56 protein-coding genes, 2 pseudogenes and 1 riboswitch (1 of these 59 cut by a window edge) are annotated in these 55,150 nt (G+C 67.9%); of the genes and pseudogenes, 24 read left to right on the plus strand and 34 right to left on the minus strand.

What is annotated here, in order from left to right; all coding sequences use genetic code 11:
• The 3 genes and pseudogenes from E3O19_RS08100 to E3O19_RS18560 all read right to left on the minus strand — a co-directional run.
• Positions 1-441 (minus strand): annotated as a pseudogene (locus E3O19_RS08100) (hypothetical protein); the annotation flags it as partial.
• Positions 441-989, minus strand: a complete 549-nt coding sequence (gene pyrE / locus E3O19_RS08105; protein ID WP_134566834.1) for an orotate phosphoribosyltransferase — start codon at positions 987-989, stop codon at positions 441-443. The pseudogene E3O19_RS08100 and the gene pyrE, both read right to left, overlap by 1 nt.
• Before the next feature lie 64 nt (positions 990-1,053).
• Positions 1,054-1,176, minus strand: coding sequence for a hypothetical protein (locus E3O19_RS18560; RefSeq protein WP_255453676.1), 123 nt, complete (start codon positions 1,174-1,176; stop codon positions 1,054-1,056).
• A gap of 136 nt (positions 1,177-1,312) precedes the next feature.
• Between E3O19_RS18560 and E3O19_RS08110 the strand changes: the two genes are divergently transcribed.
• Positions 1,313-2,284, plus strand: coding sequence for a LysR family transcriptional regulator (locus E3O19_RS08110; protein WP_134566835.1), 972 nt, complete (start codon positions 1,313-1,315; stop codon positions 2,282-2,284).
• A 134-nt stretch (positions 2,285-2,418) separates the two neighbouring features.
• Here the strand turns inward: E3O19_RS08110 and E3O19_RS08115 are convergent, their stop codons facing one another.
• From E3O19_RS08115 to E3O19_RS08140, 6 genes are all read right to left on the minus strand, one after another.
• A complete protein-coding gene (locus E3O19_RS08115) occupies positions 2,419-3,918 on the minus strand; it encodes a CoA-acylating methylmalonate-semialdehyde dehydrogenase (protein ID WP_134566836.1) in 1,500 nt (499 codons plus the stop codon).
• A gap of 200 nt (positions 3,919-4,118) precedes the next feature.
• Positions 4,119-5,444, minus strand: coding sequence for an aspartate aminotransferase family protein (locus tag E3O19_RS08120; protein ID WP_420898595.1), 1,326 nt, complete (start codon positions 5,442-5,444; stop codon positions 4,119-4,121).
• A 102-nt stretch (positions 5,445-5,546) separates the two neighbouring features.
• Positions 5,547-6,383 (minus strand): ABC transporter substrate-binding protein, encoded by an 837-nt coding sequence (locus E3O19_RS08125; protein WP_134566838.1) that lies wholly within the window; start codon positions 6,381-6,383, stop codon positions 5,547-5,549.
• Positions 6,384-6,775: 392 nt separating this feature from the next.
• On the minus strand, positions 6,776-7,792 hold the full coding sequence (locus E3O19_RS08130; protein ID WP_134566839.1) for a TIGR03842 family LLM class F420-dependent oxidoreductase: 1,017 nt from the start codon (positions 7,790-7,792) through the stop codon (positions 6,776-6,778).
• 13 nt (positions 7,793-7,805) lie between these two features.
• A complete protein-coding gene (gene hydA, locus E3O19_RS08135) occupies positions 7,806-9,251 on the minus strand; it encodes a dihydropyrimidinase (RefSeq protein WP_134566840.1) in 1,446 nt (481 codons plus the stop codon).
• A gap of 50 nt (positions 9,252-9,301) precedes the next feature.
• A complete protein-coding gene (locus tag E3O19_RS08140; protein WP_134566841.1) occupies positions 9,302-10,180 on the minus strand; it encodes a nitrilase-related carbon-nitrogen hydrolase in 879 nt (292 codons plus the stop codon).
• Positions 10,181-10,371: 191 nt separating this feature from the next.
• On the opposite strand from E3O19_RS08140, the gene E3O19_RS08145 reads away from it, so the two are divergent.
• The 6 genes from E3O19_RS08145 (at position 10,372) to cofD (ending at position 15,955) form a co-directional block, all read left to right on the plus strand.
• The gene (locus E3O19_RS08145) at positions 10,372-10,767 is read left to right on the plus strand and encodes a GntR family transcriptional regulator (protein ID WP_134566842.1); all 396 of its coding nucleotides are present in this window, start codon (positions 10,372-10,374) and stop codon (positions 10,765-10,767) included.
• Positions 10,743-11,648: an aminotransferase class I/II-fold pyridoxal phosphate-dependent enzyme gene (locus E3O19_RS08150; protein WP_166804518.1), complete on the plus strand. Its 906-nt coding sequence runs from the start codon at positions 10,743-10,745 to the stop codon at positions 11,646-11,648. The genes E3O19_RS08145 and E3O19_RS08150 overlap by 25 nt, the downstream gene beginning before the upstream one ends.
• Before the next feature lie 368 nt (positions 11,649-12,016).
• Positions 12,017-13,033, plus strand: coding sequence for a putative F420-0 ABC transporter substrate-binding protein (locus E3O19_RS08155; protein WP_134566844.1), 1,017 nt, complete (start codon positions 12,017-12,019; stop codon positions 13,031-13,033).
• A gap of 17 nt (positions 13,034-13,050) precedes the next feature.
• Positions 13,051-14,136, plus strand: coding sequence for a putative F420-0 ABC transporter permease subunit (locus tag E3O19_RS08160; RefSeq protein WP_134566845.1), 1,086 nt, complete (start codon positions 13,051-13,053; stop codon positions 14,134-14,136).
• Positions 14,127-14,963: an ABC transporter ATP-binding protein gene (locus E3O19_RS08165; RefSeq protein WP_134566846.1), complete on the plus strand. Its 837-nt coding sequence runs from the start codon at positions 14,127-14,129 to the stop codon at positions 14,961-14,963. Before E3O19_RS08160 ends, E3O19_RS08165 begins: the two co-directional genes overlap by 10 nt.
• On the plus strand, positions 14,960-15,955 hold the full coding sequence (gene cofD / locus E3O19_RS08170; protein ID WP_134566847.1) for a 2-phospho-L-lactate transferase: 996 nt from the start codon (positions 14,960-14,962) through the stop codon (positions 15,953-15,955). The genes E3O19_RS08165 and cofD overlap by 4 nt, the downstream gene beginning before the upstream one ends.
• Before the next feature lie 96 nt (positions 15,956-16,051).
• On the opposite strand, the gene cofC is transcribed toward cofD, so the two are convergent.
• The 3 genes from cofC to E3O19_RS08185 are packed head-to-tail and all read right to left on the minus strand — an operon-like array spanning position 16,052 to position 18,704.
• Entirely contained in the window at positions 16,052-16,756 is a 705-nt protein-coding gene (gene cofC / locus E3O19_RS08175) for a 2-phospho-L-lactate guanylyltransferase (protein ID WP_134566848.1), read from the minus strand.
• Positions 16,753-17,700, minus strand: a complete 948-nt coding sequence (cofE, locus tag E3O19_RS08180; protein WP_134566849.1) for a coenzyme F420-0:L-glutamate ligase — start codon at positions 17,698-17,700, stop codon at positions 16,753-16,755. The genes cofC and cofE overlap by 4 nt, the downstream gene beginning before the upstream one ends.
• 2 nt (positions 17,701-17,702) lie before the next feature.
• Positions 17,703-18,704: a TIGR03557 family F420-dependent LLM class oxidoreductase gene (locus tag E3O19_RS08185; RefSeq protein WP_134566850.1), complete on the minus strand. Its 1,002-nt coding sequence runs from the start codon at positions 18,702-18,704 to the stop codon at positions 17,703-17,705.
• A 149-nt stretch (positions 18,705-18,853) separates the two neighbouring features.
• Here E3O19_RS08185 and E3O19_RS08190 point away from each other — a divergent pair, with 149 nt between their 5' ends.
• Together E3O19_RS08190 and E3O19_RS08195 are read left to right on the plus strand one after the other, a co-directional pair.
• A complete protein-coding gene (locus E3O19_RS08190) occupies positions 18,854-19,690 on the plus strand; it encodes an exodeoxyribonuclease III (protein ID WP_134566851.1) in 837 nt (278 codons plus the stop codon).
• A gap of 78 nt (positions 19,691-19,768) precedes the next feature.
• Complete coding sequence (locus E3O19_RS08195; RefSeq protein ID WP_134566852.1) at positions 19,769-20,407, plus strand: putative antibiotic biosynthesis monooxygenase; 639 nt, start codon at positions 19,769-19,771, stop codon at positions 20,405-20,407.
• A 650-nt stretch (positions 20,408-21,057) separates the two neighbouring features.
• On the opposite strand, the gene E3O19_RS08205 is transcribed toward E3O19_RS08195, so the two are convergent.
• The gene (locus E3O19_RS08205) at positions 21,058-21,738 is read right to left on the minus strand and encodes a VOC family protein (RefSeq protein ID WP_134566853.1); all 681 of its coding nucleotides are present in this window, start codon (positions 21,736-21,738) and stop codon (positions 21,058-21,060) included.
• A gap of 63 nt (positions 21,739-21,801) precedes the next feature.
• On the opposite strand from E3O19_RS08205, the gene soxR reads away from it, so the two are divergent.
• Both soxR and E3O19_RS08215 read left to right on the plus strand, forming a co-directional pair.
• A complete protein-coding gene (gene soxR, locus E3O19_RS08210; RefSeq protein WP_134566854.1) occupies positions 21,802-22,275 on the plus strand; it encodes a redox-sensitive transcriptional activator SoxR in 474 nt (157 codons plus the stop codon).
• Positions 22,276-22,409: 134 nt separating this feature from the next.
• Positions 22,410-22,649 carry a hypothetical protein gene (locus tag E3O19_RS08215; RefSeq protein WP_134566855.1) on the plus strand — a complete coding sequence of 80 codons (240 nt, stop codon included), beginning with the start codon at positions 22,410-22,412 and terminating at the stop codon, positions 22,647-22,649.
• Positions 22,650-23,448: 799 nt separating this feature from the next.
• On the opposite strand, the gene E3O19_RS08220 is transcribed toward E3O19_RS08215, so the two are convergent.
• Together E3O19_RS08220 and E3O19_RS08225 are read right to left on the minus strand one after the other, a co-directional pair.
• Positions 23,449-23,925: a hypothetical protein gene (locus E3O19_RS08220; RefSeq protein ID WP_134566856.1), complete on the minus strand. Its 477-nt coding sequence runs from the start codon at positions 23,923-23,925 to the stop codon at positions 23,449-23,451.
• A gap of 230 nt (positions 23,926-24,155) precedes the next feature.
• Positions 24,156-24,701, minus strand: a complete 546-nt coding sequence (locus tag E3O19_RS08225) for a hypothetical protein (RefSeq protein ID WP_134566857.1) — start codon at positions 24,699-24,701, stop codon at positions 24,156-24,158.
• Between the two features lie 156 nt (positions 24,702-24,857).
• Here E3O19_RS08225 and E3O19_RS08230 point away from each other — a divergent pair.
• Positions 24,858-25,263: pseudogene (locus E3O19_RS08230) on the plus strand (RidA family protein).
• A gap of 25 nt (positions 25,264-25,288) precedes the next feature.
• On the opposite strand, the gene E3O19_RS08235 reads toward E3O19_RS08230, so the two are convergent.
• Both E3O19_RS08235 and E3O19_RS08240 read right to left on the minus strand, forming a co-directional pair.
• Entirely contained in the window at positions 25,289-25,552 is a 264-nt protein-coding gene (locus tag E3O19_RS08235; protein WP_134566858.1) for a type II toxin-antitoxin system RelE family toxin, read from the minus strand.
• Entirely contained in the window at positions 25,549-25,824 is a 276-nt protein-coding gene (locus E3O19_RS08240; protein ID WP_134566859.1) for a type II toxin-antitoxin system Phd/YefM family antitoxin, read from the minus strand. Before E3O19_RS08240 ends, E3O19_RS08235 begins: the two co-directional genes overlap by 4 nt.
• A gap of 259 nt (positions 25,825-26,083) precedes the next feature.
• Here E3O19_RS08240 and E3O19_RS08245 point away from each other — a divergent pair, with 259 nt between their 5' ends.
• Positions 26,084-27,490 (plus strand): CoA transferase, encoded by a 1,407-nt coding sequence (locus E3O19_RS08245; RefSeq protein ID WP_194087915.1) that lies wholly within the window; start codon positions 26,084-26,086, stop codon positions 27,488-27,490.
• A gap of 89 nt (positions 27,491-27,579) precedes the next feature.
• Here the strand turns inward: E3O19_RS08245 and E3O19_RS08250 are convergent, their stop codons facing one another.
• Together E3O19_RS08250 and E3O19_RS08255 are read right to left on the minus strand one after the other, a co-directional pair.
• Positions 27,580-27,819, minus strand: a complete 240-nt coding sequence (locus tag E3O19_RS08250) for a hypothetical protein (RefSeq protein WP_134566861.1) — start codon at positions 27,817-27,819, stop codon at positions 27,580-27,582.
• An 88-nt stretch (positions 27,820-27,907) separates the two neighbouring features.
• Complete coding sequence (locus E3O19_RS08255) at positions 27,908-28,177, minus strand: hypothetical protein (protein ID WP_134566862.1); 270 nt, start codon at positions 28,175-28,177, stop codon at positions 27,908-27,910.
• A gap of 499 nt (positions 28,178-28,676) precedes the next feature.
• Between E3O19_RS08255 and E3O19_RS08260 the strand changes: the two genes are divergently transcribed.
• The 3 genes from E3O19_RS08260 (at position 28,677) to heR (ending at position 30,873) form a co-directional block, all read left to right on the plus strand.
• Positions 28,677-29,669, plus strand: coding sequence for a transposase (locus E3O19_RS08260; RefSeq protein ID WP_166804519.1), 993 nt, complete (start codon positions 28,677-28,679; stop codon positions 29,667-29,669).
• A 329-nt stretch (positions 29,670-29,998) separates the two neighbouring features.
• Positions 29,999-30,343, plus strand: a complete 345-nt coding sequence (locus E3O19_RS18565; protein WP_277613017.1) for a hypothetical protein — start codon at positions 29,999-30,001, stop codon at positions 30,341-30,343.
• Positions 30,313-30,873 carry a heliorhodopsin HeR gene (heR, locus tag E3O19_RS18570; protein WP_277613018.1) on the plus strand — a complete coding sequence of 187 codons (561 nt, stop codon included), beginning with the start codon at positions 30,313-30,315 and terminating at the stop codon, positions 30,871-30,873. Before E3O19_RS18565 ends, heR begins: the two co-directional genes overlap by 31 nt.
• Here the strand turns inward: heR and E3O19_RS08270 are convergent.
• Complete coding sequence (locus E3O19_RS08270; protein WP_134566864.1) at positions 30,835-31,767, minus strand: AEC family transporter; 933 nt, start codon at positions 31,765-31,767, stop codon at positions 30,835-30,837. The genes heR and E3O19_RS08270 overlap by 39 nt on opposite strands.
• A gap of 84 nt (positions 31,768-31,851) precedes the next feature.
• Between E3O19_RS08270 and E3O19_RS08275 the strand changes: the two genes are divergently transcribed.
• Positions 31,852-32,667: an alpha/beta fold hydrolase gene (locus tag E3O19_RS08275; protein WP_134566865.1), complete on the plus strand. Its 816-nt coding sequence runs from the start codon at positions 31,852-31,854 to the stop codon at positions 32,665-32,667.
• 111 nt (positions 32,668-32,778) lie between these two features.
• On the opposite strand, the gene E3O19_RS08280 is transcribed toward E3O19_RS08275, so the two are convergent.
• Positions 32,779-33,567 carry a GntR family transcriptional regulator gene (locus E3O19_RS08280; protein WP_134566866.1) on the minus strand — a complete coding sequence of 263 codons (789 nt, stop codon included), beginning with the start codon at positions 33,565-33,567 and terminating at the stop codon, positions 32,779-32,781.
• Between the two features lie 112 nt (positions 33,568-33,679).
• Here E3O19_RS08280 and E3O19_RS08285 point away from each other — a divergent pair, with 112 nt between their 5' ends.
• On the plus strand, positions 33,680-35,086 hold the full coding sequence (locus E3O19_RS08285) for an MFS transporter (RefSeq protein WP_134566867.1): 1,407 nt from the start codon (positions 33,680-33,682) through the stop codon (positions 35,084-35,086).
• A 31-nt stretch (positions 35,087-35,117) separates the two neighbouring features.
• A complete protein-coding gene (locus tag E3O19_RS08290; RefSeq protein WP_134566868.1) occupies positions 35,118-36,179 on the plus strand; it encodes a nucleoside hydrolase in 1,062 nt (353 codons plus the stop codon).
• A gap of 86 nt (positions 36,180-36,265) precedes the next feature.
• Here E3O19_RS08290 and E3O19_RS08295 read toward each other — a convergent pair whose 3' ends face one another.
• On the minus strand, positions 36,266-37,219 hold the full coding sequence (locus E3O19_RS08295; protein WP_134566869.1) for an oxidoreductase: 954 nt from the start codon (positions 37,217-37,219) through the stop codon (positions 36,266-36,268).
• Positions 37,220-37,396: 177 nt separating this feature from the next.
• Between E3O19_RS08295 and E3O19_RS08300 the strand changes: the two genes are divergently transcribed.
• Entirely contained in the window at positions 37,397-37,648 is a 252-nt protein-coding gene (locus E3O19_RS08300) for a hypothetical protein (protein WP_134566870.1), read from the plus strand.
• Between the two features lie 289 nt (positions 37,649-37,937).
• Here E3O19_RS08300 and E3O19_RS08305 read toward each other — a convergent pair whose 3' ends face one another.
• The 9 genes from E3O19_RS08305 to E3O19_RS08345 all read right to left on the minus strand — a co-directional run bounded on the left by E3O19_RS08305 (position 37,938) and on the right by E3O19_RS08345 (position 47,303).
• On the minus strand, positions 37,938-38,465 hold the full coding sequence (locus E3O19_RS08305; RefSeq protein ID WP_134566871.1) for a pyridoxine/pyridoxamine 5'-phosphate oxidase: 528 nt from the start codon (positions 38,463-38,465) through the stop codon (positions 37,938-37,940).
• Positions 38,466-38,612: 147 nt separating this feature from the next.
• Positions 38,613-38,996 (minus strand): D-ribose pyranase, encoded by a 384-nt coding sequence (gene rbsD, locus E3O19_RS08310; protein ID WP_134566872.1) that lies wholly within the window; start codon positions 38,994-38,996, stop codon positions 38,613-38,615.
• Entirely contained in the window at positions 38,993-39,916 is a 924-nt protein-coding gene (locus tag E3O19_RS08315) for a ribokinase (RefSeq protein ID WP_134566873.1), read from the minus strand. Before E3O19_RS08315 ends, rbsD begins: the two co-directional genes overlap by 4 nt.
• Complete coding sequence (locus tag E3O19_RS08320; RefSeq protein WP_134566874.1) at positions 39,913-40,857, minus strand: D-ribose ABC transporter substrate-binding protein; 945 nt, start codon at positions 40,855-40,857, stop codon at positions 39,913-39,915. Before E3O19_RS08320 ends, E3O19_RS08315 begins: the two co-directional genes overlap by 4 nt.
• A gap of 58 nt (positions 40,858-40,915) precedes the next feature.
• Positions 40,916-41,887 (minus strand): ABC transporter permease, encoded by a 972-nt coding sequence (locus E3O19_RS08325; protein WP_134566875.1) that lies wholly within the window; start codon positions 41,885-41,887, stop codon positions 40,916-40,918.
• Positions 41,888-41,905: 18 nt separating this feature from the next.
• Positions 41,906-43,441, minus strand: coding sequence for a sugar ABC transporter ATP-binding protein (locus E3O19_RS08330; protein WP_134566876.1), 1,536 nt, complete (start codon positions 43,439-43,441; stop codon positions 41,906-41,908).
• A gap of 1 nt (position 43,442) precedes the next feature.
• The gene (locus tag E3O19_RS08335; protein WP_134566877.1) at positions 43,443-44,477 is read right to left on the minus strand and encodes a LacI family DNA-binding transcriptional regulator; all 1,035 of its coding nucleotides are present in this window, start codon (positions 44,475-44,477) and stop codon (positions 43,443-43,445) included.
• A 145-nt stretch (positions 44,478-44,622) separates the two neighbouring features.
• Entirely contained in the window at positions 44,623-46,152 is a 1,530-nt protein-coding gene (locus tag E3O19_RS08340) for a GGDEF domain-containing protein (RefSeq protein WP_134566878.1), read from the minus strand.
• 15 nt (positions 46,153-46,167) lie between these two features.
• Positions 46,168-46,241, minus strand: a riboswitch (cyclic di-GMP riboswitch).
• Positions 46,242-46,466: 225 nt separating this feature from the next.
• Positions 46,467-47,303, minus strand: a complete 837-nt coding sequence (locus E3O19_RS08345; protein ID WP_134566879.1) for an SDR family NAD(P)-dependent oxidoreductase — start codon at positions 47,301-47,303, stop codon at positions 46,467-46,469.
• Between the two features lie 379 nt (positions 47,304-47,682).
• On the opposite strand from E3O19_RS08345, the gene E3O19_RS08350 reads away from it, so the two are divergent.
• Together E3O19_RS08350 and E3O19_RS08355 are read left to right on the plus strand one after the other, a co-directional pair.
• Positions 47,683-48,300: a hypothetical protein gene (locus E3O19_RS08350; protein ID WP_134566880.1), complete on the plus strand. Its 618-nt coding sequence runs from the start codon at positions 47,683-47,685 to the stop codon at positions 48,298-48,300.
• A gap of 148 nt (positions 48,301-48,448) precedes the next feature.
• The gene (locus tag E3O19_RS08355) at positions 48,449-49,204 is read left to right on the plus strand and encodes a 2,3-bisphosphoglycerate-dependent phosphoglycerate mutase (RefSeq protein WP_134566881.1); all 756 of its coding nucleotides are present in this window, start codon (positions 48,449-48,451) and stop codon (positions 49,202-49,204) included.
• Positions 49,205-49,251: 47 nt separating this feature from the next.
• Here E3O19_RS08355 and E3O19_RS08360 read toward each other — a convergent pair whose 3' ends face one another.
• Together E3O19_RS08360 and E3O19_RS08370 are read right to left on the minus strand one after the other, a co-directional pair.
• Positions 49,252-49,941 (minus strand): DinB family protein, encoded by a 690-nt coding sequence (locus E3O19_RS08360; RefSeq protein WP_338145088.1) that lies wholly within the window; start codon positions 49,939-49,941, stop codon positions 49,252-49,254.
• A 44-nt stretch (positions 49,942-49,985) separates the two neighbouring features.
• Positions 49,986-50,801 carry an aggregation-promoting factor C-terminal-like domain-containing protein gene (locus E3O19_RS08370; protein WP_134566884.1) on the minus strand — a complete coding sequence of 272 codons (816 nt, stop codon included), beginning with the start codon at positions 50,799-50,801 and terminating at the stop codon, positions 49,986-49,988.
• Between the two features lie 282 nt (positions 50,802-51,083).
• Between E3O19_RS08370 and E3O19_RS08375 the strand changes: the two genes are divergently transcribed.
• Together E3O19_RS08375 and E3O19_RS08380 are read left to right on the plus strand one after the other, a co-directional pair.
• Positions 51,084-52,076 carry a TIGR03560 family F420-dependent LLM class oxidoreductase gene (locus tag E3O19_RS08375; RefSeq protein WP_134566885.1) on the plus strand — a complete coding sequence of 331 codons (993 nt, stop codon included), beginning with the start codon at positions 51,084-51,086 and terminating at the stop codon, positions 52,074-52,076.
• 45 nt (positions 52,077-52,121) lie between these two features.
• A complete protein-coding gene (locus E3O19_RS08380) occupies positions 52,122-53,291 on the plus strand; it encodes a methyltransferase (protein ID WP_134566886.1) in 1,170 nt (389 codons plus the stop codon).
• 93 nt (positions 53,292-53,384) lie between these two features.
• Here E3O19_RS08380 and E3O19_RS08385 read toward each other — a convergent pair whose 3' ends face one another.
• Positions 53,385-55,150, minus strand: partial view of a glucose PTS transporter subunit IIA gene (locus E3O19_RS08385; RefSeq protein WP_134566887.1) — the 3' portion only. 298 nt of this gene lie beyond the right edge of the window; 1,766 of the gene's 2,064 nt are visible here — the last part of the coding sequence; the start codon falls outside the window, past its right edge — the gene reads right to left on this strand; its stop codon occupies positions 53,385-53,387.

Here is a 55,150-nt window from a genome sequence, read left to right on the forward strand (position 1 = left end):
GGGGGTGTGCCCGGCAGCACGGGCGGGGGTCGGGGTGGCGGGCCTGAGGTCGGCCGACTGGGCGGGCGCGAGCGGCTCGGCCCGCTGGCCGATTCCGGCCGAGGGCACCGGGGTGGCGGGACGAGGCACCGAGGCGGCCGGGACCGGCGCGGGGGTCGGAGCGGATGGCCGCTCGGGGGTGGCCGGCGACACGGGGGGAACTGCGACATCCGTCGATGTCACGTGGGGATCGGTCTCGGTGGTGGGCTTCAGGCCCCAGAGGAACCCGGCGGTCTTCGGGGCAGCCTCACCGGGCGCAGGCTCGACGGGGACTGCCTTCGGACGGCGGGGCGCGCCCTTGCGGGGGACGAATTCGTCGGGGCTGGCCGGCCTGGCTCCGCCGCCGAGTTGGGACGCGAGCCAGTCGACTCCGTCTTCGCCCTGTCCGTCCTTGTCGGGCATCAGCGCAGCCCCAGGTCCTCAAGGCCGATCGCTGCATAGTAGGGGTAGCCGGCTGCTTCGATCACTTCGCGAGCACCGGTGTCGCGGTCGACGACCACGGCGACGGCGGCGATGATGGCGCCGACCTTGAGCAGCGCCTCGATCGCGGCGAGCGGGGATCCGCCGGTCGTGGAGGTGTCTTCGAGCACGATCACGCGCTTGCCCGCGAGGTCGGGACCCTCAACTTGGCGGCCGCGGCCGTGGTCCTTGGGCTCCTTGCGCACGACGAAGGCGTCATAGGCAAGACCGCGGGCAACCCCCTGGTGCAGGATCGCGGCGGCGACAGGATCAGCGCCCATGGTCATGCCGCCGACGGCGGCCACGCCAGGGATCCCAGCGATGAGATCGATCATGACTTGACCGATCAGCGGGGCAACCCGGTGGTCGAGGCTCACCTTGCGGAGGTCGACGTAGTAGCTGGCTTTCTTGCCGCTGGTGAGGGTGAAATCACCGTGGAAAACGGCCTCGGCCGAGATGTGGTCGATGAGCTGCTTGCGAGTGTCTTTCACAGTCCAACTTTAGGCCATCGACAAGTTGCCGGAACCGTATCGTTCCCGGCTGTGCCCCGGGTGCTCAGAAGCTGCGGACCAGCTTGCGCTCGGGCAGGCGACGGTAGCCGTCTTTCTGCACGTCGACGACGACGGCGGCAGCGGAGGAGAGAACAATGAGAACGAGAACGGCGAGGAGAACGAACACGGTCGTACCTTTCGTGAATGGGGGTTTGTGTCGGGGAGACGGAGGCACCATTGCACGAGTTCGACGTGTTAATTCCACCACGACAAACAGTGCAGCACAATCGCATTGTTCTGCACTGAGTGTGTAGCTTTGCTACATGGATGTACAGAGGCTCGAATTGCTCAGGGAATTGGCCGAACGTCGCAGCATCACGGAGGTGGCGCGGGCAACCCATCGCACGCCGTCGGCGGTATCGCAACAGCTCAAGGTGCTGGAGCGGGAGGCCGGATTGCCGCTCACCGAGCGCAGCGGTCGTGGCCTGATTCTGACGGATGCCGGACGCGCGCTGGCCCGCAGCGCGACCGACGTCGCGGTCGCGCTCGCCCGCGCCAACGCGGTGTGGGACGAGTTCCGCAACCACGTTACCGGCGAGGTGAGCCTGGTCACCTTCCCGACCGCGGGCGAGATGCTGCTGCCGGGCGCGCTGCAGCAGATCGCGGGGGTGCCGGGCCTGATCGTCAACTGCACCGACAAGGACCCGGAACTGAGCGACTTCCCTGCGCTCACCGCCGACTTCGATATCGTGCTCGCCTACAGCCTGCGCGGTCAGCTGCCCTGGGGAGGGAGGGGACTCACCGTGGTTCCCCTGATGACCGAGCCGCTCGACGTGGGCCTGCCGGCCGACCACCGCCTGGCCCCCCGGGCCTGGATCGGACCGGCCGACGTCGTCGGCGAGACCTGGATAGGCGCGCCGGATGGCTACCCGTTTGAACGCATCCTGCACCAGATCGAACAGCAGGGCGGCGGCCAGGCACTGGTGGCGCAGCGCTTCGCGGACATGCGGCTGATCGAGGCGTTCGTGATGGCGGGCCTCGGTATCGCCCTGGTGCCGCGCTACACCTGGGGTGGCGACCAGCCGGGCAAGCTCGTGCTCAAGCCGCTGCGTGGAGTCGACGCCGAGCGGCAGATCGTGGCGCTGATGCGCCCCGATCGCGCCGAACGTCTCGCGGTGCGCACGGTCGTCGACGTGCTGCGGGCCGAGGCCGAACGGGTCCAGGCCGAGCACACCGCATCCGCCCCGCCCTCCTCCTCCTCCTCCTCCTCCTCCTCCTCCTCCTCCTCCTCCTGACCGCCCTGAACCCTGACTCCCGGCCGCGAGAGTGCACTATTCGCCCTTATCGCGGCGCCGAGGGGGCGAAAAGTGCACTCTCGCGGTCGGGTTTGGCGGGAGGTGGGGGAACTGAGGGGCGGGCTCGGGCTGGGCTAGGCGTTCTGGGGGAAGCCGAGGTTGATGCCTCCGTGGCTGGGGTCGAGCCAGCGGCTGGTGACGGCCTTCTCCCGGGTGTAGAAGGCGATCCCCGCCGGACCGTACGCCTTCGCGTCGCCGAAGAGGGAGTCCTTCCAGCCGCCGAACGAGTGGTAGGCCACCGGCACCGGGATCGGCACGTTGATACCGATCATGCCGACCTGCACTTCGTTCTGGAACCGCCGGGCCGCGCCGCCGTCGTTGGTGAAGATCGCGGTGCCGTTGCCGTAGCGGCTGCGGTTGATCAGGGTGAGCCCCTCGGCGTAGCTGCCGACCCGCACGATTGACAGCACCGGGCCGAAGATCTCGTCGAGGTACACATCCGAGTCGGTGCTGACCCGGTCGAACAGGGTCGGACCGAGCCAGAAACCGGATGCGTCACCGTCCACGTCGATGCCGCGCCCGTCCACGACGATCTCGGCCCCGTCGGTGCGGGCCACGTCGATGTAGGAGGCGACCTTGTCCCGGTGCGCCTTCGTGATCAGCGGCCCCATGTCGCAGCCGCGCATGCCGTCACCCACTCGGAGTCCCTTGAGCCGCTCGGTGATCTTCGCGACCAGTTCATCGGCGACCGGTTCGACGGCCACCACGACGCTGATGGCCATGCAGCGCTCACCGGCGGAGCCGAATCCGGCGTTGACCGCCGCATCCGCGGCCAGGTCGAGGTCGGCGTCCGGCAGCACGAGCATGTGGTTCTTGGCCCCGCCGAGGGCCTGGACGCGCTTGCCGTGATGCGCCGCGGTCTCATAGATGTACTTCGCGATCGGGGTGGAGCCGACGAAGGAGATCGCCTGCACGTCGGGGTGAACGAGCAGGGCGTCCACCGCCTCCTTGTCACCGTGCACGACGTTGAGCACGCCGGCGGGGAGGCCGGCCTCGGTCATCAGGGCGGCCATCCAGTTCGACGCCGACGGGTCCTTCTCGCTCGGCTTGAGCACCACGGTGTTGCCCGCCGCGATCGCGATCGGGAAGAACCACAGGGGCACCATCGCCGGGAAATTGAACGGACTGATGATGCCAACGACGCCGAGCGGCTGGCGCAACGTGTAGACGTCGACGCCGGTCGACACGTTCTCCGAGTACTCGCCCTTGGTCAGGTGCGGCATGCCGAGGGCGAATTCGACGACCTCGAGCCCGCGCGCGATCTCGCCGAGGGCATCCGAGGTCACCTTGCCGTGTTCGGCGGTGAGGATGTCGGCCAGCTCGCCCTTGCGCGCGTTCAGCAATTCGCGGAAGGCGAACATGACGCCCTGGCGCCTGGCCTGGGAGGTGTCCCGCCACGCGGGGTAGGCGGCCTGCGCCGAGGCGACGGCGGTGCCGACGTCGACCGTGCCGGCGAGGCGCACGTTCCTGGCCACGGCGCCGAGGGCCGGGTTGAAGACCGGCGCGGTGCGGGTCGAGATCCCGCCGAACGGCGCCCCGTCGATCCAGTGGGTGATTACGGGCAGATCAGTCATTGTCCTTCGTTTCTCTTCGTCGTGTGGGGGATCGTGGTGGTGACGGGCGAGATCTGGTCTTGACCGGCTCGACCACCGATGGAAACGGGGGTGGTGGTGACGGGCCAGGCTTGGTCTCGACCGGCTCGACCACCGGGGGAAACGGGGATCGAACGCGTCGGGCATCGGTCAGGGCAGGCTCGACCACCGGGGGCAGGGGGTCAGAGGAGGTCGAGGCCGAGGACCTCGTCGTAGATGGCGAGGGCCTCGGCGACCTCATCGTCGGTGACCACGCAGGGCGGCACGACGTGGATTCGGTTGTCGACGAGGAAGGGCAGGAGGTTGCGGGCGAGTAGCTCGGTCTTGATCCGGCTCATTACGACGCCGCTCAGCGGCGCGCGGGTGTCGCGGTCGGCCACGAGCTCCAACGCCCAGAACACGCCCTCGCCGCGAACCTCACCGATGATCGGGTGTTTTTCCCGCAGCGCCGCGAGGCCCGGCGCGAGCCGGTCACGCCCGATCCTGGCCGCGTTGGCGACGATGCCCTCATTCTCCATGGCGTCGAGGGCGGCCACAATCGACGCCATCGCCAGCGGATGCCCGCTGTAGGTGAGTCCGCCGGGGAAGACCGTGGTCTCGAAGTCGTTCGCGATCGACTCGGAGATGATCACGCCACCCGTGGGCACGTAGCCGGAGTTGACGCCCTTGGCGAAGGCGATCAGGTCGGGGGTCACGTCGTAGCCCTCGAAGGCGAACCACCGTCCCGTGCGTCCGAAGCCGGCCATCACTTCGTCGAGGATCAGGAGGATCCCGTAGCGGTCGCAGAGCGCGCGCACCCCGGCAAGGTAGCCGGGTGGCGGCACGAGCACCCCGGCCGTACCGGGGATCGATTCGAGTAGCACGGCCGCGATCGTGGTCGGCCCCTCGCTCTGGATCACACGCTCGAGGTGGCGCAGCGCCCGCACCGATTCCTGCTCGGGCGTCGTCGCCCAGAACTCGCTGCGGTAGAGGTACGGGCCGAAGAAGTGAACGTGCCCTCGTGCGAATTCGTTCGGGATGCGCCGCCAGTCGCCGGTCGCGACGATCGCCGCGCCGGTGTTGCCGTGGTAAGAGCGGTAGGTGGAGAGCACCTTGTCCCGCCCGGTGTGGAGGCGGGCCAGCCGGATCGCGTTCTCGATCGCATCCGCCCCGCCGTTGGTGAAGAAGACCTTGTTGAAGCTAGCCGGGGCGCGGTCGACGATGCGCTTGGCGGCCTCGCCGCGCATCAGGTTCGCGGTCGCCGGCGCGACGGTGGCGAGCGTGCCGGCCTGGTCGATGATCGCCTGGGTGACTGCCGGATGCTGGTGGCCGATGTTCACGTTGACGAGCTGGCTCGAGAAGTCCAGGTAGCTGCGCCCGTCGTAGTCCCAGACGCGGGACCCCTTACCGCCCGCGATCACCAGCGGTTTGAGGGCGGCCTGCGCCGACCAGGAATGGAAGACGTAGGCCCGGTCCAGCTCGAGGGCAGCGTCGTTCGGGCTGGCGGCGGTGGTGTCATTCACGAATATCGTGGTCTTTCTCTGCGTTGAGTGAAGGAAATGCGTGGAGTGAAGGTTGGTGCGGAGAGGGGCCGGGCGGCCCGATGGACCACCCGGCCCGATGGGGCGAGCCTACTCGCCGCCCTCCCCCAGCGTGACCGTGATCGGTTTCCAATCGGCGCCGATCACGTCGACGCCGTCCCTGGTCAGCTCGTCGAGCGCCTTCTGCACGTACTCATTCGAGTAGGCGGTCTTTGGCGGTTCGGCCGTGATGATGGTTGCGCCGGTCTCGTTCTTGGTGTTCATCGCGATCTCGACGATGTTCTTCCAGGCGGCCGCGTCGATCAGGCCGACCCCGTTCATGGACGTCCAGATCAGCTTGTTGACCTCGTTGGTCATCCAGAGCTGGTGTCCTGCGGGCAGTTGCGATCCGGCCGCGGTGACGATCCCGGCCGCCTTGTCCGGGTTAGTTGCCGCGTAGATCCAACCCTTGATCGACGCCTTGATGAACTTGACCGTGTTGGCGGCGTAGTCCCTGTCGGAGGCGAGCTTGTCGGCGTCGGCCCAGATCCCATCCTGCAGCATGGCCGTGCCCTCGTCGTTCCAGTGGATGACGTTGAGGTCGGAGGGCTGGTATAGCTCGCCCGGCTTCGGGTTCTGTGTCTCGAGCACCTGGGCGTATTCGTTGTAGGTCATGGCCTGGGCGGCGGCGATGTCCCCGGAGAGGAAACCATTCATGTCGAAGGACTGCTGCACGAGTTTGATGTCGCCCACCCGCACGCCGCTCTTCTGCATGCCGGCGAAGAGCTCCCATTCGTTGCCGAAGCCCCAGCTGCCGACGTTCTTGCCCTTGAGGAGCGCCGGCGCGGTGATGTCCTTGTCCTTGAACGAGATCTGGGTGGTTGCGCTGCGTTCGGATATCTGGGCGACATCGGTGATTTTTGCGCCCTGCTCGATCGAACCGAGCACCTTGGGCGCCCAGGAGCCGCACGAGTGGGGCCAGGGCGATCAGCGGAACGGACTGGCTGAGGATGATCCAGGGCAGCACGGCCGCCTCGACCAGCCCGAACCGCTGCATCAGCAGCGAGAGAGAAAGAGAGAGCGCGAGTCCGACGCTGACGCCGACGCCGACGCCGACGCCGACGAGCCAGCCCACCGCGGAAATGCCGAGCGTGAACAGGGAGGCGCCCAGCACGGCCCGCCAGAGCAGCACGGCGTTGCCGGCGCCGGTGACCGGTTCGAGCGCCCGGGCGGCCATCACCCAGAGGTGCGGCATGGCCAGGTCGCTGGGTGCGGGGCAGCATCGTGACGCCGGCGCGCACGGAGCGGCCCTCGCCGGGATCGGGGCGAGACAGCCTTGGTCACAGCTTTGCGACGATCGGGTCGGTGAGGGCGGGGATCACGGTCTCCCCGTAGACGCGCAGGGTCTCCTCCTTGTTGTCGTGCTGGAGGTAGCCGGCGAACTGGTCGACGCCGAGGTCCCGCAGCGCCTGAAGCTTCACGATGTGGTCCTTCGAGGTGCCGAGCAGGCAGAACCGGTCGACGATCTCGTCCGGCACGAAGTCGGCGTGCGTGTTGCCGGCGCGGCCATGCTGGTTGTAGTCGTAGCCGCTCCGGCCGGCGATGTAGTCGGTGAGGGCCTTGGGCACGGGCGATTCCGTGCCATACTTCGCGACGATGTCGGCGACGTGGTTGCCGACCATGCCGCCGAACCAGCGGCACTGGTTGCGCATGTGCTCCCAGTCGTCGCCGATGTACATCGGCGCGGCGACGCAGACGGAGATCGACGCCGGGTCGCGTCCCACGTTCGCGGCGGCATCCCGCACCGTGCCGATCATCCACTCGGCCACGTCGAGGTCGGCCATCTGCAGGATGAAGCCGTCACCGACCTCGCCGGCGAGCTTGAGCGCGAGCGGGCCGTAGGCAGCCACCCACACCTCGAGGCTGGAGCCAGTGCTCCAGGGGAACCGGAGGGTGGCACCGTTGTGCTCGACTGGCCGGGAATTGGCCAGCTCACGGATAACGTGGATCGATTCGCGCAGCGTCTTCAGCGTGGTGGGAGCCCCGTTGGTGACCCGCACCGCGGAATCGCCGCGGCCAATGCCGCAGATCGTGCGGTTACCGTACATCTCGTTCAGGGTCGCGAAGGTCGACGCCGTCACGGTCCAGTCTCTGGTGGCCGGGTTGGTGACCATGGGGCCGACCACGATCTTGCGGGTCTCGGCGAGGATGCGACTGTGGATCACATACGGCTCCTGCCAGAGCAGGTGCGAGTCGAACGTCCAGACGTGGCTGAAGCCGTGCACCTCGGCGAGCTGGGCGAGGTGCACGACGCGGGCCGACGGCGGGTTGGTCTGCAGTACCGCTCCGAAATCCATGCTGTTCCCTGCCCTAGATGAGGTACTGGCTCAGGCCGCGCTTGACGAACCGGCCGTCGCCCCTGGCCCCGAGGTAGCTGTTCTCAGCGATGACGACCTTGCCGCGGGAGAGCACGATGTCGACGTGACCGTCGATCTCGTAGCCCTCCCAGGCCGAATGGTCCATGTTCATGTGGTGGCTGCGCCCGGTCGGCTCGCCGTTCTCGTCGGTGCCGTAGCCGATGGAGGTGTGGCCGTTGGGGTCGTAGACGACGATGTCCGCGTCCGCACCGGGCTGGATCACGCCCTTCTTCCCGTAGAGGCCGAACATGCGCGCCGGCGTGGTTGAGGTGATCTCGACCCAGCGTTCGAGCGAGATCCGGCCGGTGACAACGCCCTGGTAGAGCAGGTCGAGGCGGTGCTCGACCGAGCCGATCCCGTTCGGGATCCTGGAGAAATCGCCGACGCCAAGGTCCTTCTGGCCCTTCATACAGAACGGACAGTGGTCGGTGGAGACCAGTTGCAGGTCGTTCGTGCGCAGGCTTTGCCAGAGGTGGTCCTGGTGCCCCTCGGCCCGGGAGCGCAACGGGGTCGAACACACCCACTTGGCGCCCTCGAAGCCTGGGGCGCCGAGGTTCTCCTCGAGCGAGAGATAGAGGTATTGCGGACAGGTCTCGCCGAACACGTTCTGGCCGTTGTCGCGGGCGGCCGCGAGCTGAGCCACGGCCTGTTTGGCGCTCACGTGCACGACGTAGAGCGGGGCCCCGGTGAGGTTGGCGAGCATGATCGCCCGGTGGGTGGCCTCCTCCTCGAGCTGCCAGGCCCGGGCGATGCCGTGGTAGTAGGGGGCGGTCTTGCCCTCTGCCAGTAGCTGGCCGACGAGCACGTCGATCGCCGGCCCATTCTCGGCGTGCATCATGGTCATCAGCCCGGTCTCGGCCGACTTCTGCATCGCCTTGAGGATCTGCGCGTCATCCGAGTAGAAGACGCCCGGGTAGGCCATGAACAGTTTGAAGCTCGAGACGCCCTCGGCGAGCAGCCCGTCCATCGCCTGCAGCGAGTCCGCGTTGAGGTCGCCGATGATCTGGTGGAACGCGTAGTCGATCGCGCAGTTGCCTGCGGCCTTCTCGTGCCATGCGGCGAGGCCGTCGAAGACCCGCTGGCCATAGCTCTGCACCGCGAAGTCGATGATCGTGGTCGTTCCGCCCCACGCGGCCGCGCGGGTGCCGGTCTCGAAGGTGTCGGATGCGGCGGTGCCGCCGAACGGCAGCTGCATGTGGGTGTGCGCGTCGATCCCTCCGGGTATCACGTACTTGCCGATCGCGTCGATCACCCGGTCGACGGATGCCGCGAGGTCGAGGCCGAGCAGCGTTGACCCGGGCGCGAGCACGGCCGCGATCGTCTCCCCGTCGATGAGCACGTCGGCGAGGGACGAGCCCGTCGCGCTGACGACGGTTCCGTTGCGGATCAAGGTCTTCATTGCCTACTCCTGTCGTCGGTGGTCGAGCCTGTCGAGACCCGGTGGTCAGCTCACGGTTCGACGAGGGACCCGTACGAGTCCGGTCGGCGGTCGCGGTAGAACTGCCACGAGTTGCGCACCTCGCGGATGATGCCGAGGTCGAGGTCGCGGATGACGATCTCCGTGGCATCCGTCGACGCCACCTCGCCGACGTAGTTGCCGCGCGGGTCGACGAAGTAGGAGCTGCCGTAGAAGGTGACCGCCTCGTCGCCGAACTCGCGGCTCTCGGTGCCGATCCGGTTGTTCGCCCCGATGTAGTACTGGTTGGCGACCGCGGCGGCCGGCTGCTCGAGCTCCCAGAGCCGGTTGGAGAGGCCGGGCTTGGTGGCCGAGGGGTTGAAGACGATCTCGGCGCCGTTCAGGCCGAGCACCCGCCAGCCCTCGGGGAAGTGCCGGTCGTAGCAGATGTAGACGCCGATCCGGCCGACCAACGTATCGAAGACGGGGTAGTCGCCGTTGCCGGGTCGGAAGTAGAACTTCTCCCAGAACTGGGGCAGGTGCGGGATGTGGTGCTTGCGGTATTTGCCGAGGTAACTGCCGTCGGCGTCGATCACGGCGGCGGTGTTGTAGAGCACGCCGGGCTGTTCCTCCTCGTAGACCGGGAGCACGATCACCATCTTGTGCTCCGCGGCGAGCCTCTGGAACCGCTCGACCAGCGGGCCGGGAACGCTCTGGGCGTAGTCGTAGTACTTCGGGTCCTGCACGGTGCCGAAGTACGGGCCGTGGAAGAGCTCCTGGAAGCAGATCACCTGTACGCCGGCCTCGGCCGCCGTGCGCACGAATCCCTCGTGTTTGACGATCATCGATTCCTGGTCCCCGGTCCAGTCGGTCTGCGTGATGGCGGCCCGCACGACGGTGCGCGTGTCGGTGCTGCTGATGTCCCCGGTCATTCTCTGCCTCCACATCAAGCTCGGCGCTGAGCTGGCCCAGGGGCCGGGAGACGCAGCGCCGAATCAGTTGAGTCGAATCGGACTGCGTTGTCCGTATTTGTTACTCTTCGACGTAAACATTTCAGTTCTGTTTCTGTGTGTGACGCACGCGTGATCATCCTGTCGCCCCAACCAGCCGGAGGCAAGGGGTCATGCAAACCGTTACCGACGAGGTCGAGAAACGCACTCCCGCGGGGATCGCGACCGCGCTCGGCCGTCTGATCAGCTCGGGCAGGCTCGCCCCCGGCGACCGGCTGCCCACCGTGCGGGCGCTGGCAGCGGCCCTGGCGGTGAGCCCGGCGACGGTCAGCCACGCCTGGCAGGCGCTCTCCGCGGTGGGGCTGATCGTCTCCCGCGGGAGCAGCGGCACCTTCGTGCTCGAGGCCGCTCCTCGCGGGCTGCCGGTCCGCAGCCAGTCGATGGCCGGCTATCACCGCGGGGCCTGTCCAGGGGCACGCCTGACCCGCTGCTCCTGCCCGATCTCGGGCCGGCGCTCTCCCTGGTCTCCCAGCGGGCCGCCACCGTGGTGTACCAGGAGCTGCCGGTGATCCCGGAGCTGCTCACGGTGCTGCGTGCGTCCTGGCCGTTCCCGGCCGAGTCGATCACGGTCGTCGACGGCGCCCTCGACGCCATCTCCCGCAGCCTCGACGCGGTGGCCCGTTTCGGTGACCGGGTCATCGTGGAGGATCCGGGCTTCCCGCCGTTCTTCGATCTGCTCGACCAGATGGGCATCGAGCGACTGCCGGTGCCGGTGGACGAGCACGGCATCGTGCCTTCCGTGTTCGCTGCCGTCCTCACCCGGTCGCCGGTCGCGGTCATTCTGCAGCCGCGCGCTCAGAACCCGACGGGGGTCTCGATGCCCGCCGCCAAGGCCCAGGCGCTGGCCAGGCTGCTCAGCGCGCACAAGCTCAACGCGGACACCGTCGTGATCGAGGACGACCACTCCGGCGAGATCAGCGTGGCCCCCGACATGAGCCTGGGCCGCTGGCTTCCCGGCCGCGTGCTGCACGTGCGCAGCTACTCCAAGTCGCACGGCCCCGATCTGCGGGTCGCCGCGCTCGGCGGGTCGGCGGCACTCGTGGACCGGATCGTGGCCGGACGAATGCTGGGGCCTGGCTGGACCAGCCGGATTCTGCAGTCGATCCTGCATGACCTGCTCACCCACGGCGACAGCATCGCCCAGATCGGCGAGGCCAGGCGGATCTACGTCGCGCGGCAGAAGGCCCTGGCCGAGGCGCTGACGGCGCTCGGGTGGCCGACCGGGCAGGCGGACGGCATCAACACCTGGCTTCCGGTGGCCGACGAACGGGATGCCATCGTTCAGTTGGCGGACTCGGGCATCCGGGTGGCAGGAGGTGCGCCATTTGTGGCCGCGGACCGCCGGGAGGCGTTCATCCGGGTAACCGGCGGGAGGCGTTCATCCGGGTGACCGGCGGGCGTTCCAGGGCGACGTGACGGAGGTCGCGCAGGCTCTCGCTGCCGTGCTGCGCCGCCCGGGAGCCGGCGAAGACCCGTCCGCGCCCGGTGCGCGCCCGCTCGAAACGAGATGGGCCTAGGCTGGATCCAGACCGCCGGTTGGCTCTGACCGGTCGTGCCAACCCTGACTTGGGCGGCAGGTCCCCCCCACACACACTCCCCGCTCCCTTCTCCCTGCCGCCCCCGGCTCCCCGCTCCGCCGCCCCCTCTCTGGCCGCCTCTGGCCGCGAGAGTGCAGTTTTTGCCCCTTCAGCGTCGCTGTGGGGGCGAAAAGTGCACTCTCGCGAAAGGGCGGTGGCGGTCTTGAAACATAAGGTTTTCATGAACCGTCGAAGTGTTCTTTTTGGTGTCGCGGGTGCGGCATCCGTTGCCTTGTTGCTGGGCGGATGCGCCGGGGCCGGCGGCACCGCCGGTGCCGCCGGAGGGGCGACGGGTTCCGCGCCCGCCGGGGGCTACCCCGTCACGCTCGACAACTGCGGGACGAGCGTGACCGTGGCCGCGGCGCCGAAGCGCATCGTCACGATCAAGTCGTCGACCACGGAGCTTTTGCTCGCTCTCGGCCTGGGCGACCGCATCGTCGGCTCGGCGTTCCTCGATGGGCCGCTGCCGACTTCCCTGGCCAAGGCCGGTAAGGGCCTCAACGTGGTCAGCGACTTCGTGCCGGGCCGGGAGGCCGTGCTGGCCCTCACGCCCGACTTCGTCTACGGCGGCTGGGAGTCCAACTTCGCGGCAGACGGCGTCGGCGATCGCGGCCAGCTCACGGGGCTTGGCATCGGCAGCTACGTCTCGCCCGCCGCGTGCAAGGGCGCCGGCTACATGCCCGACCCTTTGAGCTTCGACTCCGTGTTCGCGGAGATCACCGAGGCCGGCGCCATCTTCGGCCGGGCGGATGCCGCCGACCGGCTCGTGAAGGCGCAGGAGAAGGCGCTGGCCGACCTGGCCCCCGCCGACACGAAGACCACGGCGCTCTGGTACTCCAGCGGCACCGACAGCCCCTACGTCGGCGCCGGGATCGGCTCGCCCGCGATGATCATGAAGGCCGCCGGCCTGACCAATGTCTTCGCCGACGTGCACGATACCTGGACCTCGGTGGGCTGGGAATCCGTGATAGCCGCGAACCCGAGTGTGATCGTGCTCGTCGACGCCACCTGGAACACGGCCGCATCCAAGATCGCCACGCTCGAGTCGAACCCGGCAACCCAGGGGCTGGACGCCGTGAAGAACAAGCGCTACATCGAACTGCCGTTCGCGGCCACCGAGGCCGGCATCCGCAACGTGGAGGCCGCCGGGTCGACCATCGACCAGCTGGCCGCGCTCGACAAGCAGAAAACCAAGTAGTCGGGACACCGCGTGAGATGGCACACCTTGACTGGGGACACACCGTGACTGCGGCCGGACGGACCGCGACCGGGCGGGCGGCGGCGGCGCGCGGGCGCTACCTCGGCCTCGTGGCGGCGTCGACCCTGGCGCTCCTGTTCGTCTGCGCGGTCGCCGTCGCCTTCGGCCCGGCCGACGTTAGCCTCCGGGACGTCCTCGCGAGCGTCGCCTGGCACCTGGGCCTGCCCGGCCTGGCGGATGTCTCGCCGCTGACCGACTCCATTGTCTGGCAGCTTCGTCTGCCGCGGGTGCTGACCGCGGCCGCGGTCGGCGCCGGGCTCGCGCTCTCCGGCGCCGTGATGCAGAGCGTCACCCGCAACCCGCTCGCCGACCCTTACCTGCTCGGCCTGTCCAGCGGGGCGTCGCTCGGCGCGGTCTGCGTCGTCATCCTCGGCGTCGCCTTCGCCCTGCCGGTCGCGGCTTTCCTCGGCGCACTGGCCGCCCTGGTCGCCACCCTGAGCATCGCCAGGGTCGGTGGCACCATCACCCCCGGCCGGGCGGTGCTCTCCGGGCTTGCGATCGCCCAGCTCGGCGCGGCCGGGACATCCTTCGTCATCTTCTGGTCGGCGAAGGGCGACTCCTACCGTGAGATCCTCAACTGGCTGCTCGGTTCCCTGGCCGGCAGTTCCTGGACCAGCGTGCTCATCTCCGGCACCGCGCTCGTTGTCGTCGGCACCGGGATCGTGCTCGCGGCCACCCGGCTGGATGCGTTCGCGTTCGGCGACACGGCCGCGGCATCGCTCGGCATCAACGTCAACGCCACCCGGTGGGCGATGCTCGGCGCGGTAGCCCTGCTCACCGGGGCCATGGTCGCCGTCAGCGGGGCGATAGGTTTCGTCGGACTGATCCTGCCGCATCTCGTTCGCGGGCTGAGCGGACCCGGCCACCGCAGGCTGCTGCCGCTGACCGTGATCTTCGGCGCACTGTTCCTCGTCGTGGCGGACACCCTCGCCCGCACGGTCTTCGACCCCCGCGAACTGCCCGTCGGCATCATCACCGCGATCATCGGCGTACCCGTCTTCATCGTGCTGATCAAGAGCCGGAGGGCCGCGACATGGGCGTGAGGCTGGATCGGGTCTCGTTCCGGATCAACGGAACGTCCATCCTCGACGACGTGTCAGCGCAGCTGCCCACCGGTTCGGTGACCGGGCTGCTCGGCCCCAACGGCGCCGGCAAGTCCACCCTGCTCCGGCTCGTCGCCGGCCTTGACACCCCGGACAGCGGCCAGGTCGAACTCGACGGCGCCGCGCTGCACAACCTGACCCGCCGGGAGACGGCGCGCCGGGTTGCCCTGCTCGAGCAGAATGCGGCGCCGAGCGTCGACCTGTCGGTGCGCGAGGTCGTGCTGCTCGGCCGCATCCCGCACCGCAGTCGGCTGCTCGGCGGTTTCGGCGGCGAGGACGATCACCGGGTGGCCGAGGAATCCCTGGCCATGGTCGGCGGCAGCGCACTGGCGGCCCGACTGTGGCACACCCTCAGCGGCGGGGAGCAGCAGCGGGTGCAGATCGCCAGGGCGCTGGCACAACGCCCGAGCCTGCTGCTGTTGGACGAGCCCACCAACCACCTCGACGTGAGCGCCCAGCTGGGCCTGCTCGGCCAGGTGCGGGCGCTCGGGCTGACCGCGATCATGGCCCTGCACGACCTGAACCTCGCGGCCGCGTATTGCGACCGGATCCTGCTGCTGCACCGCGGCCGGCTCGTCGCGGTCGGCACGCCCGCCGAGGTGCTCGTGCCGGAGATCATCGACGAGGTCTATGGGGTGGACAGCGACATCGTCGCGCATCCGCGGGGTGGGCATCCGGTGATCGTGTTCTGCGCCGTCGCGGACCCCGCGCACCCACCGCAGGCGAGAAAATCGTCGAACGACCCGGAAACAGGCAGCAGCAGATGACGAATATCACCGTTTTGGCCGGTGGAATCGGCGGCGCCCGCTTCACCCGCGGCCTGCTGCACCACCTGGCGGCAGCCGCCCCCGACACGACCGTCTCCGTGATAGTGAACACCGGCGACGACATGTGGCTCGATAGCCTGCGCATCTGCCCCGACCTCGACACCGTGATGTACACCCTCGGCGGCGGCATCAACGAGGAACAGGGCTGGGGCCGGTCGGAGGAGACCCGGCGCACCTCGGCCGAGATCGCCGCCTATGGGCGAGGCTGGTCCTGGTTCACCCTCGGCGACCTCGACCTTGCCACCCACATCGTGCGCAGTGACCTGCTCCGCGGCGGGGCCACCCTGAGCGAGGCGACCGAGTTCCTCTGCCGGCGCTGGCAGCCGGGCGCCCGGCTGCTGCCGATGAGCGACCAGCCGGTCGAGACCCACGTGCGCCTCGATGCCGCGATCGACGAGCACCGGGCCGGCGACCTGATCCACTTCGAGGAGTGGTGGGTGCGCTACCGCGCCCAGGTCGACGTCACCGAGTTCGTGCAGGTCGGGTTGGAGCACGCGGCCCCGGCCCCCGGGGTGCTCACCGCCCTCACGGAAGCCGACCTGGTCATCCTGCCGCCGTCGAACCCGGTCGTCTCGGTGGGCACGATCCTCGCCGTGCCCGGGATCCGCGAGGCGCTCCAGGATACCGCCGCGCCGGTCGTGGGGGTGTCACCGATCATCGCGGGGTCCGCCGTGCGCGGCATGGCCGATGCCTGCCTCCGCACGATCGGGGTGGAGACCGCGGCCGAGGCCGTCGGCCTGCACTTTGGCTCCCGCGCCTCGGGGGGCGTGCTCGACGCCTGGCTTGTGGACGAGACGGATGCCGCGGCCGTTCCCGTGCTGGCGGCCGCAAGCATCCGCTCTGCCGCCGTGCCGCTCTGGATGCGTGACCTGGCTTCGACCGCCCGGATCGCGGCGGATGCGCTCACCCTCGGTCGCTCCGCTCGACCCTGAGGCGGGTGCGCTCATCCCCCACCCGTACGGAAGCGCGGGAAAAGGTGACGGCATCGCGGCTCGACCGGTCCCGGATCCCCGGACCGTCAACGCCCGTCAACGCCCGTCAACGCCCGTCCGGTCGCCGGCGACGAGCGGACGGGTGTACTGCCCGAGACCGAGACGCCCGGCGACGAGCAGGTCGAAGGCGGTGTCGACGTCGCTGCGGATGCCGGTGGCCGGCGGGATCTCCAACGGCACGTACCCGGCGGCCTCGTGCGCCGCGCGGGAGCCCGGCCCGAACCGGGGCTCGACCGGTACCCCGGCGAGCGCGAGCAGGGTCGTCGTCCCGGTGCCAGCTGCGTCGGGCACCATCGAACGCTCGTGCTCCGCGGCCAGGGCGAAGACTCGCTCGAGATCCGCGGGAGTGAGGGCCGGGAGGTCCCCGGTCAACACCAGCAGGTTCGACAGCGGGAACCGTGTGCGCGCCACCGTCAGTCCTCGCCGGATCGCCGCGTTCATCGGGTCCGCCGGCATCCGGGGCTCCCCGGCCGGCGGCTCCCCGGCCGGCGACTCCCCGGCCGGCGGCTCCCCGGCCGGCGGCTCCTCGGCCACGACCTCCGCGCCCAGTGCCACGAGGCGCGCCGCGATCCGCTCATCGCCGGTCACCACGAGCACCCGCTCGATGCCACGAGTCGCGAGCGCGGCCGCGACCGTGTCGAGAGCGAACGCGTCCGCGAGGAGAGCCCGTTCGGGCAACTCGCCCAGTCGGCTCTTCGCCCCCGGGTTTCCCTTCACCGGGACGACGGCGATCCAGCTCATTCGGTAGCGGTCGGGTCGGGTCGATCGGGCGCGCCGGGCCCGGCGCTGGTGCCGGTGCCGGTGCCGGTGCCGGGCGTGCCTGGCGTGCCGGGCCCGGTTCTTCCGGCGTCGGCGAGCGCCGCAACACGTCCCGCGTGAAGGCCCGCCGTGTACCCGGCCGCGAAACCCTCCGCGATCGCCTCGGCTGTCCCCAACCGGAACATGTCGTTCTCACTTGGTCGCCGCAGTGCTGCTGCACCGGCACCGGCACCGAAATCTGCACCCGCGGCCCCAGCCCCACCCGGTTCCCTCGCCTCGACCAGTCGGCCGAGCCCGCGCACGACGGCGACCGGGTTGCCGCTCGACTTGCCCTTCACGAGGTCAGCCGCGCCCGCGATCTCGTCGGCGACGGCGGCGACCGTGACGTCCAGGCGGCGGCCGGAGGCATCCGTCGTGCCGCGCAGGTCGTCGAGCACCGCAACCCCGGCCGCGCCGATCGCGATGTCGGTCTGGCCCTCCCGCCACGGGCGCCCGACGGTGTCGGTGATCAGCACACCGAGCCGCAGCCCGGTGCGCGCTCGCAGGGCGACGCAGAGGGCTCGGGCGGAGGCATCCGGGTTGACGGGCAGCAGCAGCACCGTGCCTTCAGGGGTATTGCTCGCGTCGACGCCGGCCGCGGCCATCACGAGCCCCTGCCGGTTCTCGACGATGCGGGTGACCCCGCCCGGGTAGGCGCGGGTCGCGACCACCCGCACCGTCTCGTCGGTGATCGCCTGCTCCCGGTCGGTCGCGGCGACCTGCCTGCCCTCGGCCTTGGAGACGATTTTGCTGGTCACAGCAAGGATATCGCCGTCTTCGAGTCGTGATCCGGCCGCGGCGGCGATGAGCGCGGCGAGGTCGGCGCCCGCCCCGATCTCGCCGATGCCCTCGAGCGTGAAGACGTGGATTCCGGTGGGTCCGGGCATCGCTACCGCACGAGTTTCGGCAGCACGGCTGCGCCGAACACATCGATCCACTGGCGCTGGTTGCGCCCCACGTTGTGCAGGTAGATCCGGTCGAAGCCGAGGTCGACGAACTTCTGGATGTAGGCGCGGTGGTCGTCGGGGTCGGCCGAAATGATCATCCGGCCCTCGAAGTCCTCCGGCCGCACCAGCTTCGCCATCTGCTCGAACTCGAACGGCGAACGGATGTCCCCCTTCGGGAACTTCATCCCGCCGTTCGGCCACTCGTGCAACGCGTTCGTCATCGCTTCTTCGTCGGTCTCGGCCCAGCTCATGTGCAGCTGCAGTACCTTGGGCATGGTCGACGGGTCCTTGCCGGCGTCCCGGGCGCCGTCGTCGAACTTGCCGAACAGCATCGAGATCTTTTCCAAGGGAGCACCGACGGTGATCAGGCCGTCGGCGTGCCGCCCTGCGCGTTTGGCGGTGACCGGGCCGGCGGTCGCGACCAGGATCTCGGGAGCCACCTCCGGCATGGTCCAGAGCCGGGTCGACTCGAGCTTGAAGAACTGGCCGGAGTGCTTGACGTCCTTGCCGGCGATCGACGCGGTGAACAGTTTCGAGATGATCTCGATGGCTTCGAACATGCGGTTGATGCGCTCCGGCGCCTCAGGCCAGTAGCCGCCGACGATGTGCTCGTTGAGGGCCTCGCCGGAGCCGAGGCCGAGCCAGTGCCGGCCCGGGTACATCGACGCGAGCGTGGCCGAGGCCTGGGCGACCATGGCCGGGTGCCAGCGGAAGGTGGGCGCGGTGACACCAGGGCCGAAGTCGCCCTTCGTACGCTCGGCGACCGCGGCGAGCACGCTCCAGACGAATGACGACTGGCCCTGCGCCGGCACCCACGGCTGGAAGTGGTCCGCCGCCATCACGCCGGTGAAGCCGCGTTCCTCGGCGTGGGCCGAGAGCGCAACGGCCTCCGCCGGTGCGAACTGCTCCAGCATCGCCGCGTAGCCGATCTGCAAATCCGTCATGGGTCCACCCCTGCCTTCTGGTCGTTCCTCAATCCTGCCATTGCCGTCTCCGAGTATTCCCGTTCCGGTCGAGAGTGACCGGCGCAACGGCCAGACTGAACCGGAACCGGTGCCCAGGCGGCCCGGCATCCGTCAAATAGGCTGGGCGCATGCGCATCGCCACCTGGAACGTCAATTCGATCCGAGCCCGCGTCGACCGGGTCGTCGACTGGATGGTGCGCGAGGACATCGACGTGCTCGCGCTGCAGGAGATCAAGTGCAAGCCGGAGCAGTTCCCGGCACGCCAGTTCGAGGAGGCCGGTTACGAGTTGGCCATCCACGGCCTGAGCCAATGGAATGGAGTCGCGTTCGCCAGCCGTCACGAGCTGACGGATGTCGCCACGACCTTCCCCGGGATGCCCGGTTTCCAGAAGGGCGAGGAGGGTCCCGGCCTGCCGCTCGAGGCGCGCGCACTCGGCGCCACCGTCGGTGACCTGCGCCTGTGGAGCCTGTACGTTCCGAACGGGCGCTCCCTCGACGACCCGCACTACGCCTACAAGCTGGACTGGCTGGCCCGGCTCGAGGAGCATGCGCGGCTGGAACTCGCCGCGAACCCTCACCTCGCACTGGCCCTGATGGGTGACTGGAACGTCGCCCCGCGCGACAGCGACGTCGGCGACCCCACCCTGGTCCCCGGGGTCTCGACGCACATTTCGCCGCCGGAGCGCGCGGCCTTCGAGGCCTTCGAAGGCGCGGGCCTGCACGACGTGGTTCGACCGCTGGTTCCGGAGGGCTTCACCTACTGGGACTACAAACAGCTGCGATTCCCGCGCAACGAGGGCCTGCGGATCGACTTCATCCTCGGCTCGCCAGCGTTCGCCGATCTGGTCACCGGCGCGAGCATCGACCGCAACGAGCGCAAGGGCGACGCGCCGAGCGACCATGTGCCCGTCGTCGTCGAACTGGCCCTGGACGACGAGGACGACGACCGTCCGATGATCTTCTAACCGGCCTTCCAGCCAATGGCAACGAGCCGGAAATGAACCGGCAACGGTGGGAGCGGACGCAGCGGCAATACTGGAACCATGTCTTCCGTGCCCCCGGGGAACGCCGCCGGAGCGCCACCAGCGCGCCCAGCGTCCTCCATCACCGTGTCCGTCACCCGCCGGGTCGAGCCCACCCGAATCCAGGAGGCCACCCACTGGGCCCAGCAGGGTATGGACCTGGCGAGCAGCTTCCCGGGTTTCCTCGGCTCCGGCTGGGTGCGCGCCACCGCGGACTCGCTGAGCTGGCACATGCTCTACCGCTTCGCGAACTCCGACCTGCTGGACGCCTGGGAAGGCTCCGCGGAACGGGCACACTGGCTGATCGACGGCCACGATCTCATCCTCGACGCCCGGGTGGAGAAGCGCACCGGCATCGAGGGCTGGTTCGACGCCCCCGTCTCCGATGATGACGACGCTACGCCGACCTTCCAACCACCGCGCTGGAAGCAGACCGTGAGCATCGGGCTGGGCTTCCTCCCTTCGAACCTGGCCTTCACCCTCCTCGCGACCTGGCTGCTCCCGGGCTGGCACGACGTGGCCATGCTCCCGAAGATCCTCATCACGACGTTCGTGATGGCCCCGGTGATGACCTTCCTGGTCATGCCGTGGGTCACCCGCGCCCTGCGGCCCTGGCTGAATCGCCAGCCCGCGTCCGGTCCGATCCCATCCGTTCGATAGCCCGTCCGGGACGATTCCCACGCGCTGCATCACGGGGTGACCCGGAGCACCGACAGCGATTGCGCCGCCCCTCGCGTTGCCGCTGGAGATAGCCGGCGCCGACAAGTTCGGCGATGATGCGCTGGACGACACGTTCGGTACTGCTCACAGCGGCTGAACGTTTGTCAACAAACAACGCGTTGAGTATGAATCCAAATTAGCGAATTCTGTTTCACCTATCTAGGTCTAGAATTGGGGTACGGGAGTCATCCGGAGTTCCAATCAGCGCATCGCCCCTCGGCGCCGGCGGCGCAGCCGCTCGTGCTGGACGTCAGTCCGTTGCGCTGGACGTTGACCATTGGGCTGATTCTTGGTCTGTTCGCTCTGGACCTGGGACTCGCCGCCGCTCGTCCCCACGCCGTGAAATTTCGCGAAGCCGCAATGTCCTCGATTCGGTATATTGCCGTCGCCGTCGTCTTTGTACTCAGGAGTGAACTCCCGACGTGATCTTGCCATAGTGAACATTCTCTCTTGTGAGGTGTCCACTCGACGGGGTCAGGGCCACCCGGAACATGTGTGTACCACGCGAAGTATAGCCAGAGCGTACAAGTCCGCCGTTGGCAAGCATTCATGATTCCGTCTCGCAAGCGGTTCCGCTTACGGGCGCAGGTTCAGGACGACGGCCGGATGTGGAGCGTGCCTCCAACGCCGAGCGAGAAAACGCCTGGGCGGTGGCCAGTCGCATCGATAGCGATCGGGCTTGCGGTTGCCAGGCGATCCGTGGTGGGAAACCAGGCGCGGCGGGGACTTACGAGAATCAGCAGGCCGTCCGTGTCGCCCACGGGGCTGAAGGAACTTTCAGGATCGGCACCATACGAAGGAACATCAGCTGCCTCTGTGAGAAACGTGGCTGAGGCCACGACATTGGGTGAGGCAACGCCGACCTCGCTAATGCAAAGGAGGTCGTCGCTGGAAAATGGGCCGGTCGTCGCGTTGTCAAGGTCACGTCGGATGATGAGCTCGAACACCGACCGGTCTGGGCCAGAGAAATAGAGCGAGCGGGCATTCCATCCAGGCGGGCCTTCGAACTCGTCCGACTGCGGCGTTCCGAGAAGCACCGCTCGCTGTTGGAGCCATTGCTTCGCTTCGGCGAACTTGTTAGATGGAATCGTGACCGCGAAGTGGTGGTCACCTTCAGCTTCAGGGTTCTCCACAAGTTCGAGGAGCGTCGTGCCGATTCTCACCCCCACTGCGCCGGGAATACTTTCTGCGCCGAGGCCAAGGACATTCTCGAAGAACTCTGCGGCTGAGCGTGTGTTCCGGACCTGTGCAGAAACTCTTGTGATCTTCATGTTCACCAGTCAAGATGCTCAAGCTAACTTGAGGTCAAGTCGTGCAGGTGGGAGAGTTCCGTTATGCCGCACATCACTCCACTTGAGCTCCTCTCGATCGGCGACCTAGCCAGACGGGCGGGAGTCAGTGTGCCGACCGTTCGCTACTACGAACAGCGCGGCCTCATCCAATCCTCACGAACGGCGGGCAACAAACGCCAGTTTCCCCGCCATACCCTCCGACGGCTCGCCGTCGTAGCCGCGGGCCAGCGCGTTGGCTTGACTCTCCAATCGATCAATGACGCTCTGGCGGAACTTCCCGCAGATCGTGCGCCAACGCAACGCGAATGGCGCCACATGAGCCAGATATGGGCGGTGACCGTCGCTCGACGAATCCGCCAACTGGAGGCGTTGCAATCCTCACTTGACGGTTGTATCGGATGCGGGTGCCTGTCCCTGGGCAAATGCACCTTATTCAACCCCGGCGACGAGGCCGCCGCCGAAGGCCCCGGCTCCCGATGGCTGAGGAGAGCCGATGCCGTCGCTTTCATGCCCTGATGGAAACGGACTTCCCCGCATCCCAACGCCACAATCGAAGTGACCGTACAAGGTCCGGCTTACGTGCAAGGGTCCGCTGTTTCAGCCCGAAAGCGGGGTCGCCGTTGTGGGTCGTGGGGAGGATGCTGGCGGTCATGAAGCTTTTCCGCTATCGCGCCCCGTCCATCCGTTCTTTGACGGGCTACACCGCGGCGAAACGGCGCGTGAAGCGCGGATTGGGAATCTCGCAGGTCCAAGCGTGGACGAAACCAACTCGGGTGAAGCAGCGCGCAAAGGCGAAGCTCGGCTTGTATTCGCCCACGGCGCGTGTCATCCGACAGACAGCCAAAGGCAACTTCCCGAGTTTTCTTGGACTCTTCGGTCGCAAACGCTAAGCCGTAGGCCCGCCTTGCTTCCGGCTTGCGGGCTGACCCACTTTCGCAACGCCATTGGGCGACATCGCCGCCATTGGTGAGGCTTTCGCAAGCAAGTAGGAGGGGCTTTCGGTTCGGCTCATGGCTATCATGAGACGAATTACGGGACCGGCGTTGAGGGGGAACGGATTACAACTCGCAGACTTGCTGTCGCCATGGGGACGGCCGTGCTTCAGGTTCCAATGTTGAGTGCCTGCACGAGCACCCGATGCCGCGCAGAGTAGCTCGACCTCCACGCGGTCCTCAGCGGAACCTTCGACGGCATCCACGTCCATTCCCCAGTCAACTGAGCCGCCGGCCACACCAGGGACGACTCTCGCAACATGGGTCAGCTTGCCCGACACTGCGCTCGGCGGTCCTATCGATGCCAAGGGCGAGGGCCTGTGGATCGCCCTTGACTGCGCGGGGAAGGGGACCGTGACAGTCGACATGAGCGACGGCACGTCGTCCACATTCCAATGCACCTCGGACACAGTGTTGCACTACGGCAATCACTCAAACGAGCCTCACGGACAGTCAACGGTCTCGGTGTCCACGACGGGAAATGTTATCTGGGGACTAACGATCTCGAGCACGCCGCTCACCGACCCGAGTCAGAACTGAGACCAAGCCACTGTGTCACGGACTGGGAGCAAGCAGCAGCACCGACCTGTCTCCAATTCGGTCCGATGGGGGTTCCCTGTGGGCACCCCTACGACTTGGGCTCAGCACAGCTCATTCTCCACGCTCTCCCGAATCTGTCCGGATGCAACGACGCTTCTCAGCCTTTGTGAATCAGGTCTACGATTTTTCGGGCGTTGTCGTCTGGAGAGACGCTGATCTGCACATGATCACCCTCCAACGCTTCCATCACCACGACGGCAGCCTGTATCTCCCCGCCGATCTTAATAATCAGGCGCGCCGAATCCCCGGCTTGGACGGCCTTCACCGTGAGGGCGTTAAAGACCACTGCCCCACCTTCGGTGAACGTCACGTCAACCGCGTTCTGTCCCTCACCTTCGGCGATGGTGGCCTCCTTCACTCCAGCTCGCTCAAGTGCGGATGGGAGAACAACATTCTCGCCATTGACCTGAACGCATTGCGGGTCCGCCCCATCAGCGCACGTCTGCGAGACCGCCAACTCGATCGCTCCCCCGGTATCCGACGCTGTATCGCCGGCGCCAACACCAGCCGAACACCCACTGACGGCCAACACGACAAGTACGACCAGAGCGAGCCTGGGTGTTCGAGAAGCCATGAATATCTTTCCTTTGACGCGGAAACTGAGGACTGGCAGAGCTTCTGCGTCCAACTTTTACCCGGCCGCGGATTGGCGATCTATGAATGAGCACCGGAGACACAGCACGTCGTTTCTGAGTACTCGTCTGCGGTGTCATGCGGTGAGTCTCGCAGGTCTCGCCCCTGCAGACGACGGAATCCCTCCAGCGATTCGTACGGGGTTTCCCCGCGAGTCAGATCGACTTGGACTCACAGGGAGGAGTGCAGTTCTGCGGCTGAGCGGAATGTGCACCGCCATGCCGGTGGCTGCGATCGACCGTAGGCTCCGACGAAGCACGGTCCGATATCGGCAACCGCAGCGAATCCCTCTGGAACGCGGAGTACGAGCAGAGCAAAAACGCGATCGTCAACATGCAGCTGATGCAGCGTCCATACGTCGCGGTTGAGAACTTGATCGCCGAGTTCGGCTGCGCGGCCCATAGCCTCCTCGACGACTTCGATCGACTCGGGCCGTGGCTCTTCCGGCGGGATCGCCGATAGAAACAAGTCCATCACCGCAGTTCGCGCAGCACCCTGAATACTTCCATCCAGAGAGATGCCGGCCCCGTGCGGCATCGGCCGCATCCCTTCACGGTGCATGGTGCGAATGAAGTATTCGAGGTTGGGACTCGGCCGAACCGCCACGGTGGTCTCGAGCCATTCCCCGGCAGGACCGCCCCAAGCAATGACTTCGAGGTCGTCATCGTCCGTCCCGCGAGGTACAAGAGCCGTCGGGCTTCTCTCAGGTGTCGTCACCTCCACAGGTTCGTGCCGGGCCCTAGAGTTTGTCAAGGGCATCGGTTATTCCGAGGAAACACGACGGCAATTGATCTGGGCAAACTGGCCCGCATGACGTTCCCCTGGGGATTGAATCTGGCTGGCCATGCGACGAGTCCTCAAAAACGGTGGGGCATGTCGACAACCGTTTCCCTGATCCGCTCAGCTGAGCTTTCCGACGTGGCGCAGTATGCCTGCGCGGCCACAGCTCCCGCTGAGGCGCGCCTCATCTTCTTCGCCGGCGCCTGCCCGTTGAACCTCGATGGCAGCACGGCTGGAGTCGGAGACTTTGCAGCGCAGGCCGTCAAGGCGATGGGGAACCTAGCCATTGCTCTGAGCGCGGCAGGTGCCCAACTTGATGATGTCCTGAGCACACGAGTTCTCGTCGCATCCTCCAAACAGAGCGACCGTAGCCGCGTGGACGGTCATCCGCGAGGCCTTCGGCCAGCATGACGTACCGAGCACGCCAATGGGCGTCACCGTTCTGGGCTACACGGATCAGCTCGTCGAGATCGAAGCCGTCGCGGCAGTCATCGACTGACAAGACCAGCCCACTAAGCGTTCACTTATCGGGATTCGTATATCTCGCGACGATGTCCGAGTCGGAGGATGAGCACGATTAACAGGTCGTCGTGAATCTCGTAAATGATGCGGTAGTCACCCGTTCGGACCCGCCACTCACCAGAGCCCCCGACGAGTTGGATCGCCTTGGGTGGCCGCGGATCGTCTGCCAAGAGGTCGATCGCTGCTTGAACTCGACGTCGGACCTGCGGATCGACCTTGCGCAGTTGCCGTTCAGCGGCTGGTGCGATCTTCACCGAGTAGGTCATACGAGGCCGAGGTCCACCTTCACCTGTTCCCAAGGAGTCGGTTCGCTTTTCGTGCGACGCATCTCTTCACGTGATTCCTCAGCGGCACGAATATCGGCCATGTCTTCGGCCAATTCGATGAGACGCTCCAAATCGTCGACGTCGATAACAGCCGCGATTCGCCGCCCGCGGCGAGACAAGAAGACCGGCTCGTGCTCGGTGCGAGCGCGGTCGATGATCGATGCGAGCTGGTCGCGTGCATCAGAGACGCTGACGGGAACTGTGGTCGACATGCTTCAATCGTACATTTCACCTACCGGATGTACAAGAGGTCTTCAAATGTACAATTGGCCTCCCGCTGAGGGTTCCCTGAAGGCGCCATCACCGTGAGGGCCTGCCTATCGCCGGCTCTGCCCCACTTGATTCCGTCCCCTGATTGCTCGACCTCATGTCATCAATTGGAATCCGTGCGGTGGGGATAAAATGGGGGCCACCGATGACCGTTTGGCTTCACGCCCACGTGAACGGTCGAGGGTTTGTGGGAGGCAACCGATGGGCACCTTCCTCAACACGTTTCTCTCCGATTCCGCGGAGCTCCCGGAGCTAAGCGATCGCGTTCGTTCAGCCGGACCCGTGCCGCTTGCTTCGCCGCTGCCGGTCGCGGATCTTGCCGCAGACAGCATCGCGGCGACCAAGCTCATGGCTTCGCTGCTGCACCTTGTCCGCACGGGCGAGCCTGATCCGAAGGCGAGCGAAGTTCCGCGGGTGAGCATTGTGCCGCACCTCGTCGCCGGCGCCTACCGGAGTGACCAACTCTTCCGGTGGAACGGGAACACCGCGCCAGCGTGGGCACCCCTGTCCGGTTTCTTCGCCTCGAGCGACGGCTGGGTTCGCACTCACGCCAACTATCCCCACCACGAGTCGGCCTTGCGCTCACTTCTGAGATTGGACGCTTCCGAAACCGCCGAGGCTGTCGCTCACGCGATTTCGCGCCGCAGCGCCCGCGATCTGGAGGATGAGGCCGCAGACTCTAGCGCCGTCATCAGCGAGGTTCGCAGCCCGAGCAGTTGGAGCGGACATCCTCAAGCCCAGACCCTGAAAGCTGAACCCTTCATCAGCCGCGTGCAGCAGGGCGGAGCAGGCCTCCACAGCCTGAGGGCGGCAGACAGCTACGCACCGCTGCGGGGCATCCGTGTGCTCGACTTGACCCGCGTCATCGCCGGGCCGGTGGCCACTCGCTCTCTCGCGTTCTTCGGCGCAGACGTCCTGCGCATCGATAGCCCTGGCATGCCGGAACTCCTCTGGCAGTACCTCGATACCGGGCAAGGGAAGCGTTCCGCGCTCCTTGATCTCGGCTACAAACCGGATCGAGACCGCCTCGAACAGCTACTGAAGGACGCCGCCGTTGTTGTCACGGGATATAGGCCGAACAGCCTCGACCGGTTCGGCCTTTCCCCGGTCGAGCTCCACGAACGCCATCCGGGACTCGTTATCGGCCGGGTGAGCGCGTGGGGGCAAAGCGGCCCCTGGGCCGAGCGCCGGGGATTCGACAGTATCGTCCAGGCAGCCAGCGGCATCGCCCAGATTCACGCTGACGCCACCGGTAGGCCAGGTGCTTTGCCTGCCCAAGCTCTGGATCATTCCGCCGGGTACTTGCTTGCCGCCGGGATCATGTCAGCACTTCGACGTCGGCACCTTGACGGGCACGGGTGGACCGTCGACATTTCGCTGGCACGGGTAGCTCAAGAGCTCCTCGCCCAACCTCACTCCCCGCCAACCGAAGCCGGCCCATCCGAGAGTCGAACCCTGAACGCGGAAACGCCAGGAGGAATCGTCACGTGCGTCGCGCCCGCGATCAGCATCGGCGGCGGCCCAGATAGTTACAGGTGGATCGGTCGCCCGTGGGGAACAGACCAGCCGGAATGGGCCGAGCCACAATCCGCCGCCGTCCACCGATAGGTCCCACCCGATAGTGCGCCACCGGAAGCTGCAACACTACGGAAACCGCCCGCAAGGCGTTCCCTTTCCGGTTGGCGCTGTGTCGAGGGTCAGGGGTCCGTGGTGATGAAGTGGGAGATCGCGGTTTCCAGGCTGGGGAAGTGGGAGTGCTCGACGGGGTCGATGAATTCCATGACTTCATAGATGCCGTGGTGTTTGTCGATGAAGCCGATGAGTGAGAGGGCGTTGTCTTGGGCGATTCGGTTATCGCAGATTCGCCACTCGCGGGAGGACAGCGCATCGACCTGGATGTCGTCTGGTGTTCGGTTCTGCAGTCGGCCGGTGATCATGTCGGTTCCTCTTTTCGGACGCACCTGGCACCGTAGTTGCGGCACCTGTCTGTGATCTTTGGATCCACCCGGAAGTTACCGAGGAGCATCATCCCCAGTCAAGGGCGAGGACCCACCCATCGGCGTCTCGCCTCAGGTCATACCGGTGTTGTTCCTCGCCTCCGCGGGATGCATCTACCCGCCACAGCTCGGTGTCGATCCGGGTCGATGTGCCTGCGTTCTCCCACCAGCTGGTGCGGGTGAACACGGCTTGCGGTTGTCCGATGATGGTGTGCTCGAAGCGGTTCCAGACGAATACGCACGGGTCGCCGTCGGCTGAAAGCTCCACGTCGACGCGGGCGTCAATGACCAGCGGCATGCGTGACTCCCTCACTTTTGCTCGAACGTATATTCGATGTTTAGAAGTGTAGGTTTGGGCCCTGACACTCACAAGGCCTGCCCACGACCCCGAGGTTGCAGACGCATCATCTCCGTCGCATTAGTGGATACGGACGCGGTTGAGTCTTCGCTGACACCGACGAGGGGACAACGAGCCCCGGCCCGTCCCCGGACCCGAATTGCCTGATCCTGGTCGAGCGGATGAACGACGAATTCTGGTGCCCGACTGTGTAGGTCAGCGCCCATTGACTTTGTTGCTTTTCGTCTGGGGGATTGTTCACTGCGTGCCGTTGGCGTCAAGCCGTCGTCACAGTTTCGGCCAAAACTTCTTCCCCCCCCCCCCCCCCCCCCCNCCCCCCCCCCCCCCGCTGCGCTCCTCCATAACTTTTGGCCTGCAACCGTTCCTTGGGGCTTGACCCCGACAGCACTCCATGAAGGCGGGGAAACCGCCGAAAGGCAAAAAAATTGGAGGAGAGAAAATGCTTGAACACACACAGACCCCCGCAGACACAACGGCTCCCGTCGACGTCGAATGGAAGATCCGCCACCTCACCAGCTCGATCCGCAGGCGCGAACGCACCCTCGACTGGGACGGATACGCCACGCCCCACACCCCCGAGAACCCGGCCGTCGTTGCCGCGCGCACCGCCGCCCAGCTCGCCGGGATCGCGGAGCTCCGCACCCGGCTCGCCGTCTCCGCCCTGCTCGCTGACGCCGACGCGATCGATGACGCCGAGGATGCCCGGTTCGGCAAAGACAAACGCGGTGATGAGTTGCCGCCAGAGCTCGCCCGGCGCCAGTCACGCCTGGTCAAACTCGCCCAAGCCCGCGCCGCGTTGGAAGCCGACGCGGCGGCTCGGGCACGGAAAGACGCGGAGAAGAAAGCCCGAGACAAGGGCGACAACGATGAGGGCATCACGGCGAAGGGCGATGATGCGGCCCAGAATGCGATCGTCGCCCCGAAGGCTCAACGCAACTTCACCGACCCGGACGCACGGATCATGAAGACCGCTGACGGGTCCTTCCACTACGCCTACAACGCGCAAGCGATCGTCGATGCGGATCATCAAGTGATCGTCGCGACGACGCTGACGAATATTGGTGTGGATGTGGAACAGGTCGTGCCGCTGGTCGAGAACCTCCACACCACGACCGGTGTCCTGCCGCGCCAGATCTTGGCTGATGCCGGGTATTGTTCAGCAGCAAATCTGACCTACGCCAAAACCTGTGAGACAGTCAGCGGCGGCAGGACCGAGTTCTTCATCGCGACCGGCCAGGTCAAGCATGGCGAGCGTGTTCCCGAGGTTCCCCGAGGCCGAATCCCCGCCAACGCGACGCTCCGGGAACGCATGGCGCGGAAACTGAAGACGAAGAAGGGCCGCGCGGTTTACGCGCGGCGCAAAGCAATCGTGGAGCCCGTGTTCGGTCAGATCCACACCAGGCAAGGCAAATTCGTGCTGCTGCACGGGTAGGAACAAACCGCTCACGAGTGGGACCTGATCGCTGCCTGCCACAACCTGATGAAGCTTCACACCCTGCAAACCAAAGCCCTCCTGGCCACGCAAACCGCACTCACAGCCCGACCGGCAACCTAAAGACCCGGGCGGAACCGCCCTGCCGGGCGGCAGCAACCCCGGCCTGCTGCCGTCAACACGGCACTGGTCGTATTTTCAGTCGGCACGAGAACACTCGCAGACCCGAGGTCCTTGACAACCGACGCCGCAACGCCCGCGCACCCGACGATATGGACCAGCATTTCACGGCCTCAACATCAAAAAGGCGTTACCGACCCACGCTCCCAGTGTCTGCGTCATCCACTCTGGAGGAGTCCCCGCTGGCACGCAAAGTCCGCACCGCTGATCAGGCGATCTCCCGTCTGAGGACCTACAACCTCGTGGCCGGCTCCCTGCACCTGGTGCAGGCCATCGGCTTCGCCTCCGTGCTCACCCTGCTGACCAGCCAGGTCACCTTCGCCGTCACCGCCGACTACCTGGCCGGGCCTCCCGGCGTTCCGTTGCCGGCCGAACGCGTAGTCCTGTTCGACGTCAACGTGGGTGTGGGGGTAGTGGCGTTCCTGGCTTTGTCGGCCCTGTTCCATTTCCTCATCTCATCGCCGTGGTTCTTCCCCGCTACTCGGCCGGATTGAGGAAGAACCGCAATTACTTCCGCTGGGTCGAGTACTCGCTGAGCTCGTCGATCATGATCTGGCTGATCGCGCAGATCACCGGCATCACGGATATCGCGGCGCTGTTCTCGATCTTCGCCGTCAACGCCGCGATGATCATGTTCGGGGCACTGCAGGAGAAGTACGAGACACCCGGCAGCGGCAAGTTCCTCCCGTTCATCCTCGGTTCCGTGGTGGGCGTGGTGCCGTGGATCGTGATCCTCATCTACTTCCTCGCTCCCGGCTCCACCAGTGAGGCGTCGCCGCCGGCCTTCGTCTACGGGATCATCATTTCGCTCTTCCTGTTCTTCAATACCTTCGCCGTCAACCAGGTGCTGCAGTACCGGCAGGTTGGTGGTTGGCGCGACTACCTGCGCGGCGAGCGCGCCTACATCACGCTGAGCCTGGTCGCGAAGTCCGCGCTCGCCTGGCAGGTCTTCTCCGGCGCGATCATCCGGCGGCGGCGCGACGCCTCAGGCTGCGCCTGGGGCCAGCAGCGCCGCGATGAGTAGCAGGGTCGGCACCGACGCCAGGGTCGTGACCAGCACGGTGTCCCGCGTCACCGCGACGCCCCGTTCATACCGGGCGGCGAAGTTGTAGATGTTCTGCGCGGTGGGCAGAGCCGAAATGGTGACCACCCCGAACAACTCCGCGGCGTCGAGCGCGAACACGAACCGGCCGAGCAGGTAGGCGAGCCCCGGCACCACTGCGACCTTGATCACCGCGGCGGTGGCGACCAGCCTGCGCCCGGACCCGGGCCTCAACAGGCGTTCCCCGTGGAGCGACATCCCGAACGCGAGCAGCACCATCGGGATCGCCGCTCCGCCGAGGAGCTCGAGCGGCGCCAGCACCGGGGCGGGCAGCCGCACACCGGTGATCGAGACCAGCACCCCGGCGGCGGAGGCCATGATCATCGGGTTGCGCAAGGGCTGCGTCACGATGGCTCGCACGGACATCCGACCGCTGGTCGACACATCGAGCACCGCCAGGATCATCGGGGCGAGTACGAGCAGTTGCAGCAACAGGATCGGGGCGACGAAGCGAGCACTGCCGAGCACGTAGATGGCCACGGGCAGGCCGATGTTGTTCGCGTTGACGTAGCTGGACGACGCCGCCCCAAGCACGGTCTCGGCGACCGGGGTGTGGAAGAACAGCCGCGCGGCGAGGAGATAGAGTCCGGCACCGAGCAGAACGCTGCAGAGACTGGTCAGGAGGAACGAGGAGAAGAGCACCCGGGCATCCGCGTGGGAGAGCACCGTGAACAGCAGTGCCGGCGTGGCCACGAAGAAGGCGATTCGGTTGAGCACCCTGTGCGCGCCGGCGCCGGCGACTCCGAAGCGCTCGATCAGATAGCCGACCAGGATCACGAAACCGATGATTGAGAACCCGACCAGCACACCACCCATACGACCGAGCCTACGGGGCGGTCGCCAACCGAATAGTCGGCCGGGTCCTTGCGGCCGGAGAAGCCGCCCGCCTACGCTCGAGCCATGCCTCATCTCACCGTTCCAGGCGCGTCGTTATACTACGAGACCGAAGGCCGCGCGGCGGCGCCCGCCCTTCTGCTGCTACACGCCGGCATCGCGAACCTCCGGATGTGGGACCCGCAGATCGCCGCGCTGGCGGCAGGACATTTCGTCATCCGTTTCGACAGCCGCGGTTTCGGTCAGACCACGACCGAGGACGTCGCGTTCTCCAACCGGGCCGACGCCATCGCCGTTCTCGACCACCTCGGGGTGGCCGCGGTAACCCTGGTCGGCTGCTCCCGCGGCGGTTCGATCGCGATCGACGTGGCCCTGGAGCACCCCGACCGGGTGACCGGGCTGGTCACGATCGGGTCCGGCCCGAGCGGTTTCCCGGAGGTTGAGCTCACCGAGGCGGAGGATGCCCTCTTCGACGAACTCGACCTGGCATTCGACGCGAAGGACTGGCACCGACTTGCCAGGCTCGAGGTCGCCCTATGGGCGATCGGGCCTCTTCGGACCGAGGTCGACCTCGACCCGGAGTTCCTGTCAACGGCCTACGCCCTCAATCGGGTGAACGTGGTACACGCCGAGGAGAACCCGCTCCCCATTCCGCTGGAGCCGCCTGCGAGCAACCGGGTGGTCGACATGGAGGTGCCCGCGCTGGTCACGGTCGGCGAATTCGACATCACCCCGGCGTTGGCGCAATACGAATACCTGCTGTCGACCCTGCCGAGAGCGAGCGGCTGCACCTTCCGGAACACCGCGCACTTGCCCAGCGTGGAACGGCCGGCGGAGTTCGAACGGGTGCTCGTGGCCTGGCTGGCCGAGAACGGTCTGTGACCTCAAGTCGATCGCCAAGGGCAGTTCCGCGCTGCGCTGAGGTCCTGCCCCGGCCCGGTCGGCGTGATGTCGACAGGCTCAATCACCGGTGATCGGCTCGAGCACCGGTGATCAGGACTGCGCGGAGTGGCTGATCGTCAGTTGCACGGTGGCCGTGTTGACGAGGGCCTTGGACAGGTAGAACGGGTGTCCCTCGCGTTCGAGGGTCTGGGTGAGGATGAGCACGGGGCTACCGGCGGGAAGCCCGAGCAGCCTGCCGCGGGTCGCACCTGGCACGCCGATCGTGATGTCGGTTTCACCGGGCCCGAAGGTCGGCCCTAGCACCGCGATGAGGGCCGAGAGCACGCTTCGGGCATCCTGCTGCTCGTCGGACACTGCCGCGACGGCGACCGAGCCGAGCCGGTCCAGGCCCGCGCCCGGCAGATGTTCCTGCAGCAGGGCGATCGGCGCGCCGTCGCGGGAGATGACGCTCTCGATGAACCAGGACGGCTCGCCGGGAAGGATCCCAATCAGGTCGGCGGTGAACGCCGGAGAGGAGGGTTGCAGGGCGTTCTGGGTGCGCCGCACCTGCACCGGCTGACCCGTCTCGCCGAGGAGTTCCTCGATCGGGCGGATCTTCGCCAGGCCGAGGTGAGGCAGCCGGTCGGCGACGAATCGGCCGATTCCCCGGCGGCTTCGCACGAAACGGTCCTCTTCTAGGAGCATCAGGGCCTCTCGCACGACCGTGCGGCTGACGCCCATCGCGGTGCCGAGTTCGGTCTCCGACGGCAGGAGAGACGCGATCGGTAGCGTGCCGTTGCGGATGGCCTCGGTGATGCGCGAGTACACGGCCACCCGAAGCGGAATCCCGCCGGTGCTCTCGAGCGGCCCGGCCAGGGCCGCCTCCGTGCGTCTATCCATTCGTCTCCCCCGGTTGCAAATGAGTATACCGTGCGGATCTGGTGCACATGTATAACATGCATGTACACTTGGCGTATCGACCTTGTGGTTGCTCCAACGAAGGAGTTCGTTCATGCTCGTGCTTTCCCCCGAAGCGATCCTGGCACCGGTCCGGGCACGGGCTCCCCGTTGCACCGGGGTGTTGATCGGCACTCTGGTGCTGGCCATCCTCACCTTCCAGCTGAACGCCACCCTTCTCTCCGCCGCCCTGCCCGCGATCGGGGTTCAGCTCGGCGAGAGCATGCAGGATGTCGCCCGGGTGCAATCGACCTTCTTCCTCGCCGGCGCCGTATTCGGCATGGTCTTCTCCCGTTGGAGTGATTTTCTCGGCCGCAAACGTAGCCTGGTGATCGTGCTCACGATGCTCCTGGTCGGAACCGTCGTCTGCGTGCTCGCCCCCAGCCTCCCGATGCTGCTCGTCGGCCGGGTGCTGCAGGGTGCGGCCAGCGCCACCTTCACGATCTCCTTCCTCCTGCTCTCCGAGCGACTGGACTCCCGCCTGTTCGGGATCGCGGTCGGCATCATCACCTCGGTCAATGGCGGCCTGTTCGGGGTCGATGGCCTCCTCGGCGGCCTGGTGACCGACACGATCGGCTGGCGGTTCCTGTTCGTCATCACCCTCGCTCTGGGCCTGATCGCGATCGTCTGCGTTTCCCTGTTCGTGCCGCAGGACGAGCCGCGGAACCGGGCCGGGTCGATGGACTGGTGGGGCGCCGGCATCCTCTCCCTCTTCCTGGTCTCGATCACCAGCCTGATCTCACAGGCCTCCTCGGCCGGCTGGTCCGACCCGCTGACGCTCGCTTACCTGGGCGGAACCCTCGTCACGGCCGTCGCCTTCGTCATGGTCGAGAATCGCATCGCTCGCCCCCTGATCCCGATCCGCGCCCTGCGTTCCCGGCAGGTATGGCCGCTCCTGGCCAGCACCATCCTGACCATGGCGGGAGCGTACTCAGCACTCAACTTCACGGTCATCATGCTCAGCCAGGACCGGCAGGTCGGCTACGGCCTGAACGCGTCGATGTCCGCGCTGCTCTACCTCTCCCCCACCGCACTGTTCGGTGTCACCGCGGCGATCTTCTCCGGCTGGCTGGCCGTGCGGATCGGCTGGATCACCTCTCTCCGGTTGAGCAGCGGCCTGATCGCGCTGGTCGCCGTCGCTCTCGCCGTGTTCACCCTGGACCGTTGGGCCGTCTTCGGCCTGCTCATCGTGATGGGGATCTGCTACCTCGGCCTGTTCCAGAGTGCGGTCAACGGGGTCTCGGTGCTGAACTCCCCTCCTGAGGCCCGCGGGGCCCTGCCCGGCCTCAACGGCGCCTGCTTCGGGATCGGGATCGGCGCCGGCATCGCCCTGGTCGCGCCCGTGGTGGCGACGGCCTCCGCCGCGGGCTACCAGGGTGCACTCTGGATCTCCGCCCTGCTGACCGCGGGGTCCTTCCTCGCCTCCCTGATCCTGCGCGCCGCCGTGAGGACCGGCGCATGACCCCTCGACCCCAGAACTGGATGGTTCATCGATGAACACCCACCCGACGCCCGTCACCCCGATCTACCTCGACTGCGACACCGGGGTCGGCGACGCGCTGGCGCTCGCCTACCTGCTCGCGACGCCCGGCATCCGCCTGACCGGGATCGGCACCGTGGCCGGCGCCGTCACCGCGGCCGTCGCCGCCGCCAACACCCTGAACCTGCTCGCCACGGCCGGCCGCGACGACATCCCCGTCGGCGTTGGCGGATACGATCCGCTCGACGCTCCGCGGCACGGGGCCCCCGCGCACAAGACGAACGGGCACGGCAAGAACGGGATCGGCGACGTGCTGCTTCCCCGCTCGCGTCGGCACCCCGTCGACGAGAGCGCCACAGAGCTCCTGATCCGGCTCGCGCACGAGCACCCAGGCGAGCTCGAGATCATCGCCACCGGACCGCTGACGAACCTGGCCGAGGCTCTCTACCTCGACCCAGAGCTGCCCCGACTGGTTCGCCGTGTGACGGTCAGGGGCGGCGCCGTGTTCGTGCCGGGCAACGCCGGCACGTTCGCCGAGGCGAACATCGCCGCCAATCCCGAGGCCGCCGCGGACGTGTTCGCGGCCAGCTGGCCGGTGACCCTGGTTCCGCTCGATGTGACCCAGGCGCACTCGTTCGACGAGACCCACCGCCGCGCGCTGGCCGCAGCCGATGGTCTCACCCAACAGGCGCTGGCCCACATGCTCGGCACCTGCTTCACCTATTATGCGAAGCACTTCAGCACCCGGCGAATGTACCCGCACGACTGCGTGAGCGCGGCGTTCGCCACCGGCGACCTGGAACCGGAACGGATGCCGACGCTCCGCATCGGAGTCGACGTGACCACCGGTCCGCGCCGGGGGCAGACCTACTTCGCCCGGGTGGACGGGGCGGTGAACGCCGACGTGCGAAACGGACAGAACCCGCACGAGGCCCGGGTGCTGCTGTCCTTGCGGCGGGACGCCGCTCCGCGACTGCTCGAGCGGATCCTCGCACTCGCCGCGGCGCCGTCCGCGGTGGAGCCCGCGGTGGAGCCCGTATATGCCGCCGGCCTGTCCGAATCGGTGGCCGCCTGAGCGGTGCGGTCGCACCGCGGCAGGCGACCGGCGAGTCGCTTGCAGAGTCGGCTTGCAGAGTCGGCTTGCAGAGTCAGCCTGCCGACTCAGCCGATGGCGTAGCGCACGCCGGTGAGGCGTTCGCTCTCCTCCCAGAGGCGCCGGGCATCCGCGCTGTTCTTAGCGGCCAGCGACCGGTCGACCAGGCGCGGGTGGCCGCGCTGCTCGCCCCGCCCGTCCGGACCCACGAACGAGTTGCCGGCCAGTTCTGGTGCCGTTGCCGCGTACAGCGAAGGCAGCGCACCCATCTCGGCCGGCTGGGCCAGCCACCGGTTGGCGAGGGCCGACACGCCCCGCTGGAAGGCGCTACCCCGCATCGACGGCCCAACCGACTGCAGGTTGGTGTCGGCGTAGCCCGGGTGGGCGGCGAGTGCGAGGAGCGGGGCTGCGGCCTCGTCGGCCCGACGCGCCAGCTCGCTCGTGAAAAGCAGATTGGCGAGCTTACTCTGGCCGTAGGCACCCCAGCTGCTGTATTTCGCCTCGCCCATCAGATCGTCGAAGTTCATCCTGCCGCGGCGGTGCAGGGTCGATGAGACCGTCACCACCCTCGCGGTCGGCCGGCGCAGGAGTGAGCCGAGCAGCAGCCCGGTGAGCGCGAAGTGCCCGAGGTGGTTGGTACCGAACTGCAACTCGAAGCCGTCCCCGGTGAGCCGCCGCGGCACATTCATGATGCCGGCGTTGTTCACCAACAGGTCGAGGCCGTCGACGTGTTCGTCGGCCCACGCGCCGGCGAAGGCGTGGATCGAAGCCAGGCTCGAGAGGTCGAGCGTGCGCACCTGGACCCAGGCGTCCGGTGCGGCGGCCCGGATGCGCGCGGCAGCCACTTCACCTCGGTCCGGGTCGCGCACGGCCAGGGTGACGGATGCGCCGTGCCGGGCGAGCTCCGACGCCGTCACGAAGCCGAGCCCCGAGTTCGCGCCCGTGACGATGACCGTGCGGCCGGCCAGGTCGGGGATATCCGCGGCGCTCCAGCCGGGGCTGGGCGGTGTGCGTCTGACCATGATGTCTTCCTCCCTCGCGCGCCCGCGGCGCCCATAGAAGCACTGTAAACGATGACGCCTCCTCCGGCGGTGCCCGCTGGACGGCAGGCCGACCCGACGTGGCCCCCGAAAGTGGGACGCGGACTCGCAGTTCACTGGCCAGGGACAGGCAGAGCGTTGGAGTCAGAGGCCACCGGGATGTCCGGCACGACACACGCGCACCAGCACGCAGCCCCAGAGCCCCACCCGCACGACCGCCCGGACGAGGCCCCGCGCACCCTCGCGCCCCAGCACCCGAAACAGCCGGAACTTCGGCACAACGACAGTCCCTGGTATCTGCCCGTGGCAGCCAAGTTCCTGTTGTCCGCCCTCTTCGCCGCCAGGTGGACGGGCGCGGCGCTCTGGATTTCCCAGCCCTGGATTTCCCAGCCCTGGATTGCCCAGCCCTGAATTGCCCAGGGCGCGCTCTCGGCCTGCCGCACCGACAACCTCACCGCGATCGAGGGCTGGCCCGACGCGATCGGCGAGGACATCGTCGTCACCTGAAAGCTGCTGCAGCAGGGCGGACGGGTGCTGTTCGAACCGACCGCCGTTGCTATCACGGATGCGCCGTCGACCGTTGCGCAGTTCATGCGGCGGCGGACACGCTGGGCTCGCGGCATGTTCGAGGGGCTGCTCGCGGTGCCGCCGTGGCGGCAGAAACGCCGGTTGGCCGGCCGGGTCAGTGCGTTCTGCCGGGTCAGTCGGCGGACAGGGCGTAGCGGTGGCGCACGTGGTTACGGTCGGGGCTGGCCTGCCAGAACTCGATTTCGACCGGGCGAAGGGCGTAGAGCTGCCAGGCCGGGTTGACCCCGCCGTCCGCCGCCGGTCGCTCGGCCCAGTCGAGGGCGGATGCCTCCGCCGACAGTTCGGAGACGGGCCCGAGCACCCGCACCTGCCGGCCGAGGCGCGACCAGTAGAAGTTCAACGCGGCCTGCGGGTTCTCGTCCAGTTCCCGGCCCTTGCGGGAGGTACGCGCCGAAGCGAACTGCCAGCCCCGGGCGTCCAGGTTCTTGAGGATCAGCATCCGGGAGGACGGCATCCCCGTCGGGCCGACCGTGGCGAGGCTGAACGCGTGCGGCTGGGGGACCCCCGCGGCGAGGGCATCCTCGAACCACTCCTTGAACAACACCGTCGGGTCGGCCGGGGCGGTGGCCGGGTCGAACACCGGCAGGTCGCTCGGGAAATCCGGGAGGGCGCGCAGCCGGCGGCGGAAGGCTTCAGTCATCCGGCGAGCCTACTCCGCCCTCCTCCACGCCTGCGCAACCGACCGCCTCTGCGCCTCCCGGCGCAGGTCGGGGAGGCCGACCCAGGATTTCACCTGAGCCGACTCCCCCAACCTGCGCCGCGAGGCGCGATGGGCCCGGGGCGGGAGTCAGAACGAGACGCCGCAGACAAGCGCCGCGTTGGCAAACGGGGTCGCCTCGCCGGTGCGGATGAACAGCTTCGCCGAGGCGGAGAGATCCTTGAGTTCCTCGTGGCTGATGTATTCGATCTCATCGAACCGGTCGGCCAGCCAGGCCCCGGCCGGGGCTCCCCGTGCCTCGTCTGCCGCGATGCAGTGCTGCACGACCAACTCGCCCAGCAGCGCGTCGAGCACCTGCTCGAACCGCGGCACGCCGTGTACGAGAGCCAGGTCGATCACCGGAACGCCACGCGGGACGGGCATCCCGCAGTCCGCGAGCAGCACGAGGTCTGTGTGCCCGAGTCTGGCGATGGCCCCGGACAGCTCGGCGTTCAGGATGCCGCTGCGCTTCATCCGAGCACCTCCGGCAGGGTGTCGGCCAGGGTCGGATACGACGTCTGGGTGCCGCGGCCCTGCACCGCGAAGGCGCCGACCCGCACGGCGAAGCGGGCCGCGTCCAGCAGCGGAGCGCCGGCTGCCAGCCTTGCACTCAGCGCACCGACGAACGCGTCACCGGCGCCGGAGGAGTCCACCGCGAACACCACCGGCGACGGCACGTTGGTCGTGCCGCCCGCGTCGGAGCAGATCGCCCCCTTCGCGCCGCGGGTGAGCACGACGGATGCCACGCCCCAGGCACGCAGGCAGGCCACCAGGTCCTCGTCCGCCGTGGGGACGGCCGCGCCGGGGTCGACCTGGGCGAGCACGAGGGCAGCCTCGTGCTCGTTCACGACGAGGGGATCGGCGCGGCGGATCGTCTCGGCCGCGACGGGGATGACCGGTGCCAGGTTCAACACCACCCTCCCCGTGGCCAGGCGGGCGGCGGTGTCGATGCCGGCGGCAGGGATCTCTCCCTGCAACACGACTACCGCGGCCGCGGCGATGTCCCGCGCGCCGGCCCTGACCGCATCCGCGCCCATCAGCGCGTTGGCGCCGGGGATGACGACGATGGTGTTCTCCCCGTCGTCGGCCACGGTCACCAGGGCGAGGCCGGTCGGGCCTTCGACGGCGCGCACGCCCGATTGCCCGACGCCCGCGCGGGTCAGGATCGCGGTTGCAACCTGGGCCTGCGCGTCCCGGCCGACGGCGCCGACCAGGTGCACGGTGGCACCGAGCTGGGCGGCCGCGACCGCCTGGTTGGCGCCCTTGCCGCCGGGGAGGAACTCCATCGATTTTCCGATCAGGGTCTCACCGGGCCGAGGGTGTCGTTCGATGGTGATCAGCTGGTCGACGTTGATCGATCCGACGACGACCACTGACGCTGTGGAAGAACTCACTTGGCGAAGTCGCCCACGTTCGTCTTCGTGACGGAGACGACCTCGACAGGGACGGTCTTGTCGATCTTGGTGCCCTTGATCGCCTTGACGGCGAGTTCGACGGCGAGCTTGCCCAGTTCGGCCGGCTGCTGAGCGATGGTCGCGACGAGGGTGCCCTTTTTGATGGCGGCGAGGCCATCGGCGGTGCCGTCGAAGCCCACGACCATGACATCCGTGCCGGCGCGGGCACCGAGGGCCTGCACCGCGCCGAGGGCCATCTCATCGTTCTCGGCGAACAGACCGGTCACCTCGGGGTGCGCCTGCATCAGGTTCGTGGTCACGTCGAGCGCGGCGGCGCGGTCGAAGTTCGCGGTCTGCTTGGCGACGACCGTGATGTTCGGGTAGGCCTTCATGCCCTCCTCGAATCCTTTGCCTCGGTCGCGGCTGGCGGAGGTGCCCGACACGCCCTGCAGGGCGATGACGCTGCCCTTTTCGCCCATCGACTTGGCGAGCTCGTCGGCGGCCTGGCGCCCACCGGCGACGTTGTCGCTCGCGACGAGGGAGGTCAGCTCGGCGCCGTTGACGGTGCGGTCGACGGCGATGACCGGGATGTTGGCCTTGGTCAGTGCCTTGACGGCCGACGCCGCGGCATCCGAGTCGACCGGGTTGACGATGACGACCTTGGTCGCTCCCGCGGCCGCGGTGGCCAGCTGGTTGGCCTGGCTGGCCGAGTCGTTCTGGGCGTCGACGATGTTCAGCTGCACGCCGGCGGTCTTGGCGGCGGCCTGGGCCCCGTCACGCAGTTCGACGAAGAACGGGTTGTTCAGGGTGGAGATGGCCATCACGATCTTGGTGCCGCCGGTGGCGTCTCCGCCGCCCCGGCCGCACGCGGTCGTGCCCGTGAGGATCAGGGCCGCGGTGGCGGTCAGTGCGGCGATCTTGCGGAATGAGGAGGACTTCATCGTTTTTCCTTTTGTTGGTGGATCGGGGAGTTGTTGCTACAGGGAGCGAGCGGACGGCTCAGCTGTTGCGGGTCTTGCGGCGGAGCACGTCGACGCCGACGGCGAGGGCGATCACGAGGCCGATCACAACCTGCTGCCAGAACGACGTGACGTTGAGCAGGTTGAGGCCGTTGCGGATGACCACGAGCACCAGGGCGCCGACGAAGGTGCCCGAGATCTTGCCGAGCCCGCCAGAGAGCGATGCGCCGCCGATCACGACCGCCGCAATGGCGTCGAGTTCATAGCCGGCCGCGGCCTGGGGCTGGGCCGAGTCGAGGCGGCCGGCCAGCAGCAGCCCGGCGAGCGCCGCGAAGACTCCGGCGAGGGCGAACACGGTGACGAGGATGCGTTTCACCGGCAGTCCGGACAGGCGCGCCGCTTCGGCGTTGCCGCCGACGGCGTACATCGAGCGGCCGATGACGGTGCGGTTGAGCAGGAAAGACGCGACCAGGGCGGCAACCAGGAGCACGACGATGGGCATCGGCACCGGGCCCAGGTTTCCGCCGAGGAAGGAGACCTCGGCGGGCGTCTTGATCGGCCGGCCGTCGGAGATGACCAGGGTCAGGCCGCGGGCGACGCTGAGCATGGCGAGGGTGGCGATGAAGCTGGGCAGCTTGCCGTAGGCGTTGGCGAGGCCGTTGACCACGCCGGCGAGCAGGCCGGCGACGAGGCCGCCGCCGAGGGCGAGCCAGCCGGGCAGACCGGCGCTGACGAACAGCCAGCTCGACACCATCGCCGACAGGGCCGCCACGGCGCCGACCGACAGGTCGATTCCGCCGGCGACGATGACGAAGGTCATGCCGAAGGCCAGCACGGCCACGGTGGAGACCTGGATGCCGATGTTGAGCAGGTTCTGCCCGGTCAGGAAGTCGGGGGTTGCGATGAACAGCGCGATGCAGAGCACCACGAGGCCGACCAGGGCGCCGTTGTTGGCGAGGAACTTCTTGTAGTCGAAGCCGCGCCGCGTTGCGGGCTGGGTTGTCGTTGACATGCGTGGATCCCTTTTCTTTCAGTTCTTCTCGTCGACATCGCGGGCGGCGAGTGTCATGACTCTGTCCTGGGTGGCCTCGGCCGCGGCGAGTTCGCCGGCCAGCTTGCCGTCGCGCATCACGAGGATGCGATCACTCATCCCGAGGATCTCGGGCAGTTCGCTGGAGACCATGACGATCGCACCGCCCGCGGCGGTGATCGCGTTCATCAGCTCGTAGATCTCGACCTTCGCGCCGACGTCGACGCCGCGGGTGGGTTCGTCGAGCAGGAGCACGGTGGAGGCGGCGATGATCCAGCGACCGAACACGGCCTTCTGCTGGTTGCCGCCGGAGAGGGCGCCGACCGCCTGGTCGATGGTGTGCATCCGGATGCGCAGTTTCGATGCGACCGCCTGGGCCCGGGTGCGCTGGCCGGCGAAGTCGGCCAGGCCGAGCCGGGCGGTGGAGGCGAGGGTGGCGTAGCCGAGGTTGTCGTTGACCGAGGCACCCGTCACGAGGCCCTGGCCCTTGCGGTCCTCGGGGACGTGCCCGATGCCGGCCTTGATCGCCGCTTGGATGTTGCCCTTGGGCAGGACCCGGCCGCGCACGGTGACGGTCCCGGAGTCATAGTGGTCTGCGCCGGCGATGGCGCGGATCAGTTCGGTGCGGCCCGCTCCGACCAGGCCGGCGATGCCGAGCACCTCCCCGGCGCGCACGGTGAAGTTGATGTCGGTGAACTTCCCGCTCGAGCTGAGGTGCTCGACCGCGAGGATCTCGGCCGGCCGCGACCCGACGGGCTGCGACCCGACTGGCTCCGGGGCGCTGCCGGTTTTGCGGGGGTACTGGTCCTCGATACTCCGGCCGACCATCAGCTTGACGAGTTCTTCCTCCGGGGTGGATGCCGGGACCTCGGCGATGAACTCGCCGTCTCGGAGCACGGTCACGGTGTCACCGACCTCGGCGATCTCGTCGAGATGGTGGCTGATGAATAGCATCCCCACGCCGCGGCTGCGCAGGTCGGCCATCACCGCGAACAGGCTCTCGGTCTCGTGCCGGGTCAGGGCCGCGGTCGGCTCGTCCAGGATGAGGATGCGGGCGTTGATACTCAGCGCCTTGGCGATCTCCACGAGCTGCTGGCGGGCGATGCCGAGCTCACCGACCAGGGTGTCGACGTCGACGTCGAGGCCGATCAGGGAGAGGGCGGCGCGGGCCCGGTTGCGGAGGGCGCTGCGGTCGACCATGCCGTGCCGGGTCGGCATCCGCCCCAGCATGACGTTCTCGGCGATGCTCATGGTGGGCACCAGGTTGAGTTCCTGGTGGATGGTGGCGATGCCGAGATCCTCGGCGGCGCGGGTGGTCGGCAGCGTGACGGTCCTTCCATCCACGACGATACGGCCCGCGTCCGGCTGATAGACGCCGGCCATCATCTTGATCAGGGTGGACTTGCCCGCGCCGTTCTCGCCGAGCAGCACCTGCACTTTGCCGGCGTAGACGCTCACGGTGACGTCCTTGATGACCGTGACCGGGCCGAACGTCTTGCCCACGTTCTGCAGGGTGACGAGTGGTTTTTGGCTCATTTCAGTTCGTCCTTAGGCTGGGCCCGGATGCGGGTGAGGTGGGGGTCGACGACGAGGCGCGCACGATCAGTTCGCTGGGCAGCACCACCGATTCCGGCTTGGCACCGTCGATGACCTGGAGCAGCATGTCCACGGCGATCCGGCCCATCTCCTCGACGCTGTGCGAGATGACGCTCAGCGCGGGGTTGAGAAGGGCGAACCACTCGATGTCGTCGAAGGCGATCAGTGCGATGTCGGCACCGATCCGGCGGCCCAGTTTGTGCAGGATGGCGATCGCGCCGACGGCCATCAGGCTGTCCGCGGCGAGCAGGGCGGTGGGCGGGCGACGCAGCTGAAGAAGGGCGTGCACGCCGGCCGAGCCACTGGCCGCCTGGTAGTCGCCGAAGTAGACCAGTTCGGGATCCTGGCTGAGGCCCGTGCCGGCGATCGCCCGGGTGAACGCGGCGAACCGGTCCCGGCCGGTCGAGGTGGCCTGCGGCCCGGAGATGTAGCCGATCCGGGTGTGTCCGGCCGCCGCGAGGTGTTCCACGGCCTGCCGGATGCCGGCCTCGCTGTCGGTGGTCACGCTCGGGATGTCGAGGCCGTCTACGGTGCGGTCGACGAAGACGGTGGGGATCTCCCTCGTGATGAGCGAACGGATGCTGCCGCTGCCGTCGCCGAGCGGGGCCACGATGATGCCGTCCACCCGGCGGGAGATCAGGGTGTCGAGATAGCGGTCCTGCTGTTCCTTGCGCTCATTGGCGTTGCCGAGCAGGGTGACGTAGCCGGCGGCCAGCGCTGCCTGCTCCACTGTGTGGGCCAGGTCGGCGAAGAACGGGTTGCGAACGTCGGAGACGAGGAGGCCGATCGAGTCGGACCTGGTGGAGCGCAGCGCGCGGGCCTGGGCGTTGGGCCGGTAGTCGAGCTCGGTGACGGCAGCGACGACCCTGGCCCGGGAATCGGGTGACGTGGCCGGGTTGCCCGAGAGCACTCGCGAGGCCGTGGCCACCGAGACGCCGGCGAGCGCCGCCACGTCCTTGATCGTGATCGCAACCATCGGGTTTCACCTCATCGTGGATATGGAATCGTTTCCATGGAAACGATTCCATACTACGTCTCTGAGGGAGCATCCGTCAACTGGATCGGCGGGGCGGCGATCCAGCGCCGGGCCTGGGCACCGCGGTCGGGTCCGCGGTGCCCAGTCAGGCGTGGATGGAGTGGTACCGATCCACGGTCAGGAGGCCGGGGGTGAACGGCTCGACCCGGCCCTTGCCCTTCGCCTTCGCGGCGTACATCGCCACGTCGGCCTGGTGCACGAGCTCCTCGATGCCGACTCCGGCCATGGGCGTCGCGATGCCGATGCTGGCGCCGACCGTCATCGAGTCGCCGCCGACCAGGAACGGCTCTGCCACGGCGTCGATGATTCGCTGGGCGATTTCGGTGGCCTCGGCCAGGCCGGTGCCGTGCAGGAGGACGGCGAATTCGTCGCCGCCGAGCCGCGCACACACGTCGGTCGGGCGCACCGAGGCGCGCAGTCGGGCGGCCACCTCGATCAGCACGACGTCGCCGGCCCGATGTCCCAGCTCATCGTTGACGTCCTTGAAGTCGTCCAGGTCGAGGAACAGCACCTGGAGACCGTCGCCAGTCGCCCCGTCGGCAATGCCCGCCGACAACCTCGAGAGCAGTGAGGCCCGATTATGCAGCCCGGTGAGCGAGTCCGTGCGCGCCTGATTCGAGAGTTCCTCGTGCGCCTGGCTATTGCGGACGGCGAGGGCGACCTGGCCGACGAGACCCCGCACGGAGAGTATCGCCTCGGTCGGGACCTTGCCCGGCGCGCCCACCAGCACCCAGCTCCGCTCTGCCTGACCCTCGAATTCCAGGCAGGCCCACATCAGCGGCTCGCCGACCACGGCGTTCAGCGGCGCCGGGTCGAGGATCCGGGCACCGGATACCCCCGGCGGAGTGAAGAGGACCTCGACCGGCAGCGTTCCGGGGATGCTCCGGAAGTAGCCGGCGGTTCCCTCGACGCGCAGGGCGCGGCCGTCGGGAGCGAGCAGGATCAGCCTGAGCCCAGGCGTCGCCGCACAGAATTCCGCCGACGCCGCCCAGGCCAGGGCCAGGATCGCGGCCGTGCTCGTGGCCCCGAGCAGTTGGGACCCGGTCGCGGCGAGCACGCGGTCGCGCCCCATGCTCTGTTCCCTGGCGATCAGCGACTTGCCCAGCTGGCGGGCGATCAAAACAGTGAAAAACATGGTGGGGAGAACGCCGAGGAACGCGCCGAAATCGGTCCCGATCCAGTCTTCCCGCACCAGGGGCCAGACCGCGAAGAGCGAACCGAGGGCCGCGGCGTACACGCTGACCCGCAGGAGTGCCCGCGCGCCGGAACCGTAGAGCGAACGGAACCAGAGCGCGCCGAACATGATCATGACCACGGAGAACACTTTCGGCGAGGCCACGGCAAAGGCCATCATGGCCAGCGCGTCGACCAGATCGCTGGCGAGAGGCGTGCTCCGGCGGATGAAGCCGGTCGCGAGCGAGAAAACGAGCGCGGCGCCGCCGGCGAGCCCCAGGGCCAGCAGTCCATCCCGCGCCGTGAGAAACACTCCGGGAAGGGCCAGGAACACGGATACGACGGCCAACCAGAGGAAGAGCCAGCGGGCGCCATCCGAAATGCCCGTCGGACGAGTGAAGACTCCCGCTCCACCGGCGCGGACGGCGGTTACTGTGTTCATCGATCCGTTCCTCTTCCCGGTGGGCCGGCTGACCATGAGGTCCCGTGCCTTTGCGACCCCGCCTTGCGACGGGTGTGCCTTTCCCTCGGTCGACGGTTCTCGGCTCGTCCGGGGGCGCACTTTCAACGTAGGCGAGAACCACCGCTTTGTCCTCATAAATGAGGACCCCAGTTCGGGGTGCACGCGAGGTGCGGTGAGTCGCGGAAAAAGCACCCTCCCCATCGCCACGAAGGTGCATTCTCCGCTAATCAGAGGGCCGAACGGGACGGGGACGGGGACGGGGACGGGGACGGGGCGCGGGGACGGGGCGCGGGTCAGCGCCGCCCGACGACGGAGTCCCTCGACCGGTAGACGCCGAAGACCCGGCCGGCGAGCAGGTCCCACACCGGGAGCGGGAGCAGTCCCCGCAGTGCTTTGGAAAGGCCGACCGTCCACGGCATCAGGAGCATCGGGCGGCCCGCGAGCATGGCTCGCCACACCCGGTCGACGACCTGCTCCGGTGTCATCTGCGGGGTGAGCAGGGAGCCGCGGGCGCCCGCGAATATGCCCGTGGTGATGTAACTCGGGCAGACGGTGGTGACCCTCACGTGGCCATGGCCCTGCCGGGCGAGTTCGAGGCGGAGGGAGTCACTCCAGCCGATCAGCGCGGCCTTCGAGGCGGCGTAGACGCTCATCCCCGGGCTGGACAGCATCCCGGCGGCCGACGCGATGCTGACGATGCGGGACTCGCGACCGCTCCCCGCGATCATCGCGGGCAGGAACTCACGCGTGATGTACATGGGGGCGAGGGCGTTGATCTGCATGGTCGGGCGGGTGTCGTCGCCGTTGTCGTGTTCCCAGAAGTAGGAGCCACGCACGATGCCGGCGTTGTTGATCACGATGTCGGGGTTTCCGACCTCCATCCGCACCCGCTGGGCCGCCTGGGCGATCGCTCCCAGATCGGCGATGTCGACGACGTACGGCGCAATCTGGCTGCGACCATTCGCGCGTTCGTTCAGGATGGCGGTGGTGACGAACAGCGCCGCGGGGTCACGGTCCCAGAGGATCACGGCCTTCGCCCCCTCTGCCACTGCCCGCTCGGCGTAGAGGCGGCCCATGCCCATGGCTGCGCCGGTGATCAGCACGAGGGCTCCGGAAACGGTTCGCGTCATTGCTCCATCATCCCAAGACTTTCGCCGCGGGACTCCACCGCCCGCCGAGGGCACACCCCCGTTCGGCGGCAGGATCCCTACAGGCTGCGCCGCGCAGCCTCCGTCCAGAGCGCGGCCCACTCCTCGACCTGGGCCGCGGAGCCCGGCCGCGGATCGGCAACGTGCCGCCGCGCGGGAGCCAGCGGCCCGGCGATCCCTGCGCGAAAGCGCGTAGCGGACGATCGAATGCCACGCCGGCGCTCGGCCAACTGGCGGAAGGACCCCAGCCCGCGCCCAGCCGGGCCTGCCATTCTGGCGGCCACCGTCGGATCGGTCACCGTTGCCCCGCCGCCGAAGCCGCCCACCTCACCCAGCTCGACAGTCACAAAAGGAGAACATCATGGGATTCCTCGACCGCCTCCTTGGCCGCGACGAGCCGGAGCGCCCGCCCGCCCGCCAGGCCGCACCGAAACGCACAGACGATGAGATCGCCGTCGAACGCTACGAGTACCTGCTGCGCACAGCCCCACCCGAAACGATCGAGCAGGTGCATACCGAGGCGTTCAGCAAGCTCTCCGAGCAACAGCGGGACCTGCTCTTCAGCCGGCTGAGCGAGAACGCCGATGCCGCCGAGCGCCCCGCGAACGCCGAACCGGCAACGCTCGCCCAGGCCGCAACCCGCCAAGAACTGCGGCAGCCCGGCACCCTCGCCCGCAGCTTCGGCGGCCAGAGCCAGGGTGGGCTCGGCTTCGGTGGCATGGTCGGCAGCACCATCCTCGGCACGGTTGCCGGCTATGTCATCGGGTCCGCCCTGATGAGCACGTTTTTGCCGGGCGATGCCGGGGGCGCGGACGCCGGGGGCGACACATCCGGCGCTGCCGGCGCGGATGCCGGGGGCGACACATCCGGCGCTGACACGGCCTCCTCCGGCGGGGACTCCGGCAGCGGTTTCGGCGGGGACTCCGGCGGCGGCTTCGGCGGCGGGGACTTCGGGGGCGGGGACTTCGGCGGCTTCTGACGATCAACGCCCGGCCCACTCGGGCGCCGGCGCATCGCCGGCGGCGGCCCGAAACCGGTAGCCTGAGACCGAACAACGGCCCAGGACGGCCGCACAGCCGGCAGGCCCGGCTGGCGTACTTCCGCAACGGAGAACAGGCTGGTGACCCGTGCCAGATGCCGGCATCCTGGTCCTGCTCCGTCACGGGGAGAGCACCGCGAATGCGGCCGGGCTGTTCACCGGTGTTCTGGATGCTCCGCTGTCGGTACGTGGGATCCGCGAGGCGCACGCCGCCGCCGACCTTCTCGACGAGGCCGGCCTTGCCCCGCAGGCGGTTTTCAGCTCCGAGCTGCACCGGGCCAGGCAGACCACCGAGATCGTGACCGCCGATCTACCTGCCCGCCCGGAGCCATTCGCCTCGGACTGGCGGTTGAATGAACGCAACTACGGCGCCCTAACCGGCCGGTCGAAGGAGGACGTCCGGGCCGAGTTCGGGCAGGAGCAGTACCTGGCCTGGCGCCGCTCGGTGCACACGGCTCCGCCACCGCTCGGTGACGACGCCTTCGCCGCGCTGCGGGAGACCGCTCTCTTCCGGCGACTACCCGCCGAGGCCCTCACCCGCTCCGAGGCCCTGAGCGAGGTGATGACCCGGGTCGCCGAATTCCATGCCGAACGGGTGGAGCCGCGGCTCGCGGACGGCCAGACCGTGCTCGTCGTCGCGCACGGCAATTCCCTGCGTGCGTTCTGCGCCGTGCTCGACTCGCTGGACGATCACGCCATCCACCGGCTCAACCTGCCCACCGGGCATCCGCTCATTTACCGGTTCGGCGCTGCCCTGGCACCCCGGCAGCTGAGCGGCCGTTACCTGGACGCCGTCGGCGCCCTGGCGGCCGCGATCGCCCTGGCCGGCCAGGGCGGCACCTAACAGCCGGCCGAACGCCCGCCGAGCGCGCGTACCGGTGCCGCCCGGGCCTACTCGCCGACCGTGCCGTCGACGGCCTCGCGGAGCAGGTCGGCGTGCCCATTGTGGCGCGCGGTCTCCTCAATCAGGTGGATGAGGATCCAGCGCAGATTCCAGTGCTCGCCGTCCCGGTTCGCGCCGACCGACAGTACCCCGAGGTCGACCCCGGCGACGGCGGCACGACTGCGCTCACACGCCGCCTGGTAGAGCTCCCGGAGCGACTCCGGGTCGTCCTGGGCCGCCGTGCGGAACTCCCAATCCGGGTCGTCGTCCCAGGAGACGCTGGCCCAGGGCTCCTGCTCCGGCCGCCCGAGGAAGCGCACCTGGATCCAGTGGTCCTCGACCAGGGCAAGGTGCTTGAGCAACCCGCCGAGGGTGAGCGCCGAGGGCGGCAGTGGCCGGCTCAGCCCCGCGGCGCCCAGACCTTCGGCCTTCCCGAGCAGGGTCACCCGGTGGTAGTCGAGGAATTGGGCGAGCGTCGTTGCCTCGTCGCCGGCCAGGTGCGGGTCGATGCGGTCCATGCAGTCCATGCAGTCCATGCAGTCCATGCAGTCCATGCAGTCCATGCAGTCCATGCAGTCCATGCAGTCCATGCAGTCCATGCAGCCCATGCAGCCCATGCAGCCCATGCAGCCCATGCAGCCCATGCAGCCCATGCAGCCCATGCAGCCCATGCAGCCCATGCAGCCCATGCAGCCCATGCAGCCCATGCTCTCACTTCCGCACCCGTGGAGCGCGAACCGGCCTAGTACCAGTCCATCGCCTGCGAGTGCGACCAGGCCGAGCACGGGGTTCCGTAACCGCGGCTGATGTAGTCCAGGCCCCATCTGATCTGGGTGCTCGCATTGGTCTGCCAGTCCGAACCGACCAAGGCCATCTTGCTGCCCGGGAGGGCCTGCGGAATGCCGGTGGCGCCGCTGCTCTCATTGAGGGCCGTGTACGACCAGCCCGATTCCTTGGCCCAGAGCTGCGCGAGGCAGGAGAACTGCGACTCACCCCAGCCGTAGCGCGAGGCGGCCAGGTCGCGGGCGGTGGCGCGCGCACCGTCGGGGGTGTTAGCCGCCGAGAGCGCGCTGGCCGCGGCATCCGCGGCCGCAGCGGTCGCCGCAGCCGCCGTACGATCCACTTCGACGGCCGCCGCCTGCACGGTGGCCGCGATGGTGCGGGTCTGGCCGGTCAGGGAGATGACCGCGTCGAGGTTGAGGGCCTCGTAGTTCGCCAGAGACGTGACGGATGCCGTCAGATTGCCGACATCGACCCTGTCCCTGGTCGAGGCCATCACCACCGTGGCATCGCGGAGGGTGTTCTTCGCGCGCCCGTCGGCGTGCGCCTTCGCCGCTTGGTGCTGGACGGCGAGTTGGTCGTGCCGGAGGCCGGTGCTCTGGGAGAGTTCGGTGGTCGTCGCGATTCTCGCCTCGCTCGCCCAGCTCGTCTGGGCCGAGGAGGCGGCACCCACGATCAGTCCGGTGAGGGCCAGGGTCGCCACCGCCGAAACGATCGTGGCGCGGGTGCGCTGCCGCCGTGCGGCGAGAGCCTTTCGGGAGGACGGTGTGGACTCCACGCGGGCACATGGGCGAATCGAAGTGCGGAGGAGGGAGTTCACATGGCTTCCAGGTTGCGGCGCCAACGGGCAATCGGAGGTGGGGCGCCGGGTCGGTGGACCCGCGGCCGGTGCGGCCGTGCGGGAGAAGATTTCAGTGTGCCCGCACGGACTGGACAAATCCTCAGTTTTACCTGTGTAACCCATGCACGCGTATGGACATTACGGGGTGGACAGCCCGTCCCGGCACGCGCAAGACCGGGCTTCGCCGGGCTCCCGGCCGACTGCGCCTAGGCTCGAGCTATGCGATTCGGACTGTTTGTACCCCAGGGCTGGCGTCATGATCTGGTCGGGATCGACCCGGCCGAGCACTGGGCGATGATGAGCGGCCTCGCCGCACACGCCGACGCCGGCGACTGGGAATCCATCTGGGTCTACGACCACTTCCACACCGTCCCGGTGGCGAGCGCCGAGGCCACGCACGAGGCCTGGACCCTGATGAGCGCCTTCGCGGCCACGACGAAGCGGGTGCGGCTCGGCCAGATGTGCAGCTGTATGAGCTACCGCAATCCGGCTTACCTGGCCAAGGTCGCCGCGACCATCGACATCATCTCCGGGGGCCGGGTCGAGATGGGCATCGGCGCCGGCTGGTACGAGCACGAATGGCGCGCCTACGGCTACGGGTTCCCCCGGGCCGGCGAGCGCCTCGCCCGGCTCGAAGAGGGCGTCGAGATCATGAAGCAGGCCTGGACGACCGGAACGGCCACCCTCGACGGCAAGCACTACCAGGTGGACGGCGCGATCGTGCGCCCGCTTCCGCTGCAGCAGGGCGGCATCCCGATCTGGATCGCGGGCGGCGGCGAGAAGGTCACGCTCCGCATCGCGGCGCAGTCCGCGAACTACACCAACTTCGACGGGTCGCCGGAGGGGTTCAGCCACAAAAGCACCCTGCTCGAGGACCACTGCCGGGTGCTGGGCACGGACTTCGGCGCAATCACGCGCTCGGCCAACTACAACACCGTGATCGCGGCGACCGAGGCCGAGGTGGCTGACCGCCTCGACGTGATCGAGGCGCGGGTCACGCCCCATCTGGGAGCCCAGGGCGCGGCGGACTTCATGGCCGAGTACCGCAGCGGGCAGGCGCAGGGAGTCGGCACGCCAGAGCAGATCGTCGAGCGTCTGAACGGGATGAAGGGGCGGGGCCTCGGCTACGCGATCCATTACTTCCCGGAAGCAGCCTACGACCGCTCCGGCATCGAACTGTTCGAGCGCGAAGTCCTGCCGGCGCTGCGCTAGCGCTTCGCCGCCCACCCGCCGGCACCGACCACGAAGATGGACCTCATGAACGGCACAGAATCCAACCCCGGCACGCCCGGGCATCCCGCACCGAATCGGGCCACCTGGGTCGAGGCCGGCGCGGCGCGGTCGGCGGCCTGGCATTCGGAGAGCGGTTGGGCGCCGCCGAAGCGCATTGTCACCGTTGACGACACCCTCACCGCGGATGCCGCCTACCGCCTGGCGAAGGCGGGCACCGGGATGCTGTGGCGCGGCGACTACCTGGGCGCCCGCCAGCTGCTGCAGGCCCTCGCGCGCCGCGTCGACCGCGGCCGGCACACCCCGTCACCCGATTTGGCGAGCGCGTTCCGCCGCACCCGCACCGAGGCCGTTCGCCGGGCCCACCTGCTCGGCCTGGTTCTCGTTCCGCTTGACGCCGACTACTCGGTTCCCCTCCGCCGGGCGCCGCAGGTGGCGGATGCCTGCACCGGGACGTACGGGCCGGCGAGCGAGCCGTCGGTCGTCTCCCTGCGCGAGCTCACCGGCGTGATCGGGGCGCACCAATGGCGCATCGAGGGCGTCGACGTCCCGGCACTCGGGGCGCGCATCCACCCGCATTACGGTGTCTTCTCCCCTGTGCGCGGCGAATACCTCGAACTGGTGCGCACGGCTCCGCTGCCGGACGGGACGAGCTCCGCATTCGACATCGGCACGGGAACGGGCGTGCTCGCCGCGATCCTCGCCCGGCGCGGCATCGCGCGCGTCGTCGGCACCGACCAGGAGCCGCGAGCGCTGGCCTGCGCCCGGGAGAACATCGCCCGTCTGGGGCTGGCCCGGAACGTGACCATCGTTGAGGCAGACCTGTTCCCGGCCGGCCGCGCGAACGTCGTCGTGTGCAACCCGCCGTGGATCCCGGCCGCCGCCGTGACCGCGACTGACTTCGCCGTCTACGATCCGGACAGTCGGATGCTGCGTGGTTTTCTGTCCGGGCTCGCGGAACACCTCGAACCGGACGGCGAGGGCTGGCTGGTGCTCTCCGACATCGCCGAGCACCTCGGCCTGCGAAGCCGGAGTGAACTCCTCGACCTCGTCGATGACGCCGGCCTCGAGGTCGTCGCCCGGCAGGACACCCGGCCCGTGCACCGCAAAGCGGCCGACCCGAGCGACCCGCTGCACCTCGCCCGCTCGAAAGAGGTGACCTCTCTCTGGCGGTTGCGCGCGGCATCCGCGCGTTGAAGCGGCAGACCGGGGCAGTAGCCGCCGGCACGTGCGCAGACAGAAAAGGTGGGCAGAGAAGACTCTCTGCCCACCTTCTGGTTGTGTGGTGTCCTACTTGGCCGCGACCGTGATCAGCGGGCTTCCGACGCTCACGTGCCCGGATGCCGCCTGGTCAACCGATCCGAACTTCTTGGGATTCGTCACGAGCACCGGGGTGACCAGCGAGTAGCCGGCATCCTCGATCACCTTGCGGTCGAAGGTCACCAGCGCAGTGCCGGCTTCAACCCGGTCGCCTGCGGCCACCTTGACGTTGAAACCCTTGCCGGCCAGGTTGACGGTGTCGATGCCCACATGGATGAGCAATTCGACACCGCTGTCCAGCAGCAGTCCGAAGGCATGGCCGGTCGCCTGGGCGACGACGACCTTGCCCGCACCGGGTGCGTAGACGGTGTCCTCGGTCGGATCCACTCCGACGCCGAGCCCGACGATGCCCTTGCTGAACACCGGGTCCGGTACCTCGGAGAGCGGAACAACGATGCCCGCGACGGGCGAACCGACGGTGGCCAGAACGGTGGCCAGCGCGGTCGCCGTGCCTGTTCCTGTTCCTGTGCCTGTGCCTGTGCCTGTGCCTGTGCCTACCGCCGCAGCAGCAACCGGCGCCGCAACGTTCGCGACAGTGGCCGCCTTCTCGCTCTCGGCGGCTTCGTCGGCGGCAACCTGAGCGGCAACCTCCGCCTTCTGTTCCGGCGTCTGGTATCCGGAGAGGATCACGAGGATCATCGCGGTGAAGAAGGCAGCGGCAATGGCGATGGAGTACAGCGGGATGTTGTCGAACGCGGGGATGGTCAACAGCGAGGTGAAGACGAATGCGCTGGTCTTCACGCCGCCACCGAGACCGATGATGACGCCACCGACGAGGCAACCGATCAACATGCGCGGGTAGATGCGCTTGAACCGCAGGTGAATACCGTACAGCGACGGTTCAGAGATTCCGCCGAGGAGCCCGGCCGCGAGCGCGCCGGTTGCCGTCTGCTTCATCACCCGGTCCTTTTCACGGATGGCCAGGAAGAGCACGCCGGCCGTCGCACCGAAGCACGCGAAGTTCCAGGCGCCCATCGGGCCCTGGATGAAGTCAAAGCCGAGGGACTGGATGTTGAGCAGCATGATCGCGTTCAGCGGCCAGTGCAGGCCGAGCGGAACCATGAACGGGTAGGCCAGTGGAATGACGACCGCGAAGATGAACGGCGAGAAGTCGTTGATCGACTTGAGGAAGTTGCCGAGGCCGGCACCGCCGTACACGCCGATCGGGCCGATCAGGAAGGCGGTCAGCGGGATCATGATGAGCATGCTGAGGAACGGCACGAAGATGAGCTGGACGCTGGACGGGATGATTTTCTTCAGGAGCTTGGTCAGCGCGCCGAGCACTCCGGCCATCAACAGCGGCGGGAACACCTGCGAGCTGTAGTCGAAGACGGTCAGCGGCAGTCCGAAGATCTGCACGACGGATGCGTGGCCGCCGAAGACGGACTCGGCGCCGGTGGTCTGCCCAATTGCGGCGAAGCCGGGCAGCATGACGACGGCCATGATGCCGAAACCGACCCAGGGGTCGGCGCCGAGCCGCTTGGAGGCGTTGTAGGCAACCATCAGCGGCAGGAAGACGAAGACTCCCTGCCACATCAGGTTCACGAACTGCCAGGAAGGGTCAAGGGTGACGCCCGGCGCGTTCCACGCCGGAATGACACCGAGGGTCGCCATCAGGGCCATGAACGTGATGAACAGGGAAGCGCCGAGCAGCGCACCGAGAATCGGCCGGAAGGAGTCGGACAGGATCTCGAAGAAGGTGTCGAGCGCGGCGAACCTGCCGCGGGGGCCCTTCG

The sequence above is a fragment of the Cryobacterium algoritolerans genome (assembly GCF_004402785.1).
Lineage (GTDB): Bacteria > Actinomycetota > Actinomycetes > Actinomycetales > Microbacteriaceae > Cryobacterium > Cryobacterium algoritolerans.

Bases quoted from the DNA above. Each gene is read 5' to 3' on its own strand.
- E3O19_RS08235 (WP_134566858.1), bottom strand. From the start codon at position 25,552: ATGACCTACTCGGTGAAGATCGCACCAGCCGCTGAACGGCAACTGCGC.
- E3O19_RS08220 (WP_134566856.1), bottom strand. From the start codon at position 23,925: ATGGCTTCTCGAACACCCAGGCTCGCTCTGGTCGTACTTGTCGTGTTG.
- E3O19_RS08240 (WP_134566859.1), bottom strand. From the start codon at position 25,824: ATGTCGACCACAGTTCCCGTCAGCGTCTCTGATGCACGCGACCAGCTC.
- E3O19_RS08155 (WP_134566844.1), top strand. From the start codon at position 12,017: ATGAACCGTCGAAGTGTTCTTTTTGGTGTCGCGGGTGCGGCATCCGTT.
- hydA (WP_134566840.1), bottom strand. From the start codon at position 9,251: ATGAAGACCTTGATCCGCAACGGAACCGTCGTCAGCGCGACGGGCTCG.
- E3O19_RS08345 (WP_134566879.1), bottom strand. From the start codon at position 47,303: ATGACGCGAACCGTTTCCGGAGCCCTCGTGCTGATCACCGGCGCAGCC.
- E3O19_RS08145 (WP_134566842.1), top strand. From the start codon at position 10,372: ATGCAAACCGTTACCGACGAGGTCGAGAAACGCACTCCCGCGGGGATC.
- E3O19_RS08245 (WP_194087915.1), top strand. From the start codon at position 26,084: ATGGGCACCTTCCTCAACACGTTTCTCTCCGATTCCGCGGAGCTCCCG.
- E3O19_RS08375 (WP_134566885.1), top strand. From the start codon at position 51,084: ATGCGATTCGGACTGTTTGTACCCCAGGGCTGGCGTCATGATCTGGTC.
- E3O19_RS08350 (WP_134566880.1), top strand. From the start codon at position 47,683: ATGGGATTCCTCGACCGCCTCCTTGGCCGCGACGAGCCGGAGCGCCCG.
- E3O19_RS08305 (WP_134566871.1), bottom strand. From the start codon at position 38,465: ATGACTGAAGCCTTCCGCCGCCGGCTGCGCGCCCTCCCGGATTTCCCG.
- E3O19_RS08250 (WP_134566861.1), bottom strand. From the start codon at position 27,819: ATGATCACCGGCCGACTGCAGAACCGAACACCAGACGACATCCAGGTC.
- E3O19_RS08205 (WP_134566853.1), bottom strand. From the start codon at position 21,738: ATGAAGATCACAAGAGTTTCTGCACAGGTCCGGAACACACGCTCAGCC.
- E3O19_RS08110 (WP_134566835.1), top strand. From the start codon at position 1,313: ATGGATGTACAGAGGCTCGAATTGCTCAGGGAATTGGCCGAACGTCGC.
- E3O19_RS08380 (WP_134566886.1), top strand. From the start codon at position 52,122: ATGAACGGCACAGAATCCAACCCCGGCACGCCCGGGCATCCCGCACCG.
- E3O19_RS08290 (WP_134566868.1), top strand. From the start codon at position 35,118: ATGAACACCCACCCGACGCCCGTCACCCCGATCTACCTCGACTGCGAC.
- E3O19_RS08115 (WP_134566836.1), bottom strand. From the start codon at position 3,918: ATGACTGATCTGCCCGTAATCACCCACTGGATCGACGGGGCGCCGTTC.
- E3O19_RS08340 (WP_134566878.1), bottom strand. From the start codon at position 46,152: ATGAACACAGTAACCGCCGTCCGCGCCGGTGGAGCGGGAGTCTTCACT.
- E3O19_RS08130 (WP_134566839.1), bottom strand. From the start codon at position 7,792: ATGGATTTCGGAGCGGTACTGCAGACCAACCCGCCGTCGGCCCGCGTC.
- E3O19_RS08260 (WP_166804519.1), top strand. From the start codon at position 28,677: ATGCTTGAACACACACAGACCCCCGCAGACACAACGGCTCCCGTCGAC.
- rbsD (WP_134566872.1), bottom strand. From the start codon at position 38,996: ATGAAGCGCAGCGGCATCCTGAACGCCGAGCTGTCCGGGGCCATCGCC.
- E3O19_RS08195 (WP_134566852.1), top strand. From the start codon at position 19,769: ATGTCTTCCGTGCCCCCGGGGAACGCCGCCGGAGCGCCACCAGCGCGC.
- cofE (WP_134566849.1), bottom strand. From the start codon at position 17,700: ATGCCCGGACCCACCGGAATCCACGTCTTCACGCTCGAGGGCATCGGC.
- E3O19_RS08160 (WP_134566845.1), top strand. From the start codon at position 13,051: ATGGCACACCTTGACTGGGGACACACCGTGACTGCGGCCGGACGGACC.
- cofD (WP_134566847.1), top strand. From the start codon at position 14,960: ATGACGAATATCACCGTTTTGGCCGGTGGAATCGGCGGCGCCCGCTTC.
- E3O19_RS08270 (WP_134566864.1), bottom strand. From the start codon at position 31,767: ATGGGTGGTGTGCTGGTCGGGTTCTCAATCATCGGTTTCGTGATCCTG.
- E3O19_RS08185 (WP_134566850.1), bottom strand. From the start codon at position 18,704: ATGACGGATTTGCAGATCGGCTACGCGGCGATGCTGGAGCAGTTCGCA.
- soxR (WP_134566854.1), top strand. From the start codon at position 21,802: ATGCCGCACATCACTCCACTTGAGCTCCTCTCGATCGGCGACCTAGCC.
- E3O19_RS08360 (WP_338145088.1), bottom strand. From the start codon at position 49,941: ATGGGCTGCATGGGCTGCATGGGCTGCATGGGCTGCATGGGCTGCATG.
- E3O19_RS08335 (WP_134566877.1), bottom strand. From the start codon at position 44,477: ATGGTTGCGATCACGATCAAGGACGTGGCGGCGCTCGCCGGCGTCTCG.
- E3O19_RS08295 (WP_134566869.1), bottom strand. From the start codon at position 37,219: ATGGTCAGACGCACACCGCCCAGCCCCGGCTGGAGCGCCGCGGATATC.
- E3O19_RS08285 (WP_134566867.1), top strand. From the start codon at position 33,680: ATGCTCGTGCTTTCCCCCGAAGCGATCCTGGCACCGGTCCGGGCACGG.
- E3O19_RS08325 (WP_134566875.1), bottom strand. From the start codon at position 41,887: ATGTCAACGACAACCCAGCCCGCAACGCGGCGCGGCTTCGACTACAAG.
- E3O19_RS08300 (WP_134566870.1), top strand. From the start codon at position 37,397: ATGTCCGGCACGACACACGCGCACCAGCACGCAGCCCCAGAGCCCCAC.
- E3O19_RS08165 (WP_134566846.1), top strand. From the start codon at position 14,127: ATGGGCGTGAGGCTGGATCGGGTCTCGTTCCGGATCAACGGAACGTCC.
- E3O19_RS08330 (WP_134566876.1), bottom strand. From the start codon at position 43,441: ATGAGCCAAAAACCACTCGTCACCCTGCAGAACGTGGGCAAGACGTTC.
- E3O19_RS08140 (WP_134566841.1), bottom strand. From the start codon at position 10,180: ATGACCGGGGACATCAGCAGCACCGACACGCGCACCGTCGTGCGGGCC.
- cofC (WP_134566848.1), bottom strand. From the start codon at position 16,756: ATGAGCTGGATCGCCGTCGTCCCGGTGAAGGGAAACCCGGGGGCGAAG.
- E3O19_RS08215 (WP_134566855.1), top strand. From the start codon at position 22,410: ATGAAGCTTTTCCGCTATCGCGCCCCGTCCATCCGTTCTTTGACGGGC.
- E3O19_RS08255 (WP_134566862.1), bottom strand. From the start codon at position 28,177: ATGCCGCTGGTCATTGACGCCCGCGTCGACGTGGAGCTTTCAGCCGAC.
- E3O19_RS08275 (WP_134566865.1), top strand. From the start codon at position 31,852: ATGCCTCATCTCACCGTTCCAGGCGCGTCGTTATACTACGAGACCGAA.
- E3O19_RS08190 (WP_134566851.1), top strand. From the start codon at position 18,854: ATGCGCATCGCCACCTGGAACGTCAATTCGATCCGAGCCCGCGTCGAC.
- E3O19_RS08280 (WP_134566866.1), bottom strand. From the start codon at position 33,567: ATGGATAGACGCACGGAGGCGGCCCTGGCCGGGCCGCTCGAGAGCACC.
- E3O19_RS08320 (WP_134566874.1), bottom strand. From the start codon at position 40,857: ATGAAGTCCTCCTCATTCCGCAAGATCGCCGCACTGACCGCCACCGCG.